Below are 57,671 nucleotides of genomic sequence, written 5' to 3' on the forward strand. Positions count from 1 at the left end.
TGCTCGGTAGTGTGTGGTGATGAAGGCAGTACAATTCGGACGCGGGGTGGAGCAGCTCGGTAGCTCGTCGGGCTCATAACCCGAAGGTCGTCAGTTCAAATCTGGCCCCCGCAACCAACTATTTGTGCTTATAGCAATGCTTGATGCAGAGCTATGGGTGTAAAGACAGCACGCTACTTCTGCTCGGTAGTGTGCGGTGATGAAGGCAGTACAATTCGGACGCGGGGTGGAGCAGCTCGGTAGCTCGTCGGGCTCATAACCCGAAGGTCGTCGGTTCAAATCCGGCCCCCGCAACCAACTTTCTTCTGTTTCTCCATTTCGTTTTTCCTCTTGTTTTCCCCTCGTTATGTTTCGCACCGTTTCCGGTTGCTCATCATATGTACGCATAATCACGCTTGATATTGATTTTCAAGTGCAAATCTGGCCGCCACCGCGCTTTGTTGGGTATCATCAGTGATATCTCTTCATGGACGAGGCCTCTGCCCAATGATGCAACAGTTCACTTATCTCCCCCCCCAGATCGACATTCATGATGCCACCCTGAGCCAGGCCATGGGCAACGGGCTTTCGGCCAACCTGCTGCTTGTTGCCGAAGATCTGCGCGACTCTATTCTGACCAGACCTGAGTTTGCCGCCGTGGCAACCCAGATAGCACTGGGGCAGAAGGCGCCCTACAGCCTGGTGCAGCACAACAGCCTGCAACTGGTGATCTTCATCGGAGCCCGTCCCACCCGGGATCACGCCCTCTACAAGCAGGCCAGATCCTGGATAGCCCCGCTGGCCGGACTCAAGATCGAGCGGATGGGGCTGCACCTGGAAGGGTTTGACGAGGGGGACAGGGCGCAGCTGGCCGAGCTGACGCTGGCCTGCCTGTTGGCGGCCAATGTGCCGCTGCCGAGCCACAAGCATAGCGCCGAGGATGAGTGGCGCTATCAGCAGATTGCGGTGTCGCCGCGCTGCGTGCTGGATCTGGCGCGGATCTACGCCGAGGCCGAAGGCAATGGCATGGCGCGGCATCTGGCGGTATCGCCGGCCTCCGATCTTACCGCCCGCAGCTATCGGGAGTGGGCTCGTCAGCTGGCCCAGGTCGAAGGCTGGCAGTGGCACGAGTACGATCAGGCTCAACTGGCCGAACGGGGAGCCGGCGCCTTCATCGCGGTGGCGAGAGGCTCGGAAGACAACCAGGCCGCCATGGTCAAGCTCAGTTACTGCCCGCCCAATCCGGTGCGCCGGGTCGCCTTGGTGGGCAAGGGGATCTGTCACGACTCGGGCGGTTACAACCTCAAGGTCGCCGGCAGCATGTATGGCATGCACCTGGACATGGGTGGCAGCGCAGTGGCACTGGGCGCCCTCTATGCGATCAGCCGGGCCCGCCTGCCCTATGAGGTGCACTGCTGGCTCGCCATCGCCGAGAACCACATAGGCCCGCTCGCTTACCGGCCGGGGGAGGTGGTGACGGCGCTCAACGGCACCACCATAGAGGTGGTGGATACCGATGCCGAGGGGCGCATGGTGCTGGCGGATACCCTCTGTATGGCTGTGCAGGATAATCCGGATCTGCTGATCGATTACGCCACCCTGACGGGGGCCTGCAAGCGGGCACTGGGCAGCCGTTACAGCGGCGCCTTTACCAACCGGCCCCAGTGGTTCGGCGAGCTGATCAGCCTGGGCCAGCGCAGCGGTGAGCGAGTCTGGCCCTTCCCGCTGGATGAGGACTATGACGACAACCTCGATAGCGAGTGGGCCGATCTGTTACAGTGTGCGCCGGGCGCATCGCCGGATCACATAGATGCCGCCCGTTTTCTCAACCGCTTCGTGCCTGCCCAGACCCCCTGGCTGCACCTCGATTTGAGCGGTTTTCGCAGCAAGGGGGGCAATGGCGTGGTCAGCAGTGAAGTGACCGGATTCGGGGTCAGGCTGACGCTGGACTTGCTCGCCAGCCCGCTGGGCCGCCGCCATGAACTCGATGAACAAGAACAGTAAGGGATCCCGTGAAAGTACCAAGTTATGACTGGGTGTTGTTCGATCTGGACGAAACTCTGCTCGATTTCCCGGTCGCCCAGGCCCTGGAGCAGACTCTGCAGCTCTACGGCGTGACGCCGACGCCCCCCAAGATGGCGGAGTATCATGCTCTGAACCACAGTCTGTGGCAGCAGTACAACTCGGGCGAGATAGATGCGGCCCACCTGCAGCAGACCCGTTTTTCCCTGTTTGCCGAGCAGGTGGACGTGGCACCCATGGCGATGAACGACACCTTCTTGCAGCAGATCATCGCCCTGAGCGTGCCGCTGGAGGGGGTGTTGGAGACACTGCAGGCCCTCAAAGGCCGGGTGCGGATGGGGATCATCACCAATGGCTTTAGCCTGCCGCAACGGGGTCGCCTCAGCAAGCTGGGCTGGAGCGACTGGTTCGAGCCGCTGGTCATCTCGGACGAGGTACAGGTGACCAAGCCGGCCGCCGCCATTTTCCAGCATACCCTGGCCTTGATGGGGCAGCCGAGCCCGGCGCGGGTACTGATGGTGGGGGACAACCCCAAGACCGACATCGCCGGTGCCGCGGCGCAGGGGCTGGCTACCTGCTGGTACAACCCGGACCGCCACGACACCGAGTGCGAGGCGACCCACGAGATCCACCACTTTGCCCACCTCTCCACCATAGTGCTGGGGCAGTAAGCCAAGCGGCGAGCCGCTCGCCAGCAACAAAAAAGGCAGCCCTTGGGCTGCCTTTTGTCATCTTGTCACCTATCAGGTACCCAGGCGACTGAGCAGCCAGGATTCGAGCAGGGCTACCCCGTGTTCCAGCACGGTTTCGTCGAAGTCGAACTCCGGATGGTGATGAGGCGCCGCCAGATTGGCCCCCAGGATCAGATAGGCGGCCTGACCGCCGTTTCGCTGCACCCGCTCGATGAGAAAGCCCGCATCCTCGCTGGCGCCAAAGCGGCGAGTGTGGATGGTCTCAAGCTTGAGCGTCTCTGCAAGCGGCACTATCTCCTCGAGCAGGGCCGGGCTGTTCTCGATGCCGATGGCTTCCCCCTGCTTGCGAATGAGGTAGGTGGCGCCCTGCATCATGGCGGCCCCTTCCACTATCTGCTGCACCTGGCCGAACATGTAGTCGTTAAGCGCCGGGGTGGCGCCACGGGTTTCCCCCTGCAGGCGGGCATGACCAGGGATCACGTTGCGACCGCTGCCACCGCTGAGCTGGCCCACGTTGATGCGGGTCATGCCATCGCGGTGGCGGGCAATGCCGAGCATGGCGGTGGTCGCCGTGCAGGCTGCCGCCAGCGCATTGCTGCCCGCGTTGGGCTCAAGCCCCGCGTGGGCGGCGCGCCCCAGAAACTCCACGTCGAACTTGGTGGAGCAGAGAAACTCGGTGGGATTGACCACCAGCTCGCCACTGTTGGCATGAATGCCGATGTGCAGCGCCAGCAGGGCATCCACATCGTCGAGCTGGCCGCCCGCCGCCAGCGCCTTGCCGCCACGGCAGCCCTCTTCGGCGGGCTGGAAGAACAACTTGATGCGGCCGTTCAACCGATCGGTGAGGGCTGCGATCCGCTCGGCCAGCACCAGCCCGATGGCGGTATGTCCGTCGTGGGCACAGGCGTGCATCCAGCCGGCATTGCGAGACTGCCATCCCTCCTGGCTGGGGGGATGCAGCTCATCCTGGCTCTCATCGACTTCCACCGCATCGATATCGAAGCGAAAGGCCAGGGTCGGGCCGGGACGACCGCTGTCCCACACGCCCATCACACCCGTTATCTCTTCGATGCGGGCCAGCCAGTCGGGATGTGCACCCTGACGCAGGGCGCGCTCCTTCTGGGCTTGTACGTCTACCTCCCGTCCCATGATGAGGTTGCTGGCCAGCAGCTTGTCCCCCAGCATGACTTCAAATCCGAGTTTTGAGAGGTGGTGAGCGATGAGGGAGCTGGTGCGAAACTCACACCAGGCCGCTTCGGGCAGACGATGAAGATCACGACGCCACTGGCGTAGAGCATCTTGGGTCATGGTAATTCCTGCATGGCGAGTCCAGCGGATATTGTGACGGGCAGGGGAGCAAGAGTAAATCCCGGAGCACAAATGCAACAAGGGGAGCGATGAGGCTCCCCTTGTGGACGGTGGCAGTGACATGCAGCTTATATAGTGTGCATCAACCAGTTCTAAATAAGGCTTTCGGTATCACGCTGGGTGAAACAGCCAAAAAAGACAGAGAGTGGTGAATTAGTCAGCGCCTGGGCTATGGCTGTCATTCAGCAATACACAATTCTGGATGACTAACCGGCTCAAAGCTGTGACAGCGACGGCAGAGAGACGGCAACCAGAGTGAAAAACACGGTAAAAACGGCAGTAACAACAAACTCTTTCATATTTTGTCTCCCTTGGCTGACTGTTGATGGGACCAAGATACCACAATTGTGCGGTAAAACAATAGTAAAATGTATTTATGTGGCAAATTATGGGCTTGAAGCATCTAAAGCCTTGTTTTTACATTTTAGCGTCTGTTTTATCATCTGGCCTTCTTTGTGATGCCGATGCGCACTCTGTGTATGTGGTATAAATTTATAAAATTCATTATGTTATGTTTTGTTCGTGTCAATTTTTCAGTGGGTTTTGTATGGGGCTTTTCTGGTTTTCTTGAAATTTGATCCGCTTTCAAGCCCCTCTGTGGCGTCTGAAAATGTCGTCGAAAGCCGGTTGGCTTGTCCCTTGGCTGAATTTGAAGAGTGCATCCATTTTTTGTCGCATATTGTGCCTTGAAGCCTGACAGGGCGCCTCTTTCAGGAAGCGGGCGCGGCACCCGCTTCTCAGTCAGTACGCAAAAATGGTGAACATGATGAGGGGCTTGCCATTGAGGGGGCACGAATGACGGCTCCTGCGCTGGGCTCACCTTTTTCTTATGCCATGCGTCTGTGTGTCCCGGTGCGACGGCATTGAGGAGAGGCTCTCAACACCCCCGGGATGACGATACAAGGCTCTGTGCTAGCGATGAGTGTGGCCGACGCCACCGGCGGCCTGTGGTGATGGGAGGAGAGCTTGGGGCTGATCCTGCGTCCGATGCAGAAAAGGCCATCCCGCCAGCCGGCATACCCGGGATGTCGTGAGCCGCCAAACCTTGGCAAGGAAGTAGCGCCCATTCGTCGATGGCGAGAGGGCTGTCGTTGACTATCCAGGGGCCAGGGAGGCGCTCCGCTCGCCGGTATGGCGGGCATGGGGCAAGATTTGGACAACAGTGCAGCAGATGGCGCAGCAAGAGAGAGGGCCCTTGTACGGTTGCCGGTTCCACCCGTTGCCGGGCACACGACGTGCATAAAAAAACCCTCCAGCGGAGGGTTTTTTGTCACAACAGGCTGAGCAAGCGACAGGCGCTTAGAACAGGGTGGTGGAGAGATCGTACAGCTCCTGATCGAACGGGCGCTTGAGGTTCTCGATGCAGTCGATGATGTCGTGGTGCACCATCTCGTTGCCCTGGATCCCGACGCAGCGGCCACCCTGACCGGCCAGCAGCTGTTCAACGGCGAAGGCACCCATGCGGCTGGACATGATGCGATCGCGCGCAGTCGGCGAGCCGCCACGCTGGATGTGGCCCAGAATGGTGGCGCGGGTCTCGCGGCCTGTCATGGCTTCGATGTCCTTGGCCAGGGCATTCACGTCGGTGACGTGCTCACAGATGGTGATGATGGCGTGCTTCTTGCCTTTGGCTTCGCCTTCCTTGATCTGTTGCAGCAGCTTGTCCTTGTCGAAGGTCACTTCCGGCACTATCACGTACTCGGCGCCACCGGCAACGGCGGCAGACATGGCCAGATCGCCGCAGTGGCGACCCATGATCTCGACCACGGAGATGCGGTGGTGGGAGCTGCAGGTGTCGCGCAGGCGGTCAATGGCGTCAACCACCACGTTCAGGGCGGTATCAAAGCCGATGGTGAAGTCGGTGCCGGCGATGTCGTTGTCTATGGTGCCCGGCAGGCCGATGCAGGGGAAACCCTCCTCGGTCAGCTTCTTGGCACCCATGTAGGAGCCATCACCACCGATCACCACCAGGGCGTCGATACCGTGTTTTTTCAGATTTTCGATCGCTTCGGCGCGCACTTTCGGGTCTTTGAAAGCGGGGAAACGGGCGGAACCCAGGAAGGTGCCGCCGCGGTTGACCACGTCGGAGACGCTGTGACGCTCCAGCTTGACGATCCTGTCCTGATGCAGACCGAGGTAGCCATCATAGATGCCGTAAACTTCCAGGCCATGATGCAGACCGGCGCGCACCACGGCGCGGATGGCTGCGTTCATACCCGGTGCGTCACCACCACTGGTCAAAACACCAATACGTTTGATTTGTTTGGTCATGAGTGCCTCTGGATCTGAGTTGTCTAATACGAAGTTTTGAAAATGAGATAAGCCACATTGACTATATCGGCTTTCGTATGGGATGCGGGGGCCGCCATAGGAAAAACGATATGCAGGAGGGGGCAAGCGCCCCCTCCTGGGCAACAGCTTACTTGGCTGCGCCAGCGATGATCTGGGAGAAGTCGTCCACTTTCAGGGACGCGCCACCCACCAGGCCACCGTCGATGTCCGGCTGACCGAACAGATTGGCTGCGGTCGCGCCAGTGACGGAGCCGCCGTACAGGATCTGTACCTTGGCAGCCACGGCGCCGTCAAACCCGGCCAGGTACTGACGGATGTGAGCGTGGACGGACTGGGCGATTTCCGGGGTAGCAGTCTTGCCGGTGCCGATGGCCCATACCGGCTCATAGGCAACCACGGCGTTGCTGAAGGAGGCGATGCCACAACGGTCGATGACGGCTTTCAGCTGGGTCTCAACCACGTTCTTGGTCACGCCGGCTTCGAACTGTTCCAGTGTCTCACCGATGCACAGTACCGGCACCAGGCCGGCTTTCTGGATGACTTCGTACTTGGCGGCAACCACGTCGTCGCTCTCTGCGTGCAGGGTACGACGCTCGCTGTGACCGACCAGGGAGTAGGTGCAACCGAAGGCTTTGAGCATGGAGGGGGCGTTTTCACCGGTGAAGGCGCCGGATTCGTGAAGGTCGGCATTCTGGGCGCCGTAGGCGATCTTGCTGCCAGCGGTCAGCTGCTCAACCAGACCCAAAAAGATAACCGGCGGGCAGACGGCGACTTGCACAGAAGGATGAGCGGCAGCAGCCGGGGTCAGTCCTTTGATCAGAGCTTCGACAGAAGCTTTGGTGCCGTTCAGTTTCCAGTTACCCATTACCAGGTGCTGTCTCATCTTGTAACTCTCCTAGGCATTTGATTGCGCGACATTATATGAATTGAACCGAGCCCAAGATAGCTGACCCGGCGGCAAATGACGTAATTTTTTTTCGCTTTCCTGATCCAAATCAGGAATGCAAGGCTCGATTGCTCAATCGTTAACCTGCCCTCGCAAACGGGCCCACCATACCCCAATCCATTCGTGAATGGCAGCCTCGGAATACATCAGATAACGCCCCTTCGGCAGGTAGCTGTAGAGGGGTTGCGCCACCTGGCTCTGCTTGGCTGTGTAGTCGGTGGGGGCCGGCACCGCATCGAGTCCCTGTCCCTGATAGAGCGCCATGGCCCGCGGCAGGTGGGTGGCCGAACTGACCAGTGCCACTCGCTTGCCCTTGAGATAACGGCTGATGCTGACGGCCTCGTCGTGGGTGTCTTTGTTGTTTTCAAACAACGTCATCCGCGAGCGGGGTATGCCCAGGCTCGCCGCCATGCGGGCATTGACCTCGGCGTTGGAGAGGGGATCCCCGGACACATAACCGGAGAAGATGAGCTCAGCTTGCGGATAAGCCTGGGCGAGGCGCACCCCCTCCAGCGTTCTAGCGAGCGATATGTTGTTCTGCCAGGCGCGCTCGGGCACGGCCGGATCGCTCACATGACCGTTGCCCAGCACTACTATGGCCGCTATATCCGGGTGCTGGTTTATCTCGAAGGGCGAAAAGGTCTGCTCCAGCGGGCGGGCCAGCTCGTAGCTTATCGGTCGCATTCCCATCAGGGCGACGACCAGCAAGGAGAGGGTCGCCAGCAGCTTGCCGGTTTTTTGAAAACGGGTGAACCAGAGCAGCAAGAGCGCCAGCAGCAGCAGGGAGAGGGAGAAGGGCAGCGGCATCAGCAATTGGCCTAGCCACTTCTTGATAACAAACAAGTTGGCGGCAAACAGGTTGAGCTCAAACACTGGGATGTCGTCCTTGAGTTTTCAGCAAATTCGGGATGTGACAGAATACCCCTCTTTTTTCGTCAGGCCCAACCCTGCGGCCAAAAGTTGAGTGTGTCTTGAAGCAAGATCAGAGTTTTGACGGGCGCGCCGACAAGTTCGCCCGCAACATTTATGACTCCACCAAGGGGCGCATTCGCACCACCGTGGTGTGGAGCGACATCGAAGCCTGCCTGGCGCGCCTTGGCAACCGGCCCCTGCGCATTCTGGATGCGGGGGGCGGATTTGGCTACTTTGCCCAGAAGCTGGCGGCCATGGGTCATCAGGTGGAGCTGTGCGATCTCTCCGCCGAAATGCTTGAACTTGCACGAGTCCAGATTGCCGAAAAGGGGCTGGAAGACAGAATTCGTCTCATCCAGTGCCCCATTCAGGATCTCAAGAGCCAGGTGACCGGCACCTTTGATCTGGTGCTCTGCCACGCCGTGCTGGAATGGCTCGCCGAGCCGCGCCAGACCTTGCTCGGTCTGTTCCCTTTCGTCAAGGCAGGGGGCATACTGTCGCTGCTTTTTTACAACCGTCATGGCCTGCTGTTTCAGAGCCTGGTGGTAGGCAATTTTGACTATGTGCACCTCGGCCTGCGCAAGAAGCGCCAGACCGCCCTGACCCCCACCAATCCGCAGCTGCCGGAACAGGTGTACGACTGGATTGGGCGAGGGGGGCTCAAGATCATCGGCAAGACGGGGGTGCGCGTCATCCACGACTACATGCGCCACAAGCAGGATCAGGTCGAGAAGTTCGATGATCTGCTGGCCATGGAGCAGCAATATTGCCGCCAGGAACCCTTTATCTCCCTGGGTCGCTATATCCATGTGATGGCGCAGAAACCGTCAAGCTGACCAGCAGTCTGTCTAGCAGCCTTGTAATAACAACGAGATGGTCAGATTTTCATGATGAGGCCATCCAAATGGATAACAACGAGATGGTCAGAGTTTCATGATGAGGCCATCCAAATGGATAACAACGAGATGATGACGTCATGATGAGTACATCCCGTACCCTGCCCGAGATGGTGGGATGGGTCAGGCAGGAGGGGTTGGCGCTGAGCCTGCCGACCGACCGGCTGGCCTTTCTGATTGCAATCAAGACCCTGTCCGAAGATGAATCGGACCTGTCGGAAGCGGCGCTGCACGACGCCTTCGGCTATGTCAGCAACGCCTTTGGCCAGATGGACGAGACCCTCACAGGTCGCGCCAACAACGCCATCAACGATCTCATTCGCCAGCAGCTGCTGTCGCGCTTCAACACCGACATGGTGGCGGGAGAGAGCCTCTATCGCCTGTCGCGGCTGGGGATGGGGATCGTCGACTTCTTCATGGATCAGCGCCAGGTCGACTCCATCAAGCTCTCCATCCTGCTCGAACACCTGGCGGCCGAACTCGACACCGCCCGCAAGGCGGCGCTTGAGACCAACACCCGTGAGCAGTGGGATGCCGAGGTGCTGCCACGGCTCACCTTCTCGCTGGAAGAGACGCTGGGGCGCATCGATCTGACCCAGCGCGCCATGGACGAGCAGCAGAATCAGGTCAAGAGCGAGATAGCGGCCCTGCTGACCCAGAACTGGGTCGATGCCATCCACAGCTGCGAAAAACTGCTGCACGAGACAGGCCAGACCCTGCGCGAGCTGCAAGATACCCTGGACGCCGCCGGCCACCGCCTGCAGGCGGGGCTGCTCAACATTCAGGAAGTGGCCCAGGGGCGCGACGATCTGTTCCATGTCGAGGAGCTGACCCACGCCCTGCAGGGGCGGCTTGACGTCATCACCAGCTGGGGCCAGCAGTGCATCGAGCTCTGGTCTCGTTACGATCGGCACGTCCACAAATTTATCCGCAACGCCATCGACATGGACAAGAACCGCGCCTTCAGCCAGCGGCTGCGCGACTCCATCCGCAATTTCGAGCAGCACAACTTCTTGCTGAGGGTGGCTGAGGAGCCGCGCCTGCTGGAGCTGCGGGATGAAACCATCGCCATCCACGACGAAGAGGTCACCGGCGAGGTGCCCCTCGAGATGGAGTACATGGAGATGGTGGACATCAACCAGGAGCTGGCTGAGCGCATCGAGCGCTACCTGGCCCGCTACCCCGAGCAGGGCCATCAGCTGGATGTGGCCGATGTGCTGCGGGAATACCTGCTGGATTACCCGGCTCACGCCCATTTCGATGTGGCGCGTCTCCTGATCGACCAGGCCGTGCGCCTGGGCCATGCCAGCGGTGAGCGCGAGCTGCACCACCAACCCGCATGGAAACCCATTAACCAAGCTGGATCCAAGGTTCAGGCCTATGTCATTGATCAATACTGAGTTTCCCTTGCCGCTGCGGCTTGCAGAGGCCATTGCCAACCCCTTGTTTCCGCGCATCGACACCGCCTTGCGCTCGGGCCGTCACATCAGTGCCGACGATTTCGAACAGCATTCGGCGCTGGTGGAGTACCACAACGAGCTGGAGATCTTCTACGGCCGCTATCAGGTGGAACTCATCAAGGCGCCGGAGGGCTTCTTCTACCTGCGTCCGCGCCCCAGCGCCGACATCGGCACGACCGTGCTCTCCGAGCTCGACATGCTGGTGGGCAAGGTGCTCTGTTACCTGTACTTGAGCCCGGACAGGCTCGCCTCGGAAGGGGTGTTCGCCATGGGCGAGCTGCAGGAGGAGGTGTTGAGCCTGGCCGACGAGAAGCAACTGCTGCGCATGGTCAACAGCCGCTCCGGCGGCACCGATCTGGACAAGAAGAAGCTGCTCGAGAAGATCCGCACCTCCATGCGTCGCCTGCGCCGCCTTGGCATGATCACGGCCCTTGGCAACAGCGACAAATTCCGGGTCAACGAATCCGTGTTCCGCTTTGCCGCCGATGTGCGCTCCGATGAAGATCCTCGCGCCGTGCAACTGCGGATGATCCAGGAGGGCGAGGCCATCTTCCACGACGACGAGATGCCGAGCAGCGACTCGCTGTTTGAAGACATTGAAGCGGATCTCGATGAAGAACAGCTTGAACTGGAGGTTGAAGATGACCTGCAGCGTTAAATACAAGGCCCTGATGGAGCCCTTTACTTTGATGGAGAGTGCGGCGTGAGAGGCAAATTCAAATCCCTGACCATGGTCAACTGGAACGGCTTCTTCGCCCGCACCTTCGATCTCGACCAGCTGGTGACGACGCTCTCCGGCGGCAACGGGGCGGGCAAGTCCACCACAATGGCGGCCTTCATCGCGGCGCTTATTCCTGACCAGTCTCTGCTGCATTTTCGCAACACCACGGAAGCGGGTTCCTCCAGTGCGTCGCGCGACAAGGGGCTCTACGGCAAGCTGCAACGGGGTTCCTGTTACTCAGTGCTGGAGGTGATGAACAGCCGCGAGCAGCGGATCTGGGTCGGCGTGCACCTGGAGCAGATCCAGAACCGTGACAACAAGGTCAACATCACCCCGTTTGCGCTGGTGGATGTGCCAGAAAACCTGTCGCCCACGGATCTGCTGCTGGAGAAACTTGAGGGCGGCAAGGGCCGCATTCGTGCCTTTGCCGATCTGAAAGGGGCCGCCGCCGAGCTGGGGGCGCTGAAGGTCGCCAAGTTCAATACGGTGACCGACTATCACAACTTCATGTTCGAGTTCGGCATCACCCCGAAAAAGCTGCGTGATCAAAAAGATCGCGGCAAGTTCTATCGCCTGATCGAAGCCTCCCTCTACGGCGGCATCTCTTCTTCGATCAGCCGGTCGCTCCGTGAATACCTGCTGCCGGAGAACTCGGGCGTGCGCAAGGCATTCCAGGACATGGAGGCGGCCATCTACGAGAACCGTCGCACCCTGGAAGCGATCAAGGAGACGCAAGGTCAGCGGGATCTGTTCAAGAACCTGATCACCGAGACCACCCACTATGTGGCGGCCGACTATGTGCGCAACGCCGCCGAGAAGAACCGTCTCTCCGAGCTGGCCCTCAAGGCCCGTCAGGAGCTGGCGGACAAGCGCCGCATTCTGGCCGAAGAGCGTCAGCGCGCCATCTATCTGGCCGACGAGGTGGAGCAGCTCACCAACCGCGAAAAATTGCTGACCGATGAGCTGGAGTCCGCCGCCGAGCACCTGGCCAAGGTGATGGCCGCCGTTGCTCTGCAAAAGAAGATAGAGATGTATCGCGCCGATCTGGCGGAGCTGGTCGACAAGTTGGAGCAGCAGCAGGCGATCGTGGAGGAGATCCACGGCCAGCTGCTGGAAGTGGAAGAGCGCAAGGAGCTGGCGCAGGCAGAGGTCGACAGCCTCAAGACCCAGCTGGCCGACTACCAGCAGGCGCTGGACATTCAGCAGACCCGCGCCATCCAGTACCGTCAGGCGGTGCAGGCGCTGGAAAATGCCCGCGCGCAGTGCGAACTGCCGGGATTGAGCGCCGAACAGGCGAGTGACACCCTGCATCAGTTCCGCGCCGCCGAGCAGAGCCTCACCAGCCGGATGCTGGGGGCCGAGCAGCAGCTGGCACTGGCCAAGGCGGCGGTAGCCGAACATCAGGCCGCGCTGACGCTGCTGTTGACTATTGCCCCCGAGACCGCCCGTGAGGCCGCCTGGCCCACGGCGCAGGCGCTGCTCAAGCGCCATATCGAAGACAAAGCCCGCATTGCGCAGGGGCAGGGGCTGCGCGCAGCCCTGACTCGCCTGGAAAAAGAGAGCGAGAGCCAGAAGGCCTTGTTCAAGCTGCGTGACGAGCTGCATCAAGCCTGTGGCCAGCAGATCGCGAGCCAGGACGAGCTCGAGCTCTTCCTCGAAGCCCAGCGTACCCGTCAGGAAGAGCTGAGTGATCAGCAGAGCGATCTGAACCAGCGCCGCGCCAGCCTGGAGCATCAGGGTGCCCAGCTGGGCCGCGATATCGGCGAACTCACCAAGCTGGCCCCGCGCTGGCTCAAATCCTTTGAAAAGCTCGAGCAGCTGCGGGAGCAGAGCGGGCTGCCGCTCGCCACCGCCGAGGCGCTTTCGGCCGGCATGCAGACCGTGCTCGACAAGGAGCGCGAGTTTGAGCAGGAGAGCAATCGCATCGCGGCGCAAAAGCAGGCGCTGGAGCTGCAAATTCGCAACCTGCAGCTGGGCGCTGGCGAGGCGGATCCACGTCTGGCCCGCATCGCCGAGCAGGTGGGGGGCGTGCTGCTCTCCGATGTCTATGACGACATCTCCATCGATGATGCCCCTTACTACTCCGCGCTGTACGGTCCGGCTCGCAGCGCCCTTGTGGTGCTCGACCTTGAGGGCGCCATAGAGCGGCTGAAAAAGCTGGAGGATTGCCCGGAAGATATCTACCTCATCCAAGGCAACCCCGACTCCTTTGACGAGGATCTGGTGGAAGCGGACGAGCTGGGGGACGCCGTGCTGGTGCGTACCAGCAAGCGTCAGGTGCGCTTCTCCCGCTACCCCGAGCTGCCGCTGTTTGGTCGCGCCGCCCGGGAAAAACGGATCGAGCAGCTTGATCTCGAGCGGGAAAATCTGATCGAGGGCTACGCCAAGGCCGCCTTCGAGCAGCAGAAGTTCCACCGTCTCTACGGACATTTTCGCGACTTTATCGGCCAGCATCTGGACATCGCCTTCCGCCCCGACCCCGAAGCCGAGGTGCAGGCCAAGCAGGCCGAACTGCGCACCTTGCAGGGGGCCATAGCCGAGTGCGACAAGCAGCTGGCCGAATCCAAGGCCATTGCCGCCCAGCTGACCCGATATATCCAGCTGGTGCAGGGGATGCTGCCCTTTGCCCATCTGTTTGCGGAGGCCGACCTGGCAGCCCGTCTCGAGGCGGCCCACGCCGACGTCGAGGCACTTAAAACAGCCGAAGCCTTTATCGCCCAGCACGGCAAGGCGCTCGAGAAGCTCGAGACCTTGGTGCAGGTGCTGCGCCAGGATCCGCAGGATCTCGCCGCCCTGCAGGCGGCGTTCGACGAGACGAGCGAATTGCTGGCCGAGCAGAAGCGCCGCTGCTATGCCCTCGATCAGCTGGTGGCCCGTCTGCCGCACTTCGCCTATCAGGACGCACAAGATCTGCTTGGCAAAGCGTCCGAGATGAGCGAGCGGCTCAAAGAGAAGCTTAAAACAGCCGAGCTGGCGGCCCGCACCGCCGGGGAGCAGCACAAGCAGATTGCCCAGCGCCACACAGAGGCGTTGCAACTGCGTACCGCGCTCGATTCCAGCGCCTCGGCCAAGCGCCAGACCCTGACCGAGTTCGAGCAGGAGCTGGCGGCCATGGGGCTGACCCTGTCGGACGACATGGAAGAGAAATCCCGCGCCCACAAGAAAGAGATCGAGGAGCTGCTCATCCGCACCCGGTCCCGTCGCACCAGCGCCGAGGCCCAGTTGCAGGTGACCAAGCGCGAGATTGAATCCCTTGGCGGGCGCCTCAAGCTGGAAGGCAAGGATTACTACAGCGCCCGTAAATCCCTGGTGGGCCACAAGGCGAGCTGGTCGCGGGTGGTGCGTCTGGCACGGGACACAGACGTCGAGAAGCGTCTGAACAAGCGCGAGCTGGCGTACTTGGACAGCGACGAGCTGAGATCCATGTCGGACAAGGCGCTCGGCGCCTTGCGGGTTGCCGTGGCCCACGACGAGGCCCTGCGCGATGCACTGCGTCTGTCGGAAGGCAACCGCAGCACCGAGCAGAAGGTCGCCTTCTACGTGCAGGTCTACCGTTACCTCAAAGATCGCATCCGCAACGACATCATCCGCTCCGATGATCCTGTGGAGGCGATCGAGGAGATGGAGATCGAGCTGGCGCGCCTGGCCGACGAGCTCAAGCAGCGTGAAAATCACCTGTCGCTCTCCTCCCACGAGGTGGCGGCCAAGATCACCAACATCATACGCCGCGAGCAGAACCGCATCCGGGTGCTCAACCAGGGCCTGCAGAACATCGCCTTCGGTCTGGTGCGCGGGGTGCGCCTCAACGTCAATATCCGCGAGGCTCACACTCGCCTGCTGACCGCGCTGGCGGACCAAAGTGCCATGCACAACGATCTGTTCGCCGACAAGGAACTCAGCTTCTCCGAGGCCATGGCCAAGCTGTTCCAGCGTATCAACCCGCAAACCGAGCAGGGGGATCGCAGCTATCAGGTGATGGGCGACGTGCTGCTCGACTATCGCAACTACCTGGAGCTGGAGATCGAGGTGCAGCGTGGCGCCGATGGCTGGCTGCGGGCCGAGAGCGGTGCGCTCTCCACCGGCGAGGCGATCGGTACCGGTCAGGCCATCTTGCTGATGGTGCTGATCAGCTGGGAGGAGGAGTCCCGCCGTCTGCGCGGCAAGGACATAGCCCCCTGCCGCCTGTTGTTCCTCGACGAAGCGGCGCGCCTGGATGGCAAATCCATCGCCACCCTGTTCGAGCTGTGCGAACGGCAGGATATGCAGCTCTTGATCGCGGCGCCCGAGAACATCAGCCCTGAGAAGGGCACCACCTACAAGCTGATCCGCAAGGTGCAGGGCAAGCACGAGCATGTGCACGTGGTGGGTCTGCGCGGCTTCGGTTTCGCCGATGACAAACTCATCGCCTGACACAGGTTGACGGGTGAACACACAAACGGGAGGCTGAGGCCTCCCGTTTTATATGGAAAATATGGGAAAATGGGCGCTCCGCTCTCGTTGCTTGAAAGACGTGATGCGGTATGGAACGCGCGATTGGTCATCCCTAGGTGGTCATTTTTACGGCACGACAGAACCGCTTATCCCGGCAAGGGGAGCAAGGACAAAGCCCATGGCTGACATGAAGGGAAAGATGCAAGACGTACAAAAAGGGCTGCTGTTATCGCTTTGTCTGCTGCTGGCAGCTTGCAGCAGCCGATATGACGACAGCCACGGCGGCAGCTGGCGCGGTTATACCGACACCGGGCTCGCCTCCTATTACGCCGACCGTTATCACGGCAAAAAGACCGCCAGCGGCGAGCGCTATCGCAACAACCTCAATAGCGCCGCCCATATGGAATTGCCCTTTGGCGCCATGGTGCGGGTCACCAACCTCGCCAACGGCAAGAGCGTGGTGGTCAGGGTCAATGACCGCGGCGCTTTTAAAAACGGGCGTATTATCGATCTCTCCAAATCGGCTTTTAGCAGCATCGGCAGCACAAGATCCGGCCTTATCAAGGTGAAGATAGAGGTGCTCTAGTCGCCGACTCGTTCAATGGCACGAACAGAGTGTCCAATCTGCCCGGCTATATCCCGCCGGGTACTCCCTTTTACACTGCTCCTTCGCTCAAAGGTGGCTCCCAGACCGGAGCCCCTTTGCATACCCCTGAAAATGGAGCAGATAAAGATGAGTGAAGAGAAACTGGTGTCCATCGCCGTACTGAAAGCCCGCGCCGGCATGAGAGATCCGCTGCGCCGTGAGTTGCTCAAACTCATTGCGCCGACGCGGCGAGAGCCGGGCAATCTGGATTACGTGCTGTTTGAACTGCGTGACGAACCGGGCACCTTCTATATGCGCGAAGCCTTTGTCAGTCAGGCTGCGCTGGATGCCCATTGTGCGACCGACTATTTTCAGGCTTTCGCCAATCAGACCGATACATTGTTGGCAGCGCCGCTGCGGCTGATTTTTATGGCGGAGGTGAGCCATCCATAAGCGAATTGGGCCTGCTGCTGGCCCAATTTTCCCCCATATGCCAAGTGTCCAGCCCAGACGCTTTCCCGCTATTCCTTGGTGTCGATGATCCGCCAGCTTGCATCTTCACGACACCCGTTAGGGATGTTGCATTGCACAGGTTTCTCCTATTTCTGCCCAATAGCCTTTTCATCTCCCCGCTGGTCGGTAAGATATCCAAATGAAAATCAAATTTGCGCTAAGCCTAGTGCTCTAGATAAAAACCGTGGCAGGCCATGTCTGCTTAACGATACGACTGGCCATCCAGGAGGGCCGATATGGCTTTAACGGGAGGCGAGATGGAGATCGCGCTGGCGGATGTGTCGGACAGTGAGTTCGAACAGCGCTTTGCTGCCGTCAAACAGGGGATTTTTCCCTATGTTGAGGCGGTCTTTGGCTGGGATGACGACTTTCAGCGCGAGCGGTTGAGCAGTGAATACCAACCGCAGTGGTTTTCGTGGATCCTGCTGGGGGGCGAGCGAGTCGGTCTGCTCTGCTGCAAGCCATACGACGATGCGCTGCACATTCATCTGCTGATCATCTTCCCGCAGTATCAGGGTCGGCAGTTGGGCTCGGCCGTCATGGACCGGCTGTATCGCGAAGCGGAGCGTGAGGGGAAAAGTCGGGTGACCTTGTCCAGCTTCACAGACAACCAGAGGGCGGCGCGGTTTTACCTGCGGCTCGGTTACAAGGTGGTGGAGGGGGATGAGGTGTTTGTCTCCTTGTCCCGGTCGGTGACGAGGTCGTCATGGCCTATGTGATGTTGAAAACCTCTGCCGTTGGGTCTTGTTTCATTCACGCAATCAAGGCTGGGACTGATATATGACAGTGCAATTCAAGCATTTTGACGATGTGCTGGCTCCGGATTTTCTGCCGCTGCTCAACGACGCGACGATCAGAAAACACCTGATTGATCATCCCCGCTTTGATCTGCCCGGGGTAGGGTGCTGGATGGATGACAAAATACGGATCAACCAGCAGCCGGGGTGTCGTGTTCGAGCCGTGTTGATCCATGGGCAGCTGGCAGGGTGGTGCGGAATACAGCCGGATGAGGATGGCGTCGAGCTGGCCATTGTCATAGGTCAGGCCCACTGGGGAGCCGGCATAGCCATATTCAGGGCGATGATGTGCTGGGCGCGGGAGATGGGGCATACCGAAGTCCGCTTTCATCTGCTGGACAGTCGTCCCGCCTATGCGGCGCTGGCCAGCAAGGCGAGCCGGGTAGAGAAGAGGCGGCTCTCCGGGCGGATGTTCACCACCTATTGTCTGTCGGTTGAGTGCTGGTTTGCAGCTTGCTGACACCAGATGAAAATGGCCGGCAACCTGTTTGCCAATGCCAATGCCAATGCCAATGCGCTGAGCCATCCGTTTATATCGAGGTGGGGGATTAAGATCTGCAGCGAATGTTGCCATGACAAAAGGCGTTTTATATGCGTATTTCAGTGCGCTGAATAACCTGTTTTGACACATAGACCCGGCTTGAACACCTGTCGGTTGGCTGCGGCAAGGTGACAAGGATGGCGCATGCACCTCGAATTCAAAAAAATAAACCTGGAGCGTGACTATGGGTTTTGTGTGGCAGCCCGTCGGGACGCCTATGTTTGCAGCTTCCATCGCGACGAGGGATTTGACGAGTTTCTGGCGGGCTATCGGGAACGGATGGCGACGAGGCTGACCAGCAAGGAGTGGCATTATCTGCATGTATGGCAGGGTGGCGAGATAGTGGGGCAGCTGGAGTTTTGCACTTTCTCAGCGGAACCGGAAACTGGCTATATATACCTGATCTATTTGACGCCACAGGTTCGGGGGCAAGGGTTGGCCGAATTACTGCTTCGGTATATTGGTCGCACACTGCGGCAGGCCGGTTGCCGGCGGGTGGTGTTGTCGGTCAGCCGTCTCAATCAGCGGGCGCTACGTTTCTATCGGCGCTGCGGGTGGCAATATCTGGGGCCAAACCCCAAGCATGCCGAGACAGATTTCTATGAATACGGGTTGTCGGATCCGACGTAATCAGTAGCCGTATTTGAACGGGGAAAAAAAGTCCCATGGAGGGGGAAAATATATGGAAGTGAGACAAGTCCGGGTATCGGATGCAGATAACATACTGGCCCTGATGAACAGACTCGACAATGAAACAACTTTTATGCTCTATGAGCCGGGTGAGCGCACCACGACAGAGGTCGAGCAAGCTCAAATATTGGCCTCGTTTGTCGATGCAAACAACAAAGTCATGCTGGTACTGTCGGAACATGACGAGATTGCAGGTTTTATTGTCGGCATCGGTCAACCGGCAAATCGCAACAAACATGTACTGTATTGCGTTATCGGTATTCAACTCTCTGCAACTGGGCAGGGCTTTGGCAAAAAAATGATGTCTGCGCTGGAGGCCTGGGCCAGGGCGCACGGCTTTACCCGTATGGAGTTGGGCGTCATGTGCCACAATGCCCGGGCTTGCGCGCTATATCGGGCCTGCGGGTTCGAGGTGGAAGGCGTCAAACGCAATACGATGAGAGTCGATGGGGCATATGTCGATGAATATATGATGGCCAAGCTGATTGAGGAGGTGGCATGAGCAAGATGCAGTGGCAGGTTCCCTTGAACGTCGCTCGGTCGCCAAAGAGTGCGCGCAGATGGGCGGTGCTTGTGCTGATGTCGCTGCTGGCCATGGCGCCAGCCCGGGCCGATGAGTCGCCGCTCGCCGCCGAGTATCGCCCTCTGGTACAGAAGGTGATCGATGCCACCAAGGCGCGGGATCACAAGGCCCTTGCCCGTCAGATGAAGTACCCCTTCAAGCAGAAGTATCCCATCCCGGTCATCAAAAATTCGTCCGAGATGCTGGCCCGTTTCGACGAGGTGTTTGATGACGCCATTTTAAATAGCATCGCCAGCTCACGGGTCGGGCAGGATTGGCAGACCATGGGCTGGCGCGGCATCATGCTCGGCAGTGGTGAGGTGTGGCTGGATTTCGATGGCAAGGTGATAGCTATCAATCATCAGACGGCGCAGGCCGCGGAGCTTAAAGCCACGCTTATCGCCAGACAGAAAAGTGACCTGCATCCCAGCGTGCAGGGGTATAAAAGCCCCGTACTGATGTGGCAGACCGAGAAATTTACCATTCGCATCGACGACATGGGTGATGGCCACTATCGCTATGCCTCCTGGGCGAAGGGCAAGGCGCTCAGCGACAAGCCGGACTTGGTGCTCAGCAATGGCGCCGTCAGGGTGGAGGGGACGGGGGGCAACCACACCTATCAATTCAAGAGCGGCCCCTACCGCTACGAGTGCGTCGTGACCGTGCTGGGTGAGCAGGGCGCACCAACCGGTGAGCTGGTCGTCTATCAAAACGAGGTTGCCATCATGCACCAGCCTGTGATCAAGGTGCTCTGATATCCCTTAATCTGCCCGAAACGTTCAAAGCGCGGCCAGGTGCCGCGCTTTTGTTGTCTGCAACGGCTGACTGTATTCGCTAGCCCTGCGGCACTCGAACCCCCTTGTCGAGATAGAGGCTGCTGTAGTGGGCGCGGTGGGTGACAAACATCACCTGATGGCGGCTGCCGTCGGAGAGGATAATAAAGTCGCCTGCCTGGGCGGGGCTCTGCAGGCTGATCTCCTGTTCGGGGGCGGTCAGCTTGTCGACCTCCTCCTTGAAGGTGAGGGTGTACGAATACATAGGGTTCTCCACTGCAGGACCGTATACAGACACGCATCACAAGGCTAGTTGCCATCGTCCGTATCCGCGGCGCCCAAGCGGCACCTGTGCGGCATTTAATTTAACGGGTAAGCTGGGTCTGCTTATCTTATGGATAGGGGCATGGCCTGCATTTGCCAGTGTCCCTCGCTTGGGGCCCCATAACAGGCACCAGAGTGGTTTTCAGCACGCAAGCAAGGAGTGGTCATGAAGGAGCTAGCCTCCCCATTGGAGCCTGAGTTGGTGCGGATCGCCGCGTTTTCTGACGGGCAGCAAGGCGGGAATCCTGCCGGTGTCTGGCTGGGGCCTCGCTTGCCCGCGGCAGAGGAGATGCAACGCATCGCCGCTCAGGTGGGATTTTCGGAAACGGCCTTCGCCGCACCCTTGTCGCCACTCGGGCCACCAGGCTCACCCTGGGGGGCTGCGACCGCCCGGCAAGCTGTTGAGTCTGGGGAGTGGCGGGTGCGTTACTTCTCCCCAGAGGCCGAGGTGCCCTTCTGCGGTCATGCCACAATCGCCCTGGGTGTGGCGCTGGCGCGGCGCTTTGGAGAAGGGGAGTATGCACTGCACCTCAATCAGACCGAGATCAAGGTGTCGGGCTGGCAGGATGGGGAGGGGCAGTGGCAGGCGGCGCTGCAATCGCCGCCGACCCGCAGCAAGCCAGCCCCGGCCGAGTTGGTGAGCGCCGCGCTGACGCTGTTTGGTTATACCCAGGCTGATCTGGATCCCCGCATTCCGCCGGCACTCATTCATGGCGGTGCCGATCACCTGGTGCTGGCCCTGAACAGTCGGGCTGCGCTCTCGGCCATGCACTACGAACTGGCGCAGGGGCGAACCCTGATGCAAAGGGAAGGGCTGGTCACCATACTGCTGGCCCATGCCGCCCGGGATCAACTGTTTCATACCCGCAACCCCTTCGCCTATGGCGGCGTCTATGAGGATCCCGCCACAGGCGCGGCCACCGCCGCCTTTGCTGGTTACCTGCGCGATATCCATTGGCCCCACGGCGGCATCATAGATCTCTTTCAGGGGGAGGACATGGGGATGACGTCACACCTGCACGCCGAGATCCCGGCCGCACCCGGCAGCTCAATCAGGGTGTTCGGCCGGGCCCGCCTGATGTGAGCGACACGCAATAAAAAACCGCCAACTGGCGGTTTTTTCCTTTGTGCAGGAGCGAACTCAAGCGTGTTTCTCGGCATATTGTGCCCACTATGCGCTCTGGCCATGCTCCCCAGACGGGTTCTGCTCCTTGTGAGCGGTGAGCCAGTGCAGCAGCTGACGACTTACCTGCAGGCTGCCGAGCAGGGCCATATGGCTGGTGCGGTAGGCAATCCAGCAGTGGGAAGGGGGAAATGCCAGCTGGTGGCGCACCTCGTCATGCTGGCCGAGGGCGCTGCGCAGGGGCACAAGTCCATCGCCAATCAGCCGATCAGCCAGCAGACCGCGTTTGGCCGCCGTGGTGGCCGCTATGGTGAAGCAGGTCACTCCGGCGGGCAGGGGCAAGGGGGGGCGAGGATCGGGCAAGGCGTGCGGTTCGCCCTGCGGGGGCGGCGAGTCCATCACCTTGCCGTGGCGCAGATCCTTGATGCCGGCGCTGCGTAGTTGCGCCAGCCTGACGAAGGGCTGGGTATAGGCGGTGGCAGGCAGCAGCTGCTCCAGCCAGTGACCGGCGTGCTCAAGGGGGGCGCCATGATGGGGCGTGCCGAGAAAAACCATGTTTTTCAGGACGCCGGGCCAGTCCATCTCACTCTGGCTGGCATGATGACAGGCGCTGCGGATCACCAGTCCCCCCATGCTGTAGGCCAGCACGCTGATCTCGTTGATGCCGCCTGGCCAATGGATTGCCAGTCGTTCCAGCTGACGGGCCAGCTCCCGCCCGTTTTGCGCAACGGGCAGGCCCGAGTTGTAGCGCACATAGACGGGCACATAGCCCAGCTCGCCGGCCAGCATCTCCCCATGATTGAGCGTTTTTTCTTTGTCCTTCCCCCTGGTTTGGGTCTGCCACTGCAGATCGTTCATGCACAGACCATGCACCATCAGCAGCACCCGCCCCCCGGCGGGCAGACTCGACGGCATGGCGTGCCAGTCCAGAGGCTGGCCGCCATGGCGCAGTGTCATGGGCGTGGCGAGGGCATTGTGGCTCTCGACCAGCTTGTCCCCCATCACACCATTGAGGGTGGCGAGCAGGGCGGCGCGCCTGGGCGTCTCGGGGATCTGATGCAAGGGAGGCGTCGGTGGCAAGCGGGTGAGCAGGGCATGGATGCCACCGCTCAGGGTATGGGCGGCGCCGTGCACCCCCTGGTAGACCAGACCCGTGATCCCCCGGGTCTGACCCTGGGCCTTGCCCCTGATCCCCATGCCACTCAATACCGCCTGATGGACGGCCTCGGTGATCTGCACGGCAGCAGGCAGGGCCTGGGTGAGCAAGCGGGCCAGCTCGCGGATATCGGAAAGATGCCAGGAGGAAACCGGCTGCTGCTCTGTCGACTGGGTCATGGGGTCGCCCTCAGGGAGATGGTGTCAGCAAGCAGACTTGCACTCACTGGGTGAGTGCTGGCTGGCACAGACCCATCCAGCTTGCCGTGTTTGCCTCGGGTTTACCAGTGAAGCCGCTGGCAGATCCTGCGGGGCAGGGCCCCTTGCTGCACGGGGTGCCGCGGGAGTGCGTTTCCCCTGGCGCGCTGAACCTGTGGCTGGAGCAAGAGGTGCTGGTGCTGGCCAGACGCTGGCAGTCATGGCCATTGGGTGTGGCTTGTGACTAATGGCGCCATAAAAAAACCGCCTGATGGCGGTTTTTTTATCATGCCGGCCCTTATTTCAGGGCTTTTTTCAGCTTCTTGATCTTGCCTTCGTGCTTGGCAATTTTCTCAAGGCGAGCGGCGATCTTCTTCTTGATATCTTTCTTGCTGGCTTTGGCCATCTGTGTTGCTCCTTTTGCAGTGGGGACACCTCGGGTGTCCGTGAGTCTGTCCATCGACATCCCAGAGTGCCACAAGGTTGCCGTCTGAGCCAAGCCTCTGTCGAAGAAAACAACACATTTCAGCCGGGGGGCCGAGGCAAAACAGGGGTGTTAGCTACGAGTGAGCTCGGTAGCAGTAGGCATCAGACAAGGTTGGGCTACTAGCAGAAGGCTTGTGTTGCATATCGCGGCTACCAAAAAGCGCCCCTTGGGGCGCTCTTGGTATCACTGGCAAACCAGACGCTATCAGGCTTTTTTCAGGTAGGCGGCGACCAGCACTATCTGCACGCCGTTAACCTTGCCTTCGATGTGCAGCGGGTTGTTGGTCAGGCGGATACCCTTGACCAGGGTGCCACGCTTGGCGGTAAAGCCGCCGCCCTTGACGTCCAGATCCTTGATCAAGGTGACCGAGTCGCCTTCGACCAGCATGGCGCCGTTGGAATCCAGGGTCGGTACGCTGTCGTCATCGTCGCCAGCCTGGCCGGCTTCGGCCCAGGCCTTGGTCTCGTCTTCCATGTACATCATGTCCAGCATGTCCTGAGCCCACACTTCGCCCTGGCCGGACAGGGCTTTCAGCTGACGCCACGCCATGACCTGCACGGCGGGAACCTGGCTCCACATGCTGTCGCCCAGGCAACGCCAGTGATTGACCACTGTGGTGTCCGGCTGCTCCAGCTGGCCACGGCAGGTGTCACACAGGGCAAGGCTGTGATCATCATCGCTGGCCGGTGAGTGGGGCACAGCGAAGGCAGACAGTGCCTGTTCGGCGCCGCACAGTTCACACTTGGCGCCCGCGCGCGCTTGCAGGATGGCATTGATGGTCATGTTTTGGTTCCATTCATGTTGGTAAAATGGCCCGCCTTGAGCGAACCAGGGTAAAGAGGGGGCGGAATATAGCATAAAACCCCTCTCTTTGTCAGGCCAACACCCGGGCTCCGGGTCGTTTGCCAGCTTGATGCTTGCGCTCACGGTGGCTTGCCGGGGCCAAGCCTGGGTGTATGACCGCCGGTCAGGCCCAAGCCCAGCTTCGTGGCGAATGCCCCGCATTGGCGAGTGCTTTTTGGGGAGGGATCGCTAGAATAAGCCTCTTTTTTGACTGCAAGGCAGGGGCAAGCGTGCTGGCTCAACGTTTTCAACAACTGGATGGATTGCTGACCGAGACCCGGCGCTGGTGGCAATACCAACCCTATCATCACCTGAACCTGGCCTTCGCCGACGAGGCCCCCGCGCTGGCCGCACTGCTCAACGCCATGTCCCTTGCGCAGATCAATCGACTCGATGGTGACATGGGGGCGCTGTGCGACCTGCTCGCTCCCTGGATCCCGGCGGGGAAGACGCTGCATGCCCTGAGTGAGCTCGCGCTATTTAGCCCAGAGCCCATCCAGTGCGCCAAGGAGATGGCGATGCACATGCCGGGTCGCAAGCAGGCGCAGATAGAGGCCTTTACCGGCTGCCTGCCGCCCCATCAAGGCCCCTATCTGGAGTGGTGCGCGGGCAAGGGACACCTGGGGCGGCTGGTTTCCCTGCATCGCCGGGCAGAGATCCTGAGCCTGGAGCTGCAAGGTCCGCTCTGTGAGGAGGGGCGTCGGCTGGCGGCCCGTGACGGGGCCCGCATGCAGTTTGTGCAGGCGGACGCCTTTGCGGTCGATGCCGGCCAGCTGCTCGCTACCGAACACCACGCCATGGCGCTGCACGCCTGCGGCGAGCTGCACACCCATCTGCTGGCGCTGGTGGCCGAGCGCGGCGCCCAGGGGGTGACCATATCCCCTTGTTGCTATCACCTGATCCGCGGCACTCACTATGCCCCCTTGTCCGCCGCCGCCCGGGCCAGCGATCTGCAGCTGGCCAAGGCGGATCTACGGTTGCCGCTGCAGGAGACGGTGACCGCCGGGGCCCGCATCTCGCGCCTGCGCGAGCTGGAGGTGGTGTGGCGGCTCGGGTTTGACTGCCTGCAGCGCCAGGTGCGCGGGGTGAACGAATACTTGCCGGTGCCCAATATGCAAAAAAGCCTGCTCACCGGCAGCTTCGAGGCGTTCTGTGAATGGGCGGCCGAGCGCAAGGGAATAGCCCTGCCGGTGGGGATGGATCTTGCCGCTTTTCTGACCATGGGGGAGGCCCGTTATGGCGATGTCGCCCGCATGGAGCTGGTGCGTCATCTGTTTCGCCGACCGCTCGAGATCTGGTTGGCGCTCGATCGGGCGCTCTTCCTGCAAGAGCAGGGCTACCGGGTGGAAGTGGGCGAGTTTTGCGACAAACCCATGACCCCCCGCAATATCTTGATCCGTGCCGTGCGCTCTGCACAGGCATGAGTGACATCCCTCCGGAATGCCCGGCTGCCAGCCGGGCAGCCCCCCATACTGCCGGATGATTGACCCCATAGGTGTGTGATGTGGTCCACCATGGGATGGGCCACGGCAAGATGCGGGTTGCTATTATTTTTCATCGGCCTTTACAAGGCATATCACAGTGCCCTTTGCGTCAGTCGGTACATCTGTTTTTTATGTATTTTATGGCGTTGCGCCCAGAGAGTGAAATGGCTCACAGATCCGTTTTATTTCTTAATTTTTGATGAGAATTTAGTTATGAAAAGGCCTATTCTCGGGATGAACTTTTCCGAGACAAGGACTGTGCCCCATGTTCAAACCCACGCAATGCGCCTGGCTGGTTGCTGCTGCCTGCGCATTTCCAAGCTATGCCGCCATGAATATTCAGCCCGATCCACAAAATGCCGGTGGATATGTGATTGCCGCACCGGATCTGGCGGCAGTTGAAAAAGCAAAGACAGCCAATCCCATGTACGGGGTCTGGTCAAAAGCATTGGCGACACGGCCCAATAATATTGTCGATGCCATCATACCAAGAGCGGCCAGCAATCCGGATAACGTCAAACGGGTCGAGCGGGTATTCACGGAGTCGGACTGGGAATATTTGACCCAGATGGCGGCACCTGAATATACCTATGAACGCTTCTTGCGGGCCATAGGTAAATTCCCGGCTTTTTGTGGTGAATATACCGATGGCCGGGATTCGGATGCCATCTGCAAAAAATCCATAGTGACGGCCTTCGCCCATTTTGCCCAGGAGACGGGCGGGCATATCAGCAAGAACAATATATCCGACAATCCGCTGGCGCTGGAGGAGTGGCAACAGGCGCTGGTGCATGTGCGCGAAATGGGGTGGTCAGAGGGGCAGGCGGGTTACACCACGGGTTGCGGCCAGAATGACTGGCAGAACAAGAAGTGGCCCTGCAGCACGGGGCAGGGCTATTTCGGACGCGGCGCAAAGCAGCTCTCTTATCACTTCAACTACGGCGCCTTCTCCGAGGCCATGTTTGCGGGTGATGCCTCGGTGCTGCTGAGCGATCCGGGGCGGGTCGCCGACTCCTGGCTGAATCTGGCGTCCGCCATCTGGTTCTTCCTCACCCCCCAGGCCCCCAAGCCTGCCATGCTGCACGTGATCGATCGCACCTGGGTGCCTTCCCAGCGCGAAATAGCGGCGGGCATCGGCTACGGCTTTGGCACCACCATCAACGTCATCAACGGTGGCATAGAGTGTGGTGAACAGAACAAGGACAAGGGCCAGCCGGTCAACCGGATCCGTTATTGGGAGGGGCTGGCCGAGCATTACCAGATCCCCGTCAAGGCCGACGAGAAGAACACCTGCTGGCAGCAGACCCCTTATGGCAGCCTGAATCTGAATGGCGCCACCGATGTGCTTTATACCAACTGGGATGGCAACTGGAAGTACTACCCGGACAGACCCGGCGGTTACTCCTTCGAATGTGAGCTGGTGGGGTTTCAGACCGCCTATTCGGCCCTGGTGCCGGGGGATTACGAGAAGTGTGTGACCAACTTCTACGGCTCCCATGCCAACTGGCCCAAGGTGCGGGTGGTGGCCAAGCTGGATCCGGCCCCCGTGGATCCGGTCGATCCGCCGATCGGGGACGCGCCGGCCTGGAGCGCGACCGCCGTCTATACGGCGGGGGCCAAGGTCAGCTACAAGAGTGCCATTTATCAGGCAAAGTGGTGGACTCAGGGCAATGAACCCGGCAAGGGCGATCCCTGGGCGCTGGTGCCAGCTAGGTAAGGAGGGCTTGGCTCCATCACCTGGGCTAACGAGATTTGTACCACGGATCCTTCATATATCTGGCTGAACGGCAAGGGGGAGGCTTATTGCCTCCCCCTTGCATCTTATAGAGGCCATTTATTCAGCTAGGCAGAAGATGAATTGCCATGCTTGCACCTCCCGCTTATCAAGAGATGACTTCGCCCTGAAGAAGACGGTTTATTTATCCTCTGTTCATATCCGGCATCTTATGGTGCTCCCTGTTGGCGATATATGTGGGCGAAAGGCCGTTTGCTGGTCTGGCGATGTGGGTTGGATGCCATAAATATTGACGAATGGCTGCTCATTCAGCGTGATGCGATGACTGGCAGCCATCATGCAGGCCTCTTGTTATCGCGCGCCAACACTCGATAACCTGGGGCAGGGAAATTTATCTCCACCGTCATCAAGCCTATTTTAATGGCTGTTTCGTTTGGCAGAATGTGCCTGGAACAATATCCATTGCACTATATGGCGCGGCATAATGGCGTGATCTTGTCGTGTGCCAGCCTCTCACTCTGTGGATTGAGAAACAGGTGGCTATATCGGACATGGGCCTTGATGATGCGCGGGCAGAATCGGGATAAACAAGGAGGGGCCACACAATGAATATCGCCATGCATTTTGAAATTCCGGTAACGGATATGACGCGAGCCATCGGGTTTTACTCCCGCGTATTTGGCATCACGTTCGAGCGAGCGGAGATAGATGGCAACGAGATGGCGTTGTTCCCGCTCTCGGAAGGGAGCGAGGGGTGTTCCGGTGCCCTGGCCAGGGGAGAGACATATGTTCCGAGTCTGGATGGCACGCGGATTTATCTGGTGGTGACCGATATCGAGCAGGTGATGGCCAGCGCCTTGTTGGCCGGTGCCAACAGTCTGTATCCCGTTACCCGGGTTGGCGACATCATCAGGGTGGCTGAATTTCAGGATCCCGAGGGCAACCGGATCGCCCTGCAGGAAACGGCCAGACGCTGACGCAAACATTCATTCATGCTGGGCAGGCCAAACGGGGTCCGGCTCGGCACAGACAAGCAGGTGTTATGACGATACGTATTGCTACCCCGGCGGATGTCCCGGCGATGTTCGAGGTGCGTACCAGTGTGCGAGAGAACCAGATGTCCCTCCTGGAGCTGGCCGCAGTGGGGATCACCCCCGCCACCTTGCCCGGCATGCTCACCGGAAGCGGGCGAGGCTGGGTGGCCTGTGATGGGGACCAGGTGGTGGCGTTTGCGATGGCAGAGGCCGGTGACGCCACCATATTTGCCCTGTTTGTGCGCCAGAGTCATGAGGGCAGGGGGCTGGGGCGCCGCTTGATGCAGGCTGCCGAATGCTGGCTCAGTGCCGAAGGGTGCACCGAGGTGTGGCTGCTGACCGATGCGGATCTCCGGGTCAGGGCCAACGGTTTTTATCGCCATCTTGGCTGGATGGAGGATGGCATTCAGAAGGAGGGAGAGATGCGTTTCAAGAAATGCTTGCGAGATGATGGGTAACGAGCAGGCCGTGGCGCGCGCGTCCCTCCTTGGCCGACAGGGAGAGGCCGCGCCCCCCCAGATGCGGTGAACTGGCTGGATCCGTGCCGTGTTTTGTGAGGCAGTTAATGGCGAGGGCGCGACAGGCGTGGTACTCATCTGATGCGAAATATGGCCGAAGAACGGCTTGGATCCATTTTGTCAGGGAGGCGTTATGCAAGGACATTGTTTGTGCGGCGGGATCCTGGTGTCGAGCGGGGATCATCAGGAGGTCAACCTCTGCCACTGCACCACCTGCCGGCGCTGGTCCGGCGGTCCCCTGTTTGCGGTGCACTGCGGCAAGGACGTGCGTTTCAGCGGGATGGCGCCTGTGGCCTATCGCTCCTCGGAATGGGCGGAGCGCGGCTTTTGCCCCACCTGCGGCACCCACCTCTTCTATCACCTGCTGCCGACGGATGAATACATAGTGCCGGCCGGCCTCTTCCAGCGGGACGATTTTCAGCTGGCGAGCCAGATCTTCATCGATGAGAAGCCAGACTTCTACGAGTTGAAGAACGAGACGCCCACCCTGACCGGCCAGCAGGTGTTCGAGCAGTTTGCGCCCAAGCCCTGATGAGAAAGGTGCTGATGCGATGACGTTGACAGACAAGGACAAATGATGGAACTGGTGGTGATCCGCCATGGTGAGACCCAGGCCAATGCCGAGGGGCGTTATCTGGGGGCGCTGGATGTCGGGCTGAACGACACGGGAGTTGCGCAAGTCGCCAGATTGGCGCAGCTGCTCGCGGCGACGGAGGCGCCGTTTCAGCGGTTGCTGACTTCGCCTCTGCTGCGGGCAAGGCAGAGTGCCGAACTTGTCTCGCGCACGCTGGCGCTGCCTGCCCGGATAGTGCCCGCCTTTCGTGAACGTCATGTGGGGGTATTTGAAGGGCTGACCCAGGCAGAGGCGAGGGAGCGTTATCCCGCGCTGTGGGCGCGCAATATTACCCGGCGCTGGACAGCAGCGCCCCCGGAAGGGGAGTCGCTGGATGCCGTGATTGCGCGGGTGTCACTGGGGTTGACCAGGCTTGCCGAGGAGGCGCAGGGCGAGCGGGTCTTGCTGGTGGCGCACGGGGTGGTGGCAAAAGTGATCCGCGCTCTCACGACCACGGGATTCTCCGATTTTTTCGACTGGCAATTGCCTAACGGTGGCAGCTTGGTCGTGGTGCACGCATCAAGCGGGCCACTGATACGTTTCAGTCGCCCGAGCCTGCAAGATTGAACGCTTCACCAGCTCATCGAAGCGGCACCGATGGCATCGAGAGACGACTTGATGTCGGCATGGGATCCCTGTGTGAACATGCAACCTCCACTGCGAATAACACGTTGATATTCAGTACAGTGTGGGCGTTTTTCCACCAATCATGGCATGCGTCAGGATCCGCCATGGCGTGAGTCAAGCCGTGGCAGGGGTGACTGGCTCAGGGGGCGTTGCTGGGCTTTACTCTGTTGACTTGGGTGTCGCACGCGTCGCCGGTGTGTTCGCAGAGGCGGCCTCGGTGTCGAGGCCCGCCGCTGGCAAGGGATGTCAATCGAGGCAAGGAGAGAGGGATGAAGATCAGCATTGATGCGCGTATCGAGCAGGAGATAGACGCCGTCTGGTGGGCCTGGAATGACCCGGACTGTGTCGTCAAATGGAATGCCGCCTCCGATGAGTGGCACACCACGCGCAGCCGGGTCGATCTGGTGGTGGGTGGTCGTTTCTGTCATCACATGGCGGCCAGGGATGGCAGTGCCGCCTTCGATTTCGAAGGCACCTTCACCCTGGTCGAGGCACCAACCCGGCTTGCCTATGTGATGGATGACGGACGGGCTGTGGATGTGCGCTTCGTCGAGGAGCAAGGTGCCACCCTGGTGAGCCTGGACTTTGACGCCGAGTCCGCGCATAGCCGTGAACAGCAGCAAGCGGGCTGGCAGGGCATTTTGAACAACTTCAAACGCTACGTGGAGGTGGCGGGCTGACGCAGATCCGGCCAGGCCAATAAAAAACCACCGGCGGGCAGCGGTGGTTTTTTATTGGGACATGAGCCCAGGTGTGTGATGCAGGTGGCAGGCACTGACGGCAAGGGGCATCAAGGTGGTGTCATCGGCAGGGGGCTGTCACCCTTTGTCTGTGGCCGTTTACTCTTCTATATCCAGCAGCACCAGGATGGCGCTGTCGCCGCCCCATTCGCGGGGGGCCTGGTGGAAGGCGCGCACATTGGGGTGCTGGGCCAGCCAGCTCGGGATCCGCTGCTTGAGGATGTGTTTGCCGATGCCGTGCATCACGGAGGCGACGTGGATGTTCTCTTTCTGGCAGAGGGTGAGCAGTGCGGCCAGCTCCTGTTTTGCCTGGTTCTGGTTCATGCCGTGCAGATCCAGATAAATCTCCGGCGGATAGATGCCGCGTTTGAGCTTCTTCAGCTCGAATTTTGACACATCGTCACGCACGTAACGGGTCGGGCCATCCTCGTCCAGATGGGGCTGGTACTCGTCGCTGAAAAAGTGGCCAACCCCAAGCTTTTCGCGGCTTTCACGCAGTTCGCGTTTCTGCTTGACCGGGCGCAGGTCGGCCCTTATGGTATCTTGCTTAATTTTCCGGGTACCTTTGACAGCATCGCGAAACAGCAGGCTTTCCTCGATCGTCGGTGAGGGCGTTTTTTTCATCAGGTACTCGTCTTGCTCGCTATATAGGTTTCTCGGGCCGGATATTACTCGACTTGGAGGTGGATTTGGACAAGATATTTATCGATGAGGTGGTTGCCGAGATGCACACCATCCAGGACATGTTGCGCTGGGCCATGAGTCGTTTCAACGACGCCGGGATCTTCTACGGACATGGTACCGACAACGCCTGGGATGAGGCCGTGCAGCTGGTACTGCCCGCGCTACATCTGCCGCCGGACGCGGATCCGGGCATGCGCCACTCCCGTCTGACCACCAGCGAGCGTCATCGCATCGCCGAGCTCATCATTCGCCGCGTGCAGGAGCGCGTGCCGGCCGCCTACCTGACCAACAAGGCCTGGTATGCCGGTTGGGAGTTCTACGTGGACGAGCGGGTGCTGATCCCGCGCTCCCCCATCGCCGAGATGGTGGCCAACCGCTTCGCCCCCTTCCTCAAGCATGAGCCGACCCGGATCATGGATCTCTGTACCGGTTCCGGTTGCATCGCCATCATCATGGCCCACGAATTCCCGGATGCGGAAGTGGACGCCATCGACATCAGCGTGGATGCGCTGAACGTGGCCGAGCGCAACATCACCGATCACGGTCTGGAACAGCAGGTCATTCCGATCCGCTCCGATCTGATGCGCGATCTGCCCGCCGGTGACAAGTACGATCTCATCGTCTCCAACCCGCCCTATGTGGACTCCGAAGACATGTCGGATCTGCCGGAAGAGTTTCGTCACGAGCCGGAACTGGCGCTGGCCTCCGGCTCGGATGGCCTCAAGCTCACCAAGCGCCTGCTGGCCAATGCCGCCGACTTCCTCAAGGATGACGGCGTGCTGGTGGTCGAGGTGGGCAACAGCATGATCCACCTGGAAGCCCAGTTCCCGGAAGTGCCCTTTACCTGGGTCGAGTTCGAGAACGGTGGTCACGGCGTGTTCGTGATGACCAGGGCCGAGCTGGAGCAATACCGGGACCATTTCGCGATTTACAAGAGCTAAGCAGCAAGGAGCACCCATGGCAGGGAACAGTTTTGGCCAACTCTTTCGGGTCACCACCTTTGGCGAGAGCCACGGCCTGGCGCTGGGCGCTGTGGTCGACGGCTGCCCGCCGGGACTTGAAATCAGCGAAGCGGATCTGCAGGGAGATCTGGATCGGCGCAAGCCCGGCACCTCCCGTTACACCACGCCACGCCGTGAACCGGATGAGGTGAAGATCCTCTCCGGGGTGTTCGAGGGCAAGACCACGGGCACCTCCATCGGGCTGCTCATCGAGAATACCGATCAGCGCTCCAAGGACTACTCCGACATCAAGGATGTGTTCCGCCCGGGCCATGCCGATTACACCTACCACCAGAAATACGGTCAGCGGGATTATCGGGGCGGCGGTCGCTCCTCCGCCCGTGAGACCGCCATGCGGGTGGCTGCGGGGGCCATCGCCAAGAAGTATCTCAAGCAGATGCACGGCATCGAGATCACCGGCTTCCTCTCCCAGCTCGGCCCCATCAAGGCCGAGGCGTTCGACGCGGCGCAGATTGAGCAGAACCCCTTCTTCTTCCCCGATGCGGGCAAGCTGGAGGCGCTCGATCAGTACATGCGTGACCTGAAAAAAGAGGGCAACAGTGTCGGTGCCAAGGTACAGGTCATTGCCAGCAAGGTGCCGGTGGGCCTGGGCGAGCCGGTGTTCGACCGGCTCGATGCCGACATAGCCCACGCCATGATGGGTATCAATGCCGTGAAAGGGGTGGAGATAGGCGACGGCTTTGCCGTGGTGGAGCAAAAAGGCTCCGAACATCGCGACGAGATGACCCCGGCCGGCTTTGCCAGCAACCATGCGGGCGGTATTCTGGGCGGGATTTCGTCCGGTCAGGATATTGTGGTGAGCATGGCGCTCAAACCCACCTCCAGCATCACAGTGCCGGGCAAGACCATCAATACCGAGGGCGAGGCTATCGAGATGATCACCAAGGGTCGTCACGATCCTTGTGTCGGCATCCGCGCCGTGCCCATCGCCGAAGCCATGCTGGCGCTGGTGTTGATGGATCACCTGCTGCGCCATCGAGCCCAGAATCAGGGTGTGCTGACCCATACGCCCCAACTGCGCTGATCGGCCTGCCTACCCCGCCAACTGATCGAACGGTGGCGCAGAAAAATACGCAATGACGCAGTCACAGGCAGCGCAAAAAGGCGACCCCAGGGTCGCCTTTTTTATGGATCTCGCCGCCTAGGGCTGACGGGCCTGGGCCGTGTCTGGTCTGGGCGCGGCTTCCTCACTCTCTGGATTGTCAAACCGGCATGGAGGCGGGGCAAAGCCGCTGCCGGGCGAGGGAAGGGCGGCGATGGCGTCATTGACCCGGGCGAGCTCTGCCTCGCTCACCGCCTCTTTGGCAAACATCAGGCTGACCGGCTGATGGTGCAGCAACAACTGGCAGCGGATGAAGCCATCCGCCCCCAGCTGTTGCAGCCGATAACGCGCGTATTGCCACTCCATGATGACCCCATCCAGGCGACGAGCCAGCAGCAGCTCGATCAACCTGTCGTCGGTGTTGTAGTCGTTGGCGCCCTTGAGGGCCGGGCAGTGCTCCATCCGCTGGGTGGGGCGGGTGCCACGCAGCTTGCCCAGATGCAGTTGCGTCTGCTGGCACAGGGCGGGGAGGCTCTGGATGCCTTGCCAGGGATCGGCATGGCCCGGAATGGGGTTGTGGCTCAGCAGCACGAAGGTACTGCGCCGGTAGGGGGCCGAGAAGCGGGCGAACTCGCGCCGATCCGGGGTATCGAGCGCTCCCATGGCCAGATCCAGCTGTTGCTGCTTGATCAGGTGCAGGGCCCGGGCCCAGGGCAGGTTGCGAAAGCGCGCCTCCAGCCCGGCCTGGCTCAGGATCTGGCGGGTCAGGGTCACATCCAGCCCATCCAGCGATCCTTGAGGGTTGATGTAGCTAAAGGGCGGCCAGTGGCCCCAGGCCACCGACAGCCTGGTCTTGGCCCCGAGCGGCAGGCTCAGGCCCAGTGCCAGCAGCAGCAGGCCTGCCTGACGCCAGCGACGACACTTGCTTGTGATATGTGCAGCCATGAGCCTGAACCTCCTTGTTCGGGGACTGAAATGATGGTCGTCTGTTGCTGGCATCAAGCATAGCCTGATTCGAATGAGTTCTGAGGCAGGATCTGCGAGCGGGAAGGTGACCCACTTTTTCGGTTCGCGCTGGGATGAACATCACATTTCTCTCGTTTATCCACGGCAACTCCGTTAGACTGCGCCTCTATTCTTTCCCCTTTGCTCTGCTCCCCGGGGAAATCGTTGTTTTCTCAATAGGCCCAGAACTTGTGAGATGGCATCGGCTCAGCAGAGGAGCCCCACCACAAATCCCCGGCGCCACTATCCCTAGCAGGTAATTATGAGTTTTTCTTCCCTCGGTCTGGCCGAACCCTTGTTGCGTGCCGTTGCCGAGCAAGGCTACGACACCCCGTCTCCCATTCAGCTGCAAGCGATCCCCGCCGTTCTGGCTGGTCGCGACCTGATGGCGGCGGCCCAAACAGGGACCGGCAAGACCGCAGGCTTTACCCTGCCGATGCTGCAGCGTCTGATGGAGAGCAAGCGTAAAGTTTCTCCCAACCGGATCCGCGCCCTGGTACTGACCCCGACTCGTGAGCTGGCCGCCCAGGTGGGCGAGAGCGTGCGCAACTACGGCAAACATCTGCCGATGCGCAGCCACGTGGTCTTCGGCGGTGTCAGCATCAACCCGCAGATGATGGCGACTCGCCGTGGTCTGGACGTGCTGGTTGCCTGCCCGGGCCGCCTGATGGACCTCTACAACCAGAACGCCGTCAAGTTCGACGAAGTCGAGATCCTGGTGCTGGACGAAGCGGATCGCATGCTCGACATGGGCTTCATCCGCGACATCCGCAAGATCCTGGCCCTGATGCCCAAGCAGCGTCAGAACCTGCTCTTCTCCGCGACCTTCGCCGACGAGATCCGCGAGCTGGCCACCGGCCTGCTCAACAACCCGGCCGTGATCGAAGTGGCGCCGCGCAACAGCACGGCCGAGCGCATCGAGCAGCTGGTTCACCCGTGCGACAAGGCCAACAAGATCGGTCTGCTGAGCCATCTGGTCACCAGCAACGACTGGCAGCAGGTACTGGTGTTCACCCGTACCAAGCACATGGCCAACCGTGTTGCCGAGACCCTCGACAAGAACGGCGTCAGCGCCGCCGCCATCCACGGCAACAAGAGCCAGGGTGCCCGAACCCGTGCTCTGGCCGGTTTCAAGGAAGGTAGCGTCAAGGTGCTGGTTGCGACCGACATCGCCGCCCGTGGTCTGGACATCGACAAGTTGCCGCAAGTGGTCAACTTCGAGCTGCCCAACGTGGCGGAAGACTATGTACACCGTATCGGTCGTACCGGTCGTGCCGGTGCCGCCGGTCACGCCATCTCCCTGGTCGCGGCTGATGAAGGCAAACTTATCAAAGCCATCGAGCGTCTGACCAAGCAGAACATCCCGTGCGAGCAGGTGGCCGGCTTCGAAGCCTCCCGCGAAACCCTGGACAACATCGCCCGTGGTATAGGCGCGCCGCTGCGCAAAGAGCCCCGTGATCCGAGCGAGCAGCGCCGTGTTGCGCCGCGTCCTCAGGGTCAGGGCCAGCGTCAGGGCGCCGGTCGCTCCGCCAATGGCGGCAACGCCGGCGGTGCCCGCACCGGTAACGGTGGCAAGCCCAAGCCGCAGGGCGGACAGCGTCCGGCCGATGGCGCCGGCAAACCGGCCCAGGCTCGCCGCCCCCGTCGCGCTACCCACAACCAGTAAGCGAGTGAGGTAACACCTCCCAGCGTCACAGGTTGATATAAAAAGCCCTGCCAGATTGGCAGGGCTTTTTTGCGTCTGTCGTTCACCGCCATCCCCGGTGGCTGGGGTTGCCGCCCAGAGTAGAGGGAGCCCATCCTGGCTTCAGCAGCTGGCAATCAAGTAGTCATGCTTGCTGACTTGCGTCTGGATCTGTTGGCACAGGGTGTGAATATGGGGCTCATCCATTTTCTCACGAGAAATATAGATGCCGATAACCCCTTTGTTATATTCCTCATCCATGTCGAGCGGGACTATGCCGAATTGGGCGAAATAACTCGCCATGCTGCCTGGATAGGGCATGACGGCATTGCTGGTCTTTGCCATGTCAATGCCAGCCATCAGCGAATTGCAGGTATAAATTATTTTGTCATTGAGCTGCATAGCTGCCTGATCTTGTTTCTTTCTTGCCAGGTCCTCGACCAGATGAAGATATTGCGGCTCATCCGTGGTGATCAACAGGCTGGGGTAATTTACCAGATCCTGCTTGCTGCATACTTTCCCCAGGAGGGGATGCCCGGCCCTGACAAATATGGCATCGCTGGAGGTAAATAACGGGATGAATATCAGGCTGTAATGTTTATCCAGACCATGGATCTCATGTCCCAGAAACAGGTCGATATGATTGCCAAGGAGCAGATCCAATAGCCGTAGGTGATTGCCGACCTCGATATTGATGGCACAGGATGGATTGGCTGCTCGATAGTGCAGAGTGACAGGTTGCAGCACATGCTGCCACCAGGCATGGCCGGTACCCACTCTCAGTGGCAGGGCCGCTCGCTCGCGAAGAATCGCGAGCCGCCTGAGGGTATCATCATAGATCCGCTGCATCACGCGGGCTTGTGTCAGCAGCAGCTCCCCGGCGGCGGTCAGCGTCACGCCGCCGGCGTGCCTGATCAGCAGGGTCGTGTCCAGGCTCTCTTCGAGTTTCTTCATGTTGTGGGTCAGCGTCGGTTGGCTCAGCCCCATATGTCTGGCTGCCAGACTCACACTCTTGTGGGTCGCGACCTCGATGAATTGTCTTAGATGTTTGTCCACGGAAAACGGCGTCCGTTCAGGGTCAGGCGGAGCGCAACGCTAGTGCAAGCATGCGAGACTGTCAATCGCCACCGTATCGCCAGAAATGGTTTTTATGTGTGTCTCTTCACGTTGTTTTCCATTCGTTTTGGCCAGCAATAGCGCCATTTTAGTGCGTGCGATCACGCAATTTCATGCCGTTATAGAGCACATCTATCTCGCCAGTCAGCTCATCTATGTTTCCTTCCAGACATGCGGGTGTAAGCTGTGAAAACAATTTTTATTGTTGTCATTCAAATAACAAAAAATAAAGTAACGAAGGGAATATATGAAAATCCATCCATTGGCTTTATCCGTGGCATTATTATGCGGCGGCGTCATCTTGTCCGGTTGTAACGATAATGGCTCATCTTTCGATAATGACAATACGGTCAAACCAGAGGTGAAGGCCCCTTGGGATTTCGATCTCTATCTGGTCGGGGAATTCAGCGGCTGGGATCGCGCAGACAAATTCAAGCTGGTTTTCAAGGACGGGGTCTATCGGTTGGATAACCTGAAGATGAATTCAGGCATGTCGCCCTTCAAGGTAGGGGGCCCGGAGTGGACAAAATATCCTGATTTTTCTGCCGACAGCCGCAAAGAGACCAGTATTTTCCCGGATCAGCGCTACCCCATGTATTACCAGAATAATGGCCAGAACAACCGTCTGGTTGTGACCGAAAAAGGGTTGCTCGATATTCAGGTCAAGGTGACCAACGCCGATCTGGCGGCGCCCGTCATCGAATTTGCCATGGTGCGCGATGACCCCAATTACGGCGAGAGCCTCTATCTGAAGGGTGTAGATGGCAATCTCGAACCTCTCTTGCAGATGGTCTACCAGGGTGACAAGCGCTATGTGGTGGTCGCCAAGCTGGCCCCGGGGGAGCACAAGATAAAGATGGCATCCGCGCAGGATGGGATCGGCTTTGGTTCCCGCGGCGCCATTTCATTAAATGAAAGCGTCAGGATGCAGCGCTGTGACAGCAGCTGCCAGCTGGCGTCCCTGTCGGTGTCGCAGGCGGGATATTACAAGTTTGTCCTCGATGCGAGTCAGGATGAGCAGGCTCCCTGGCTGTTGGTCAGTGCGGCGACCGACGAGGATCTTGGCATGATCAACCCTCATGAAGGGCATGATCTTATCGAGAAGCTGGAGTACCAGACCCATAAACCCGGGGTCAAGGAGGTGGCCACCTTCTCGGTCAAGCAGGTCGGGGCCGACTATCGTGACTATGCCCAGTCGACGACCCAGGAGTTGCGGGATCCGGGGGATAGCTTCACCACGTATCAGGAGCAGGCCGATCTGCCCCGACTGCGCTCGGGCGACATGGTGTTTGACGCCCTGTTTGCGCTGGCGATGCACGAGATGCGGCAAAACAGCGTGGCCCAGGTCAAGGATGGCAGTTACGGCGGCGGTCAGGCGATCCCCTGTGACTGCTTCGAAACCGGTGCCAAGTGGCATTATGTCTGGACGCGGGATCTCTCCTACGCCACCGATCTGGGGCTGGGGGTCCTGGATCCGCAACGGGCGCGAAACTCCTTGCAGTTCAAGCTCTCCGATTTCAGAGCCGAGCTGAAGCAGGGCCTCGACGGCCTGATCCCGCAGGGACGCCAGATCATCCAGGATACGGGGACGGGGGGCAGCTGGCCCATCAGCACAGACCGCATGGGCTGGGCGCTGGCGGCCGAGCAGGTGCTGGCGGCCTTGCCTGCCGGGGAGCGCAGTGCCTTCCTGCCCGAGGCGTTCGAGGGGTTGCGCAATACCATAGAGAGCGATCGCCTGGCGGCCTTCGATAAGGGCGATGGCCTCTATGGCGGGGAGCAATCCTTCCTCGACTGGCGTGATCAGACCTATGCCAAGTGGATCACCGCAGACATAGCCCACATCGGCATGAGCAAGTCCCTCTCCACCAACGTGCTCCATTATCAGGGGTTGAGGCTGGCGGCGCGTCTGGCCACCGAGCTGGGCCAGGATGAACTGGTGACCCGCTACAGCCAATGGGCGGCCGAGCTCAAGCAGGCCATCAATCACGGCTTCTGGCTGGCGGATGAGAAGATGTATGCCAGCCTGATCAACACCAATACGGATCCGAGCCCGGCCTACAAGTTCGACCTGCTCGGGGAGTCCCTTGCCATACTGGCGGGCATTGCCGATGAGGAGCAGGCCAGAGAGATCGTCAGCCGTTATCCCATGGGGCCTTATGGCGCCCCGGTTTATTTCCCGCAGCAGCCCGACATGCCGGTCTACCATAACCGCGCCATCTGGCCCTTTGTCTCCGCCTATGGGCTGAAAGCCGCCGCCAGGGTGCAGAACGTGGCCGTGGCCGACCGCCATGTCGACTCCCTGATGCGCGGGGCCGCGCTCAACCTCTCCAACATGGAGAACCTGGAGTGGCTCTCCGGTCAGCCCTCCCTGATGGATCTGACCCATCCCGACCTGACGGGCCCGGTTATCAACTCTCAGCGCCAGCTCTGGTCCGTTGGCGGCTATCTCGGCATGGTGACCAGCACCCTCTTTGGCTACAAGGTGGAAGAGCAGGGGATCCGAGTTTCACCCTTTGTCACCGCCCACCTGCACAAGCTGATGGGGGCCAAGCCGGAAGCGGCGCTCAAGGGGCTGAACTACCGCGGCAAGCAGATCGAGATCAAGTTGCTGCTCCCCGAAGCCGGGGAGGAGGGCAGCTACTACCCGGTGCGGGGCATAGCGCTCAATGGTGCCCCCGTGGGTGAGCTGATCACCGAGGATATGCTGGCGGTCAGCAATCTGATCGAGGTTCAGCTGGGCGCCGGGGTGGCCGATGAACAAGGGATCCGCCTGATCGAGGACGTGGCGCCGCTGGATGTGGAAAACCGCGAGGTGTTCGCACCGACCGAGCCCACCCTGCTGGGGGTCACCGAGCAAGGGGGCAAGCTGGTTGTCGGGTTGCACGACAGCGTCAATAAAGGGACGCTCAGCTACAACATCTATCGGGATGGCAAGCTGGTGGCCGCCGGGCTCGATGCGGCGAGGGATTGGGTCGACGATCTGGCACCGCAACCGGGCATGGCCTATTGCTACAGCGCGGAGGCCATCTACCCCGAGTCTGGCAACCGCTCCCATCACGCCAAGCCGGTGTGCTACCAGCCCGAGCTCCAGCGCATCGCGGTCGATGCCGACGCGGTCTCGCATACCGGCACCCTCACGGCAGCTGATACGGCCATTCCCGTGCCCTATCTGAAGGATTGGGGCCGCCCGGAAGATACCCTGCTGGTGCGGGGCGTCACCCTGGATGGCAAGCGCGCCATTCGCCTGCAATACAACAATGCCCAGCACGCCATCAACCTGGGGGTGACCAACGGGGTGAAGCGGGTGTCCGTGCTCAGCAATGGCAAGGTGGTCGCGAGCGGCATGGTGCAGATGCCCCACGTGATGCAGGATGGCGACCTCAAGCCGCTGCGCGACTCTACCCCCGTCATCGTCGCGGTGCCGGCGGGGCAGTACGATATCCAGGTGAGTGATTTCTATAACATGAGCTATCTGAAGGCGAACGCGACCTACAACGATGCCGGCGGGCAGGGCGGAGCGGTCAACCTGATCGACCTGGCCAGCATCACAGTCTCGGCTCGTTAAACCGCAGTAGCAGAGCAGCTGCGGGCGATACTCGGAGCTGCTTTTGTTATCGTGCCCAATGAAAAGCCCCGCCAGATTGGCGGGGCTTTTCATTGGTATGAGAGGAGCGGGACGCTTACAGCGCGGGCAAGTAGCCGAGGCTGACACTCACCTGCACGCCCACGATCAACACGCCCATGGCGCCGGCCAGGCCCAGGGCCAGCACGCCGCCCGGGGCGCGGTAGTGGTGCGCCTCGGCCCGTTTGCGGCTCTGCCACACCAGGGTCACCGGCAGCAGCACCGCCAGCACCGCCAGCGCGATGGCGGCGTAACCCAGCGCCATGATGAAGCCTTGCGGGAAGTAGAGGGCGAACAGCAGGGGCGGCACGAAGGTGATGAGGCCGGTCTGGCTGCGGCCCTGCCAGTTGTCCTTGCGGCGGGTCACCTTGGCCATGAAGTCAAACAGCCCCAGCGTCACCCCGAGGAAGGAGGTGGCGAGCGCCAGATCGGCAAACAGGTGCATGGCCTGGTTGAAGGCGGGCCAGCTGACCAGGTTGCCGACGTTGGCCAAGAGGCTGTCCAGCGCCCCGCCGGTCTGAAGCAGGGTCTGCTGGCCGAGCAGGCCCAGGATGGCCACCTGCCACAGCACGTAGAGGATGAGCGGCAGGGCGGAGCCCCACACAAACACCCGGCGCAGCCGCTTGGGGCAATCACCGAGGTAGAGCATCACGCTCGGGATGGAGCCGTGGAAGCCGAACGAGGTGAAGATGACCGGCAAGCCTGCCAGCAGCAGACCCTGGCCGAGCGGCATGGAGAGCAGGTGTTGTCCCTCGGCGCGGGGCAGCAGCAGTGCCAGCACCCCCACCATGATCACCAGTTTCACGGTGAACATCAGCCGGTTGAGGTAATCCACCTGCTTGGTGCCGACGCAGACCATGCCGCCGAACAGCAGGGTGAAGGCCCAGGCGGCCTGCTCCTGGCTGACGGTCATGCCGGCATCGGCCATGGCTTGAGCCAGCAGGCTGCTGCCGCCGCTGATGTAGGCGGAGGCCAGCGAATAGAACAGCATCAGGATGCAGAAGGAGGCGATGCGCTTGCCCCAGGGGCCGAGCAGGTGATCCGCCAGCTGGTGCAGGTACCACTTGCCGGTATTGAGGCTGGCTTCCACCTGCAACATGGCGGTGAAGGCCATCAGGGCCCAGAGCCCGACCATCAGCAGCAGGGTGGCGGGTCCGCCGAGGGAAGAGGAGGCCAGCGGCAGGGCCAGCATGCCGGCGCCTATGGTGGTGCCGGCAATCAACAGGGTACAACCCAGGGTCTTGGTGTTCATGGTGTCCATCCAGATCGAGAAACTGCGTATTCAAAAAAGAGTGCCAGTGGCTGTGCTGGCAAGGCGCCTCCGGGGTCGGGACCGGAGGCTAGCGATATCGGAGTGGACGCATCGTTACGAAAAACCCGTGGATTGTAAAAGATGGTTGCCACGTTAACGGATCAAAATAGTGGAAACAAGCCTGTAATGGCGGATTTTGTACTGGAAGGTGGCAATAGGTGGAAATAAAAGATGACAGAAAGGGGCGTTGACTGGTGGAAAAACGCGCCGGCGTGGAGAGCGTCGGCGCGTGAAGGGAGATGTCAGCGGCGACGCTTGAGGGTCCGGCTCACGTAGTGCAGTCCGCACAGGTATTCGCCGTTGATCGCCTTGAGGGCGAGTTCCAGCGCCTGGCTGGCCAGGGCGTCGTGCTGCTGGGGCAGGGAGTTGATGCCAAAGGGGAGGAAGTCGAGCAGGCGATCGTCCCCGAAGGTGGCCATGGCGAGTCGGTTCATGTCGGTCTCCTGCTCCAGCAGGTAGTCCAGCACCCCTTCCATCAATATGTAGGAGGTGGCGACCAGAGCCTCGGGCAACTGGCCGAGTCGCTGGTGCAACTCCTTGATCAGGCGATAACCCTCGGCGCGGGAGAAGTGGGCCCCCTCGCACAGATGGCGCGTGGCGTTGTGGCTGGCGACGGCCTGCTCGAAGCCCGCTTTTCGCTCCTGGCTGATCGTGAGCGCCGGCAGCGCGGTGATCAAGGCGATGTGCTTGAGCGCCGGGGTGAGCAGGGAGGCGGTGAGATCAAAGCTCGCCTTCTGGTTTTCACTGGCGACGGTCACGAACTTGTCGGCGGCCATGGCCCGGTCGATGGCCAGCACATGGATGCCGCGCGCCTGTTGGCGCGGATAGAAGGGATCGTCCGGTGGCAGGCAGCTGGCCACCAGCAGGGCATCCACATGACGGCTGGCCAGCATCTCGGCCAGCTCCTTCTCGGTGGCCGGCTCATCTTCCGAGCAGACGATCAGCAACTGATAGCCCTGGGCCCGGGCACCCTGTTCGAGGCGCTTGGCGAGCTTGGCGTAACTGGCGTTCTCAAGGTCGGGCAGGATAAAGCCGAGGGTCTTGGTCTGGCCGCCGCGCAGGGAGGCGGCGCGGCTGTCCGGTTGGTAGTTGTGGGCCGTGACCACGGCCATCACCTTGTCACGGGTCGCCTGACTGATGCGGTACTGATCGGCCTTGCCATTGATCACATAGCTGGCCGTGGTGCGCGAGACACCGGCGAGGGCGGCGATTTCATCCAGTTTCATCATATTGGCTCTGTTTGAGTTGCAAGGCCCACGGTCACTGCCAGGTGAGGGCACCGAAAAGTGTGCGCGGGATCATATCATTGAAAAGCACTCTTTGTGGGTACTTGATCAATTGGCTGAAACGATTCAGTCTGAGTGTAAGTGAAACGATTCAGCTTGTCAGCAGACAATCGATGACCGGGGATAAAAACCCCGGCTGCTCCCGAAGGGATGCAATCCGGTCTATTGTCAGCAGGTAAATGACCCAAACTTTTTATTGTGTTGATCCGGCGAGCCGCACGGCCAGCCTGGAACCTGATGGAGAATCTCTATGTTGAAGTTGGCGCAGCAGCAGATATTGCTGGGGCAATCGGTGGCGACCAAGGCGGATGCCATCGCCCTGCTGGCAGGCAAACTGACCGAAGCCGGTCTGGTGGAAGCTGGTTATGTGGACGGCATGCTGGCGCGGGAAGCGCAGCACGCCACCTACCTCGGCAGCGGCATTGCCATTCCCCACGGCACCACGGACACCCGTCATCTGGTGAAAAGCACGGGGGTCATGGTGGCTCAATTCCCTCAGGGCATCGAGTGGGACCAGGGGCAGATTGCCTATGTGGCCATCGGCATCGCCGCCAAATCCGACGAGCATCTGGGCATCTTGCGTCAGCTCACCCACGTGCTGGGTGACGAGCAGGCGGCCGAGGCCCTTAAAAATGCCGCCGATGCCGACACCATCATCGCTATTCTGACCGGGGCCACGACCGCCAAAGAGGTGCAGTTCCTGACCCTGGCCGACTTCCCTGCCGACGATCGCGACCAGCTGCTGCTGGGCGCTGCCGCCCGCGCCAAATCCGCCGGTTGGGGGGAGGCCGCCATGGTCACTTCCCTGCTGGCAAGCGAGCCCGTCTATCTGGGCGATGGCGTCTGGCTGGCCCGTACACCCGCGGCCCAGACCGGCTGGGTCGTGGCGACCCCGAGCGCGCAGTTGCAGGCAGGGGAACTGCCGGTCAGTGCCCTGCTGCTGCTGTGCGCCGCCGATGCCAGCCATCTGCCGCAGCTGGAGAATCTGGCCAAACTGGCTGCCGCAGGTCAGCTTGCCACCCTGACTGGCAGCGAAGGGCTGGCCATGCTGCAGGCGGGGCCGGCGAGCGGTCTTTCCGAGACCTTCACCATCATCAATCCCCATGGCCTGCACGCCCGTCCGGGCGCCATGCTGGTCAAGGTGGCCAAGGAGTTCGAGTCCGACATCCGGGTGGCGAATCTGGACGGTAGCGGTGAAGCGGTCTCCGCCAAGAGCCTGATGAAGGTGATTGGCCTCGGCGTCAAGTGTGGCCACCGTCTGGCGTTTCGCGCCGAAGGGGCGGATGCCGAAGCGGCCCTCAAGGGCATTGGCGCGGCCATCGCTGCCGGGCTGGGCGAGGGGGCGCACTGATGGACATAGTGACCATCACCCTCAACCCCGCGCTGGATCTCACCGCTCGCCTCGAGGCCATGAGCCTGGGCGAAGTGAATCTGGTGAGCGAAGCCAATTTGCGCGCCGCGGGCAAGGGGATCAACGTTGCCATGGTCTTGAAAGACTTGGGCCGTGACGTGGGATTGACCGGCTGGCTCGGCGAGGGCAACCAGCAGAGCTTCGTCACCCTGTTTGCCGAGCGGGCCCTGGCCGATCACTTTGTTCGCGTGACGGGCAGCACCCGTATCAACGTCAAGATCTCGGAGCAATCGGGTCGGGTTACGGATCTCAACCTGCCGGGGCTCACCATCCATGAGGGTGAAGTGGCGGCCCTTGAGGCGGCCATCGATGAGCTGGCGCCGCAGGCAGACTGGTTTGTGCTGGCCGGCAGCCTGCCCAAGGGGGTTGTCCCCGATTACTGTGCTCGCCTCATTCGCCTGCTCAAGGCCAAGGGTAAGCAGGTGATCTTCGATTGTAGCGGCCTGGCCCTGACGGAAGGCATCAAGGCAGCGCCGACCCTGATCAAACCCAATCTGGAAGAGCTTGAGCAATGGGCCGGTCGCCCCATCAAGACCCTGAGCGAGCAGGCCGAGTGTGCCCGCGAGCTGCAGGCCCAGGGGATAGCCCATGTGGTGATTTCCAACGGCGCCGACGGCCTGGTCTGGTTTGGTCCGGATGCCACCTGGCAGGCCATCCCGCCGCGCATGAAGGTCGTCAGCACCGTTGGTGCCGGCGACTCCCTGGTGGCGGGGCTGGCCCACGGCCTCAGCCTCGGCTGGGCACCGGAGCAGACCCTGCGTCTGGCCACCGCCGTCTCGGCGCTGGCGGTCAGTCAGATCGCGGTCGGTTTTAGTGATATCGATGTACTGACACCTTTACTCGAGCAAGTGCGTGTGCAACGTCTGGATGACCTTGCCCCGACCCGACTCAATACCCCCTCAATGGAAAACTCAGGAGATGCCCAATGAAAGCAATTCTGGTTACGGCTTGCCCGGCGGGCATTGCCACCAGCTTTCTCGCTGCAAAACGGATAGAACAGCAGGCCAAACTGGCGGGCTGGGAGCTCACCCTCGATGTCGGCTCCAGCGTGCAACCTCGTCAGGTGCCGAGCAAGGAGCAGATTGCCGCCGCCGACCTGGTGCTGGTGGTGGCAAGTAGCCCAGTGGATCTCGCCGCCTATGACGGCAAGCGTGTCTATCAGGGGAGCATGGATCTGGCGCTGCAGGATCCGGCCGCCGTGCTTGACGCCGCCAGCAGCGGTGCCAGCGTCTATCGCCATCAGGCGGCCCCTGTCGTTGCCAAGCCGACAACCGGTGCCAAGCGCATTGTCGCTGTTACCGCCTGTCCGACCGGGGTGGCACACACCTTCATGTCGGCGGAAGCGCTCGAAACCATGGCCAAGCAGCTGGGCCACCAGATCCGCGTCGAGACCCAAGGCTCGGTCGGTGCCCAGAATGCCCTGACCGCGGATGAGATTGCCGCCGCCGATCTGGTGTTCCTCGCCACCGACATCGAAGTGGACATGGCCCGCTTCGATGGCAAGCCCGTCTATCGCACCAGCACGGGCGCTGCGCTCAAGAAGACCCGTGCCGAGCTGGATAAGGCATGGACCGAAGCAACACTCTATCGCCACAGCGGTGCCAGCCAGCCCAAGAAAGAGGAGAAGGCCGGCCCTTACAAGCACCTGCTGACCGGTGTCTCCTTCATGCTGCCCATGGTGGTGGCCGGTGGCCTCATCATCGCCATCTCCTTCATCTTCGGGATCGAGGCGTTCAAGGTTGAGGGAACCCTGGCTGCCGCCCTGATGAAGATCGGCGGTGGCTCGGCCTTCGCCCTGATGATCCCGGTACTGGCCGGTTACATTGCCTACTCCATCGCCGACCGTCCGGGTCTGGCGCCCGGCATGATAGGCGGTATGCTGGCAAGTTCTCTCGGCGCCGGCTTCCTCGGCGGTATCGTCGCCGGTTTCCTGGCCGGTTACTGTGCCAAGTACCTGAGTGACAAGGTGCGCCTGCCGGTGACCCTGGAAGCGCTCAAGCCCATCCTCATCATTCCGCTGGTTGCCAGCCTGTTTACCGGTCTGGTGATGATCTACGTGGTGGGCGGTCCGGTTGCGGGCATCATGAGTGCCATGACCACCTTCCTCAACAACATGGGCTCTGCCAACGCCGTGCTGCTGGGTGTCATTATCGGTGCCATGATGTGCTTCGACATGGGTGGCCCGGTCAACAAGGCCGCTTACGCCTTCGGGGTAGGCCTGCTGGCCTCCAAGACCTATGCTCCCATGGCTGCCGTGATGGCCGCCGGCATGGTGCCGGCACTGGGAATGGGGATCGCCACCTTCCTGGCCCGCGCCAAGTTCATCAAGGCGGAGCAGGAAGCGGGCAAGGCCTCCTTCGTACTGGGTCTGTGCTTCATCTCCGAGGGGGCCATTCCGTTTGCCGCCAAGGATCCGATGCGCGTCATCCCGGCCTGCATGGCGGGGGGCGCCCTGACCGGTGCGCTCTCCATGCTGTTCGGCTGCGAGCTGGTTGCCCCTCACGGTGGTCTGTTCGTGCTCTTCATCCCGAACGCCATCAGCCATGTGTTCATGTACATACTGGCCATAGCGGCAGGCTCCCTGGTGACCGGAGTTGGCTACGCCATGCTCAAGCGCGGCGAAGCGCAGGCCAAGCTGGCGACGGCGTGACAAGCTCACAACCATGAGTGACAAGGCGGCCTGCGGGCCGCTTTTTTTATGGCTGATGAGAAAGGGATAAAAGAGGGAGGTGAGAGGGGGATTCAAAAATCCCAGCCGGCCTGCGCTTGCTCACTGGCCTGGATGGCTTCTTGCGCCTTGCGACGGGCGGCGTCGACCCGGGCCTTGCGGTTGCGGCACAGGCGCATCACCTCCTGCTGCTCGGCGGGGGTCATGGTGAGCCAGTTGAAGCGCTCCTCCCGATTGCGCAGGCAGCCCTTGCAGTAGCCCTTGTTGTTCACTTCGCATACCCCTATGCAGGGGCTCTGCAGCGGGAAGATCTCGAGCTGTTCCATCCATGGCCTCTCACACCTTGTTACCTTGTTATAACCCAGAAGATCCCCTTTGGAGAAATCCACTGCCAAGGGGCTGATGGCGTTTGCTTTCCCCCTGCAAATTTGGCATCTTCCCCGCCAAGCATGAGGCTTGGTGTTATATGAGGACATATGAATAAACACGCGTACTGGCTGACTGCCGCAGTGCTGGGGCTGGCCGGTTGTGCGGGCAACTCTGATCAAGCACAGGTGCCCAAGAAGAAACCCGAGGCCAGATGTTTTCTCAACTGCGAGGTGCCGGAAAATCTGGGCAAGCAGTATCTGGACGGCCCCCTGCCGGATGATCTGGTGCGGGTAGAACGCGTCAACAGTCACCAGCGCGCCGACTACAGCAAGTTCGGTCCCCAGAGCCGGCTGGTGCTGGAGCGCTCCGGCAAGATGACCCGTCGCTATGGCGAGCTTTATCGCCAGCTATCCCGCTGGGTCGCCAATGGCGGCAACCCGGCCCAGATCACCCGGTACGGCATCAGCCTGGCCCAGCTGGGCGGCGCCGATCGCATGGGCAACGTGCTGTTTACCGGTTACTACTCGCCGGTACTGGAGGTGCGTCATCGCCCGGATGCCAAGTACAAGTACCCCATCTATGCCATGCCCAAGTGCGGTGGCCGCTGCCCGAGCCGGGCCGAGATCCACCAGGGGGCGCTGGCCAACCGGGGGCTGGAGCTGGGTTACAGCAAATCCCTCATCGACAACTTCCTGATGGACGTACAGGGCTCGGGCTTTGTCCACTACGGCGATGACGATCGGTTGCAATACCTGGGTTACAGCGGCAAGAACGGTCACGGCTACGTGAGTATCGGCCGTGTGCTGATCGATCGCGGCGAAGTGCCCAAGGAGCAGATGTCCATGAAGGCCATCAAGGATTGGGCCAACAGCAAACCGGAGGAGAGCGTCAAGGAGCTGGTGGAGCAGAACCCTTCCTATGTCTTCTTCGAGCGTCGCCCCACCAATGACGTGATCGGCGCCGCCGGCATTCCGTTGTTGCCGCTGGCGGCCGTGGCGGCCGACAAGACACTGCTGCCGATGGGCACCCCCATCCTTGCGGAAGTGCCCCTGCTCGACAAGGCGGGCAACTGGACCGGCAAACACCAGCTGCGGCTCTTGATCGCGCTGGATGTGGGTGGCGCCGTGAAGAAGGGGCACCTGGATCTCTACCATGGCATGGGTGAGAAGGCTGGCGTGGCCGCCGGTCACTACAAGCACTTTGGTCGGGTCTGGAAGCTGGGCCTGCACCAGGGACCGACCGCAGCGCCCTGGCTTTGAAGTCAATCAAGGGGCTCTGACGGGTCAGGGCCCCAAGCCAGAGACGAGCGATAAAAAGACGAGCGATAAAAAAGCCGCCGGAGCAATCCGGCGGCTTTTTGTTTGGCGAAGTGTGTGGTGCTTGCTGCGTCAGCCTTTCTTGATGTCCAGCCGGATGGCACCGACCGGTTTGCAGCAGCAGGGCAGGCATTCGCCTGGGGAGACGAATGCCAGCGGCACATTGGGGTAGTGCACAGAGCCTGCCAGCAAGGGCGTGCGGCAGGCGCCGCAATAACCGCTGCGGCACTGGAACTCCAGATGATGGCCGTGGCGCTCCAGGGTCTCCAACAGGCTCTCGCCGGGATGGGCGAGCAGGGCGCCGTCGCGGGTATGCACCAGCGGCGCCTGTGGGGCCTCCTGCCGTGTTGCAGGCTGCGGGGCAGGGGCCTGCATCTTGACGGTGTCACTCACCGCGCGACGTCACCGAGGCCATCAGGGTAAACCTCATCACAGCTCGAAATCACCCAAGTCATCGGCGTGCACTTCACTGTCGATCTGGCCGACCAGGTAGGAGCTCACTTCCACTTCCTGGGGGGCGACCTGCACGTTGTCGGACGACAGCCAGGTGTTGATCCAGGGAATCGGGTTTTGCTTGGCCCCGGCAAAGGCTGGCTGCAGACCGACCGCATTCATGCGCAGGTTGGTGATGTACTCCACGTACTGGCAGAGGATGTCCTTGTTCAGGCCTATCATGGAGCCGTCCTGGAACAGGTACTCGGCCCACTCCTTCTCCTGAATGGCGGCTTCCTTGAAGATCTCGAAGCAGGCCTGCTCGCACTCGGCGGCAATCTCGGCCATCTCGGGGTCGTCCTGGCCGGTGCGCATCAGGTTCAGCATATGCTGGGTGCCAGTCAGGTGCAGCGCTTCGTCGCGGGCGATCATCTTGATGATCTTGGCGTTGCCTTCCATCAGCTCGCGCTCGGCGAAGGCGAAGGAGCAGGCGAAGCTGACGTAGAAGCGGATCGCCTCCAGCGCATTGACGCTCATCAGGCACAGGTAGAGCTTCTTCTTCAGCTCGCGCAGTGTGATGGTGCGCATCTGTCCGGCGACGCTGTGGGTCCCTTCACCGTGCAGGTTGTAGAGCGCGGTCGCTTCAATCAGGTCATCGTAGAAGCAGCTGATGGAGCCGGCGCGCTTCAAGATCTGCTCGTTGGTCACGATATCGTCGAACACCTGGGCCGGGGTGTTGACGATATTGCGAATGATGTGGGTGTAGGAGCGAGAGTGGATGGTCTCCGAGAAGGCCCAGGTCTCGATCCAGGTTTCCAGCTCCGGAATGGAGACCAGCGGCAGCAGCGCCACGTTCGGGCTGCGGCCCTGGATGGAATCCAGCAGGGTCTGGTACTTCAGGTTGGAGATGAAGATGTGCTGCTCGTGGGGCGGCAGCGCCTGATAGTCGATGCGGTCGTGGGAGACATCCACCTCTTCCGGGCGCCAGAAGAAGGAGAGCTGTTTCTCGATCAGCCGTTCAAAGACTTCGTGTTTTTGTTGATCATAACGGGCCACATTGACCGATTGGCCAAAAAACATCGGCTCTTTGAGCTGGTCGTTTTGGGTTTGGCAGAAAGTTGAATAGGCCATGGTTACCAGAATGTATTGAATGGATAAAACAGGAGAGCGGGAGCTTGTCGCTCCCGCCCGGTTAATCAGATCTTGCAGGCGCCACCGGCACAACCGTCATCCAGCATATCGGCTTGTGCGTCATCCGCACCATCACGGGTGTTGTGATAGTAGAGGGTCTTGAGGCCGTATTTGTAAGCGGTCAGCAGATCCTTGAGCAGCTGCTTCATCGGTACCTTGTTGCCTTCGAAACGGGCGGGGTCGTAGTTGGTGTTGGCGGAGATCGCCTGATCCACAAACTTCTGCATGATACCGACCAGCTGCAGATAGCCATCGACGCTCGGTTGCTTCCAGAGCAGTTCGTATTGATCTTTCAGGCGATGATACTCGGGCACCACCTGTTTGAGAATGCCGTCCTTGGAGGCCTTGACCGACACCAGGCCGCGCGGCGGCTCTATGCCGTTGGTGGCGTTGGAGATCTGGCTGGAGGTCTCGCTCGGCATCAGGGCGGTCAGGGTGGAGTTGCGCAGACCCACAGTCTTTATCTCTTCACGCAAGGTTTCCCAGTCCAGGTGCAGCGGCTCGTTGCACAGGTTGTCGAGATCCTTTTTATAGGTATCGATGGGCAGAATGCCCTGGGCATAGGTGGTCTCGTTGAAGGCCGGGCAGGGGCCGAACTCGCGGGCCAGCTGCACGGAGGCCTTCAGCAGGTAGAACTGGATCGCCTCGAAGGTGCGGTGGGTCAGCGCCAGACCGGAACCGTCGGAGTAACGGGCGCCGTTCTTGGCCAGGTAGTAGGCGTAGTTGATGACGCCTATCCCCAGGGTGCGACGGTTCATGCTGCCTTTCTGGGCGGCCTTGAGCGGGTAGTCCTGATAGTCGAGCAGGGCATCCAGAGCGCGCACGGCGAGATCCGCCATCTCTTCCAGATCTTCCAGCTTCTCGATGGCACCCAGGTTGAAGGCAGACAGGGTGCACAGGGCAATCTCGCCCTCTTCGTCATCCACGTTGTTGAGCGGCTTGGTGGGCAGCGCGATTTCGAGGCAGAGGTTGGACTGGCGTACCGGCGCCACGCTCGGATCGAACGGGCTGTGGGTGTTGCAGTGATCCACGTTCTGGATGTAGATGCGACCGGTGCCGGCGCGCTCCTGCATCATCAGGGAGAAGAGATCGACTGCCTTGAGGGTCTTCTTGCGAATGGCCGGATCCTGCTCGTACTTGACGTAGAGCTGCTCGAACTTGTCCTGATCCGCGAAGAAGGCGTCGTACAGGCCGGGGGCATCGGACGGGGAGAACAGGGTGATGTCGCCGCCCTTGATCAGGCGCTGGTACATCAGCTTGTTGATCTGCACGCCGTAGTCCATGTGACGGACCCGGTTCTCTTCCACGCCGCGGTTGTTTTTCAGGACCAGCAGGCTCTCCACTTCTGTGTGCCACAGCGGGTAGAACAGGGTGGCCGCACCGCCGCGCACGCCGCCCTGGGAGCAGCACTTGACCGCGGTCTGGAAGTACTTGTAGAAGGGGATGCAGCCGGTGTGGAAGGCTTCACCGCCACGAATGGGGCTGCCCAGACCACGGATGCGCCCGGCGTTGATGCCGATGCCGGCGCGCTGGGAGACGTAGCGCACGATGGCGCTGGCGGTGGCATTGATGGAATCCAGGCTGTCATCGCACTCGATCAGCACGCAGGAGCTGAACTGGCGAGTCGGGGTGCGCACGCCGCTCATGATAGGCGTCGGCAGGGAGATCTTGAAGGTCGAGACCGCATCGTAGAAACGCTTGATGTAGTCCAGACGGGTATCTTTCGGATACTTGGAGAAGAGGCAGGCCGCCACCAGGATATAGAGGAACTGCGGGCTCTCGTAGATCTCGCCGGTGACGCGGTTCTGCACCAGGTACTTGCCTTCCAGCTGCTTGACGGCGGCGTAGGAGAAGTCCATGTCACGCCAGTGATCCAGGTGCTCGTTGAGTTCCTCGAATTCGGCCTGGGTGTAGTCGGTCAGCAGGTGCTTGTCGTACTTGCCCATGTCTACCAGACGGGCGACGTGCTGGTAGAGGTGGGGCGGCTCGAACTGGCCGTAGGCTTTCTTGCGCAGGTGGAAGATGGCCAGACGGGCGGCCATGTACTGGTAATCCGGGCTTTGCTCGGAGATCAGGTCAGCAGCGGCCTTGATGACGGTTTCGTGGATATCGGCGGTACGGATGCCGTCATAGAACTGGATGTGGGACTTGAGTTCCACCTGGGAGACAGACACGTTGTCGAGTCCCTCGGCGGCCCAATCCAGCACGCGGTGAATTTTATCCAGATCGATGGGTTCTTTGTGGCCGTTACGCTTCGTCACAAACAAGTTCATTGGCTGATGACCTTTAGTTGATTCCCGAAAAACCATCGCACGGCCTTGACCTCCTGGCCGTGATCGGCTGCGGGAGGTGGGGGCGTATTGTGCGATGAATCACAAGATATAGTGTTATTTTAAGTTCGAGCTACAAGATAGTGAGGTCTACCCGGCTTTGCAATCTGTGGATAAGGCATTAGCTGTGGATAAATTGTGGGTGTCGCGACCCAGGTTAGTGGATGCTCACAGTGAGTGGGTTTTCATGCGTCCGATCCGGTAAATGCAAGTCTGATGATCGAACATGGAAAATTTAAATAACTTTTTTTGCTTGCGAAAACGGGGTGTTTTTACTAGCAAATTCAGTCTGGTTATCCCTTGTGCAGCAAGGGTCAAAAGGTGTCCTGTCCCAGTGTGTTAGCGGTTGCCAAATGGCAAAAACGGGAGATCACTCCTGATCTCCCATCGCATCCTGGCGTACCCACGAACATCCATATGTTGGTGCTCATATGGACACCGTTTGGCAACAAAGCTGCCTTTATGATCCATCAATGCCTGTGACCCGGCGGATCATGGGTCAGGCTACCTCGTAACGCAGCCAGTGGTGCAGGGCCTGCACGGTATCAAAGTGCAGATCCGCGCCCCAGTCGGCGGGATCCTCGTCATCGCTCAGATAACCCCAACCCGCGACTGCGGTGCGCATGCCCGCATTGCGGCCCGCCTCTATGTCACGCACATGATCCCCTACGTAGAGGCAGTGGGCGGCGTCGACGCCCAGTTGCTCGCAGGCAAAGTACATGGGGGCAGGGTCTGGCTTGCGCACCGGCAGGGTATCGGCACTGACGGTGACGCCGCAGCTGGCAAGCTCGGGCAGGGCCGCCAGCAGCGGCTCGGTCAGAAAGCCGGGCTTGTTGGTGACTATGCCCCAGGGCAGGGCCCGTTCGTCCAGCCATTCGATGAGCGCCACCATGCCCTCATAGGGGCGGGTGCCGACGCACAGGTGGGCGGCGTAGAAGTCGAGCAGGGCGGTGCGCAGGCGCGTGGCACCCAGCTCCTCGAGCAACTCATCGCCAAGTCCGGCCCTGAGCAGCCCGAGCGCGCCATGGGAGGTGGTCTGGCGGATGATGGCCTCGGAGAGCGGGGCAAAGCCTTCGCTCACCAGCACATGGTTGACGGCGGCGCCCAGATCGGGAGCCGTGTCGAGCAGGGTGCCGTCGAGATCAAACAGCACGCAGCGCAGCGGCACCGGGTGAGAGTCGCTCATCAGCCTTGCTCCGGGCGGATGAACTCCACCATGTAGTTGACGTCGACGTTCTTGCCGAGCTTGAACTGGCCGGTCAGCGGCGAATAGTGCACGCCGCTCATGTCACGCACCAGCAGGCCCGCCGCTTCACCCATGCGACACAGTTCGGCTGGGGTGATGAACTTCTTGTGATCATGGGTGCCCTTGGGGACCATCTTCATCAGGTATTCGGCCCCCAGGATCATCATCAGGTAGGCTTTTGGGTTGCGGTTGATGGTGGAGACGAACACCCGCCCGCCCGGGCGCACCAGGGTGGCGATGGCGCGCAGCACAGAAGCAGGATCCGGCACATGCTCCAGCATTTCCATGCAGGTGACCACGTCATACTGGCCAGGGGCCTGGCCGGCGTGCTCCTCCGCCGTCATCTGCTGGTACTGGAGCTCCACCCCTTGTTCCAGGGCGTGCAGGCGGGCGACGCCGAGGGGCTCCTTGCCCATGTCGATGCCGGTGACGCGGGCACCGCGCCGGGCCATGCTCTCGGAGAGAATGCCGCCCCCGCAGCCGATGTCGAGGATGTGCTTGCCAAACAGGCCGCCGCTCTTGTCGGTGATCCAGTCAAGGCGCACCGGATTGATTTGATGCAGTGGCTTGAATTCGCCCTCCATGTCCCACCAGCGGGAGGCGATGGCTTCAAATTTGGCGATTTCTGTCAGATCGACATTGGCATCACTATTCATGTTTTGATGATCCTGTGGCAGGGCGCGCAGGTAGCAAGACTTGGGCGCAATCTATTGTCCTGGCGGGCATTATAACGGACACACTTTGTCACACCAGCCCGACTTGTTACCCGGATTTGTGGCTTAAGGTATTTGGCTCAGTGTGTTACCATGGCGCGCTGTTTAAGCCAAAGAACAACTAATTAGGGATTAAGGCTTTCTATGAGCGATCTGGCCAGAGAGATCACGCCGATCAACATCGAAGAAGAGCTCAAGAGTTCCTATCTTGATTACGCCATGAGCGTGATCGTAGGACGAGCTCTGCCGGATGTGCGTGATGGCTTGAAACCGGTTCACCGCCGCGTTCTGTTTGCTATGAACGAGTTGGGGAACGACTGGAACAAGCCCTATAAAAAATCGGCCCGTGTGGTCGGTGACGTAATTGGTAAATACCACCCGCACGGCGACAGTGCCGTGTATGACACCATCGTCCGCTTGGCGCAGGATTTCTCCATGCGCTACATGCTGGTCGATGGTCAGGGCAACTTCGGTTCGGTCGACGGCGACAGCGCCGCCGCCATGCGTTACACCGAAGTGCGGATGGCCCGCATCTCCCACGAGCTGCTGGCCGATCTGGACAAAGAGACAGTGGACTGGGTACCGAACTACGACGGTACCGAGATGATCCCGGCTGTCATGCCCACCAAGGTGCCCAACCTGCTGGTCAACGGCTCATCCGGTATCGCGGTGGGCATGGCGACCAACATTCCTCCTCACAACCTCACCGAGATAGTCAACGGCTGTCTGGCGCTGATCGAAAATAGCGATCTCACCATCGATGAGTTGATGACCTATATCACAGGGCCTGATTTCCCCACTGGCGCCATCATCAACGGTCGCGCCGGCATAGTGCAGGCTTACCGCACCGGTCGCGGCTCCGTCTATGTGCGCGCCAAGGCCGAAGTGGAAGTGGACGACAAGACGGGTCGCGAGACCATCCTGGTTCACGAGCTGCCTTATCAGGTGAACAAGGCGCGGCTGATCGAGAAGATCGCCGAGCTGGTCAAAGAGAAGAAAGTCGAGGGCATCAGTGCCCTGCGCGATGAGTCCGACAAGGACGGCATGCGCATCGTTATCGAGATCAAACGTGGCGAGTCTGGCGAGATTGTGCTGAACAATCTCTACAAGCACACCCAGCTGCAGACCACGTTCGGCATCAACATGGTGGCGCTCGATAACAACCAGCCCAAGGTGATGAACCTTAAAGACATTCTGGATGCGTTCCTGCTGCACCGCCGTGAGGTAGTGACCCGCCGGACCGTGTTCGAACTGCGCAAGGCGCGGGATCGGGCCCACATCCTGGAAGGTCTGGCGGTGGCGCTGGCCAACATAGACCCCATCATAGAGCTGATCCGTCACTCCGATACCCCGGCTGACGCCAAAGCCAAGCTGGTTGCCCGCGGTTGGGAACTCGGCAACGTGGCCGGCATGCTGGAAAAGGCAGGCGACGACGCGGCCCGCCCCGAGTGGCTGGAGCCGGAGTTTGGCATCCGTGAAGGTCAATACTTCCTGACCGAACAGCAGGCCCAGGCCATCCTGGATCTGCGTCTGCACAAGCTGACCGGCCTCGAGCACGAGAAGATCCTGGAAGAGTACCAATCTCTGCTGGATCTGATCGCCGAGCTGCTGTTCATCCTGGCAAGCCCGGAACGGCTGATGGAAGTGATCCGCGATGAGCTGCTGGCCGTGCGCGAGCAGTATGGCGACGCGCGTCGCACCGAGATCAGCGCCTCCAGCGCCGAGATCAACATCGAAGATCTGATCACCCCGGAAGACGTGGTCGTGACCTTGTCTCACCAGGGTTATGTGAAGTACCAGCCGCTGACCGACTACGAGGCCCAGCGCCGCGGTGGTCGTGGCAAGTCGGCCACCCGGATCAAGGAAGAGGACTTTGTGGAACGTCTGCTGGTGGCCAACACCCACGACACCATTCTGTGCTTCTCCACCCGTGGCAAGGTCTACTGGCTCAAGGTGTATCAGTTGCCGGAGGCGTCCCGTGGCGCCCGTGGTCGTCCGATCATCAACTTGCTGCCGCTGGAAGAGGGTGAGCGCATCACCGCCATCCTGCCGGTCAAAGAGTATGCCGATGACAAGTATGTCTTCTTCGCCACCGCCGACGGTACCGTGAAGAAAACCAGCCTGTCTGCGTTCAGCCGTCCGCTCTCCTCCGGTATTCGT

At 60.6% G+C, this 57,671-nt stretch carries 49 protein-coding genes and 2 tRNA genes (1 of these 51 running past the window's edge); 33 read left to right on the top strand and 18 right to left on the bottom strand.

Translation table 11 applies throughout. From position 1 onward, the window contains the following. The first annotated feature begins 40 nt into the window (after nucleotides 1-40). The 4 genes from AACQ95_RS12795 (at nucleotide 41) to yjjG (ending at nucleotide 2,672) form a co-directional block, all read left to right on the top strand. A tRNA-Met gene (locus tag AACQ95_RS12795) sits at nucleotides 41-117 on the top strand. Nucleotides 118-220: 103 nt separating this feature from the next. After that, a tRNA-Met gene (locus AACQ95_RS12800) sits at nucleotides 221-297 on the top strand. A gap of 189 nt (nucleotides 298-486) precedes the next feature. After that, nucleotides 487-1,983 (top strand): M17 family metallopeptidase, encoded by a 1,497-nt coding sequence (locus tag AACQ95_RS12805; protein ID WP_241278672.1) that lies wholly within the window; start codon nucleotides 487-489, stop codon nucleotides 1,981-1,983. A gap of 8 nt (nucleotides 1,984-1,991) precedes the next feature. Then, on the top strand, nucleotides 1,992-2,672 hold the full coding sequence (gene yjjG, locus AACQ95_RS12810) for a pyrimidine 5'-nucleotidase (RefSeq protein WP_241278673.1): 681 nt from the start codon (nucleotides 1,992-1,994) through the stop codon (nucleotides 2,670-2,672). A 72-nt stretch (nucleotides 2,673-2,744) separates the two neighbouring features. On the opposite strand, the gene AACQ95_RS12815 is transcribed toward yjjG, so the two are convergent. From AACQ95_RS12815 to elyC, 4 genes are all read right to left on the bottom strand, one after another. Further along, nucleotides 2,745-4,001, bottom strand: a complete 1,257-nt coding sequence (locus tag AACQ95_RS12815; RefSeq protein WP_241278674.1) for an amidohydrolase — start codon at nucleotides 3,999-4,001, stop codon at nucleotides 2,745-2,747. Between the two features lie 1,359 nt (nucleotides 4,002-5,360). Beyond that, nucleotides 5,361-6,332, bottom strand: coding sequence for a 6-phosphofructokinase (pfkA, locus tag AACQ95_RS12820; protein ID WP_042652255.1), 972 nt, complete (start codon nucleotides 6,330-6,332; stop codon nucleotides 5,361-5,363). Between the two features lie 148 nt (nucleotides 6,333-6,480). Next, nucleotides 6,481-7,236, bottom strand: coding sequence for a triose-phosphate isomerase (tpiA, locus tag AACQ95_RS12825; RefSeq protein WP_241278675.1), 756 nt, complete (start codon nucleotides 7,234-7,236; stop codon nucleotides 6,481-6,483). A 135-nt stretch (nucleotides 7,237-7,371) separates the two neighbouring features. Then, nucleotides 7,372-8,142, bottom strand: a complete 771-nt coding sequence (elyC, locus tag AACQ95_RS12830) for an envelope biogenesis factor ElyC (protein ID WP_241278845.1) — start codon at nucleotides 8,140-8,142, stop codon at nucleotides 7,372-7,374. Nucleotides 8,143-8,270: 128 nt separating this feature from the next. Here elyC and cmoM point away from each other — a divergent pair, with 128 nt between their 5' ends. From cmoM to AACQ95_RS12885, 11 genes are all read left to right on the top strand, one after another. Further along, nucleotides 8,271-9,047: a tRNA uridine 5-oxyacetic acid(34) methyltransferase CmoM gene (cmoM, locus tag AACQ95_RS12835; RefSeq protein ID WP_241278676.1), complete on the top strand. Its 777-nt coding sequence runs from the start codon at nucleotides 8,271-8,273 to the stop codon at nucleotides 9,045-9,047. A gap of 140 nt (nucleotides 9,048-9,187) precedes the next feature. Beyond that, entirely contained in the window at nucleotides 9,188-10,507 is a 1,320-nt protein-coding gene (gene mukF / locus AACQ95_RS12840; RefSeq protein WP_043557782.1) for a chromosome partition protein MukF, read from the top strand. Next, a complete protein-coding gene (mukE, locus tag AACQ95_RS12845) occupies nucleotides 10,488-11,225 on the top strand; it encodes a chromosome partition protein MukE (RefSeq protein WP_021140832.1) in 738 nt (245 codons plus the stop codon). The genes mukF and mukE overlap by 20 nt, the downstream gene beginning before the upstream one ends. Nucleotides 11,226-11,270: 45 nt before the next feature. After that, on the top strand, nucleotides 11,271-15,698 hold the full coding sequence (gene mukB / locus AACQ95_RS12850; RefSeq protein ID WP_241278677.1) for a chromosome partition protein MukB: 4,428 nt from the start codon (nucleotides 11,271-11,273) through the stop codon (nucleotides 15,696-15,698). Between the two features lie 220 nt (nucleotides 15,699-15,918). Then, nucleotides 15,919-16,305, top strand: a complete 387-nt coding sequence (locus tag AACQ95_RS12855) for a septal ring lytic transglycosylase RlpA family protein (protein WP_098985123.1) — start codon at nucleotides 15,919-15,921, stop codon at nucleotides 16,303-16,305. Nucleotides 16,306-16,452: 147 nt separating this feature from the next. Further along, nucleotides 16,453-16,758, top strand: coding sequence for a putative quinol monooxygenase (locus AACQ95_RS12860; RefSeq protein WP_445290534.1), 306 nt, complete (start codon nucleotides 16,453-16,455; stop codon nucleotides 16,756-16,758). A gap of 317 nt (nucleotides 16,759-17,075) precedes the next feature. Next, nucleotides 17,076-17,537 (top strand): GNAT family N-acetyltransferase, encoded by a 462-nt coding sequence (locus AACQ95_RS12865; RefSeq protein WP_241278678.1) that lies wholly within the window; start codon nucleotides 17,076-17,078, stop codon nucleotides 17,535-17,537. A gap of 61 nt (nucleotides 17,538-17,598) precedes the next feature. Further along, nucleotides 17,599-18,075 carry a GNAT family N-acetyltransferase gene (locus tag AACQ95_RS12870; protein WP_241278679.1) on the top strand — a complete coding sequence of 159 codons (477 nt, stop codon included), beginning with the start codon at nucleotides 17,599-17,601 and terminating at the stop codon, nucleotides 18,073-18,075. A 225-nt stretch (nucleotides 18,076-18,300) separates the two neighbouring features. After that, nucleotides 18,301-18,786, top strand: coding sequence for a GNAT family N-acetyltransferase (locus AACQ95_RS12875; RefSeq protein ID WP_241278680.1), 486 nt, complete (start codon nucleotides 18,301-18,303; stop codon nucleotides 18,784-18,786). A gap of 52 nt (nucleotides 18,787-18,838) precedes the next feature. Continuing rightward, complete coding sequence (locus AACQ95_RS12880) at nucleotides 18,839-19,348, top strand: GNAT family N-acetyltransferase (protein WP_241278681.1); 510 nt, start codon at nucleotides 18,839-18,841, stop codon at nucleotides 19,346-19,348. Continuing rightward, on the top strand, nucleotides 19,345-20,163 hold the full coding sequence (locus tag AACQ95_RS12885; protein WP_241278682.1) for a hypothetical protein: 819 nt from the start codon (nucleotides 19,345-19,347) through the stop codon (nucleotides 20,161-20,163). The genes AACQ95_RS12880 and AACQ95_RS12885 overlap by 4 nt, the downstream gene beginning before the upstream one ends. Nucleotides 20,164-20,242: 79 nt before the next feature. Here AACQ95_RS12885 and AACQ95_RS12890 read toward each other — a convergent pair whose 3' ends face one another. Further along, on the bottom strand, nucleotides 20,243-20,446 hold the full coding sequence (locus AACQ95_RS12890; RefSeq protein WP_042867481.1) for a hypothetical protein: 204 nt from the start codon (nucleotides 20,444-20,446) through the stop codon (nucleotides 20,243-20,245). Nucleotides 20,447-20,671: 225 nt separating this feature from the next. Here AACQ95_RS12890 and AACQ95_RS12895 point away from each other — a divergent pair, with 225 nt between their 5' ends. After that, nucleotides 20,672-21,589, top strand: coding sequence for a PhzF family phenazine biosynthesis protein (locus tag AACQ95_RS12895; protein WP_241278683.1), 918 nt, complete (start codon nucleotides 20,672-20,674; stop codon nucleotides 21,587-21,589). Nucleotides 21,590-21,676: 87 nt separating this feature from the next. Here the strand turns inward: AACQ95_RS12895 and AACQ95_RS12900 are convergent, their stop codons facing one another. Then, nucleotides 21,677-22,963 (bottom strand): esterase/lipase family protein, encoded by a 1,287-nt coding sequence (locus AACQ95_RS12900; RefSeq protein ID WP_241278684.1) that lies wholly within the window; start codon nucleotides 22,961-22,963, stop codon nucleotides 21,677-21,679. A 107-nt stretch (nucleotides 22,964-23,070) separates the two neighbouring features. On the opposite strand from AACQ95_RS12900, the gene AACQ95_RS12905 reads away from it, so the two are divergent. Further along, nucleotides 23,071-23,229 carry a hypothetical protein gene (locus AACQ95_RS12905; RefSeq protein ID WP_241278685.1) on the top strand — a complete coding sequence of 53 codons (159 nt, stop codon included), beginning with the start codon at nucleotides 23,071-23,073 and terminating at the stop codon, nucleotides 23,227-23,229. A 443-nt stretch (nucleotides 23,230-23,672) separates the two neighbouring features. Here AACQ95_RS12905 and AACQ95_RS12910 read toward each other — a convergent pair whose 3' ends face one another. Beyond that, a complete protein-coding gene (locus AACQ95_RS12910) occupies nucleotides 23,673-24,251 on the bottom strand; it encodes a PhnA domain-containing protein (RefSeq protein ID WP_241278686.1) in 579 nt (192 codons plus the stop codon). 254 nt (nucleotides 24,252-24,505) lie between these two features. Between AACQ95_RS12910 and AACQ95_RS12915 the strand changes: the two genes are divergently transcribed. The 7 genes from AACQ95_RS12915 (at nucleotide 24,506) to AACQ95_RS12945 (ending at nucleotide 31,002) form a co-directional block, all read left to right on the top strand. After that, complete coding sequence (locus AACQ95_RS12915) at nucleotides 24,506-25,735, top strand: methyltransferase (RefSeq protein WP_241278847.1); 1,230 nt, start codon at nucleotides 24,506-24,508, stop codon at nucleotides 25,733-25,735. Nucleotides 25,736-26,060: 325 nt separating this feature from the next. Further along, nucleotides 26,061-27,512: a chitinase gene (locus tag AACQ95_RS12920; RefSeq protein ID WP_241278687.1), complete on the top strand. Its 1,452-nt coding sequence runs from the start codon at nucleotides 26,061-26,063 to the stop codon at nucleotides 27,510-27,512. 623 nt (nucleotides 27,513-28,135) lie between these two features. Next, nucleotides 28,136-28,507, top strand: coding sequence for a VOC family protein (locus AACQ95_RS12925; RefSeq protein WP_241278688.1), 372 nt, complete (start codon nucleotides 28,136-28,138; stop codon nucleotides 28,505-28,507). A gap of 65 nt (nucleotides 28,508-28,572) precedes the next feature. Beyond that, nucleotides 28,573-29,022, top strand: a complete 450-nt coding sequence (locus AACQ95_RS12930; RefSeq protein ID WP_241278689.1) for a GNAT family N-acetyltransferase — start codon at nucleotides 28,573-28,575, stop codon at nucleotides 29,020-29,022. A 193-nt stretch (nucleotides 29,023-29,215) separates the two neighbouring features. After that, on the top strand, nucleotides 29,216-29,614 hold the full coding sequence (locus AACQ95_RS12935) for a GFA family protein (RefSeq protein ID WP_241278690.1): 399 nt from the start codon (nucleotides 29,216-29,218) through the stop codon (nucleotides 29,612-29,614). A 45-nt stretch (nucleotides 29,615-29,659) separates the two neighbouring features. Further along, the gene (locus tag AACQ95_RS12940) at nucleotides 29,660-30,262 is read left to right on the top strand and encodes a histidine phosphatase family protein (protein ID WP_241278691.1); all 603 of its coding nucleotides are present in this window, start codon (nucleotides 29,660-29,662) and stop codon (nucleotides 30,260-30,262) included. Nucleotides 30,263-30,591: 329 nt separating this feature from the next. After that, a complete protein-coding gene (locus AACQ95_RS12945) occupies nucleotides 30,592-31,002 on the top strand; it encodes an SRPBCC domain-containing protein (RefSeq protein WP_241278692.1) in 411 nt (136 codons plus the stop codon). 159 nt (nucleotides 31,003-31,161) lie between these two features. On the opposite strand, the gene smrB is transcribed toward AACQ95_RS12945, so the two are convergent. Then, nucleotides 31,162-31,686 (bottom strand): endonuclease SmrB, encoded by a 525-nt coding sequence (gene smrB / locus AACQ95_RS12950; protein WP_005315464.1) that lies wholly within the window; start codon nucleotides 31,684-31,686, stop codon nucleotides 31,162-31,164. A gap of 65 nt (nucleotides 31,687-31,751) precedes the next feature. Between smrB and prmB the strand changes: the two genes are divergently transcribed. Both prmB and aroC read left to right on the top strand, forming a co-directional pair. After that, nucleotides 31,752-32,687, top strand: coding sequence for a 50S ribosomal protein L3 N(5)-glutamine methyltransferase (prmB, locus tag AACQ95_RS12955; protein ID WP_043142017.1), 936 nt, complete (start codon nucleotides 31,752-31,754; stop codon nucleotides 32,685-32,687). Nucleotides 32,688-32,703: 16 nt separating this feature from the next. Further along, nucleotides 32,704-33,792: a chorismate synthase gene (aroC, locus tag AACQ95_RS12960; protein WP_043555824.1), complete on the top strand. Its 1,089-nt coding sequence runs from the start codon at nucleotides 32,704-32,706 to the stop codon at nucleotides 33,790-33,792. Between the two features lie 117 nt (nucleotides 33,793-33,909). Here aroC and AACQ95_RS12965 read toward each other — a convergent pair whose 3' ends face one another. Then, on the bottom strand, nucleotides 33,910-34,755 hold the full coding sequence (locus tag AACQ95_RS12965) for a substrate-binding periplasmic protein (RefSeq protein WP_241278693.1): 846 nt from the start codon (nucleotides 34,753-34,755) through the stop codon (nucleotides 33,910-33,912). A gap of 322 nt (nucleotides 34,756-35,077) precedes the next feature. On the opposite strand from AACQ95_RS12965, the gene AACQ95_RS12970 reads away from it, so the two are divergent. Beyond that, nucleotides 35,078-36,481: a DEAD/DEAH box helicase gene (locus AACQ95_RS12970; protein WP_043555822.1), complete on the top strand. Its 1,404-nt coding sequence runs from the start codon at nucleotides 35,078-35,080 to the stop codon at nucleotides 36,479-36,481. A gap of 141 nt (nucleotides 36,482-36,622) precedes the next feature. Here the strand turns inward: AACQ95_RS12970 and AACQ95_RS12975 are convergent, their stop codons facing one another. Further along, nucleotides 36,623-37,555: a LysR family transcriptional regulator gene (locus tag AACQ95_RS12975; protein ID WP_241278694.1), complete on the bottom strand. Its 933-nt coding sequence runs from the start codon at nucleotides 37,553-37,555 to the stop codon at nucleotides 36,623-36,625. A gap of 523 nt (nucleotides 37,556-38,078) precedes the next feature. Here AACQ95_RS12975 and AACQ95_RS12980 point away from each other — a divergent pair. After that, the gene (locus AACQ95_RS12980) at nucleotides 38,079-41,180 is read left to right on the top strand and encodes an MGH1-like glycoside hydrolase domain-containing protein (protein ID WP_339357903.1); all 3,102 of its coding nucleotides are present in this window, start codon (nucleotides 38,079-38,081) and stop codon (nucleotides 41,178-41,180) included. 115 nt (nucleotides 41,181-41,295) lie between these two features. Here AACQ95_RS12980 and AACQ95_RS12985 read toward each other — a convergent pair whose 3' ends face one another. Both AACQ95_RS12985 and cra read right to left on the bottom strand, forming a co-directional pair. Next, entirely contained in the window at nucleotides 41,296-42,489 is a 1,194-nt protein-coding gene (locus AACQ95_RS12985) for an aromatic amino acid transport family protein (protein ID WP_241278696.1), read from the bottom strand. Between the two features lie 302 nt (nucleotides 42,490-42,791). Continuing rightward, the gene (gene cra / locus AACQ95_RS12990; protein ID WP_241278697.1) at nucleotides 42,792-43,778 is read right to left on the bottom strand and encodes a catabolite repressor/activator; all 987 of its coding nucleotides are present in this window, start codon (nucleotides 43,776-43,778) and stop codon (nucleotides 42,792-42,794) included. Nucleotides 43,779-44,085: 307 nt separating this feature from the next. Between cra and fruB the strand changes: the two genes are divergently transcribed. From fruB to fruA, 3 genes are read left to right on the top strand one after another with little or no spacing between them, the layout of a single operon-like run. Further along, complete coding sequence (fruB, locus tag AACQ95_RS12995) at nucleotides 44,086-45,186, top strand: fused PTS fructose transporter subunit IIA/HPr protein (RefSeq protein ID WP_241278698.1); 1,101 nt, start codon at nucleotides 44,086-44,088, stop codon at nucleotides 45,184-45,186. Further along, nucleotides 45,186-46,175 (top strand): 1-phosphofructokinase, encoded by a 990-nt coding sequence (gene pfkB, locus AACQ95_RS13000; protein ID WP_241278699.1) that lies wholly within the window; start codon nucleotides 45,186-45,188, stop codon nucleotides 46,173-46,175. The genes fruB and pfkB overlap by 1 nt, the downstream gene beginning before the upstream one ends. Next, nucleotides 46,172-47,896 carry a PTS fructose transporter subunit IIBC gene (gene fruA, locus AACQ95_RS13005; protein WP_241278700.1) on the top strand — a complete coding sequence of 575 codons (1,725 nt, stop codon included), beginning with the start codon at nucleotides 46,172-46,174 and terminating at the stop codon, nucleotides 47,894-47,896. Before pfkB ends, fruA begins: the two co-directional genes overlap by 4 nt. Nucleotides 47,897-47,988: 92 nt before the next feature. Here fruA and AACQ95_RS13010 read toward each other — a convergent pair whose 3' ends face one another. Then, on the bottom strand, nucleotides 47,989-48,240 hold the full coding sequence (locus AACQ95_RS13010) for a DUF1289 domain-containing protein (RefSeq protein ID WP_098984007.1): 252 nt from the start codon (nucleotides 48,238-48,240) through the stop codon (nucleotides 47,989-47,991). Between the two features lie 150 nt (nucleotides 48,241-48,390). On the opposite strand from AACQ95_RS13010, the gene mltA reads away from it, so the two are divergent. Continuing rightward, the gene (mltA, locus tag AACQ95_RS13015; RefSeq protein ID WP_241278701.1) at nucleotides 48,391-49,542 is read left to right on the top strand and encodes a murein transglycosylase A; all 1,152 of its coding nucleotides are present in this window, start codon (nucleotides 48,391-48,393) and stop codon (nucleotides 49,540-49,542) included. Nucleotides 49,543-49,671: 129 nt separating this feature from the next. On the opposite strand, the gene yfaE is transcribed toward mltA, so the two are convergent. The 5 genes from yfaE to ubiG form a co-directional block, all read right to left on the bottom strand. Further along, entirely contained in the window at nucleotides 49,672-49,974 is a 303-nt protein-coding gene (gene yfaE, locus AACQ95_RS13020) for a class I ribonucleotide reductase maintenance protein YfaE (protein WP_241278848.1), read from the bottom strand. A gap of 54 nt (nucleotides 49,975-50,028) precedes the next feature. Then, nucleotides 50,029-51,162 carry a class Ia ribonucleoside-diphosphate reductase subunit beta gene (gene nrdB / locus AACQ95_RS13025; RefSeq protein WP_043135401.1) on the bottom strand — a complete coding sequence of 378 codons (1,134 nt, stop codon included), beginning with the start codon at nucleotides 51,160-51,162 and terminating at the stop codon, nucleotides 50,029-50,031. A 65-nt stretch (nucleotides 51,163-51,227) separates the two neighbouring features. Continuing rightward, complete coding sequence (gene nrdA / locus AACQ95_RS13030; protein ID WP_172955343.1) at nucleotides 51,228-53,495, bottom strand: class 1a ribonucleoside-diphosphate reductase subunit alpha; 2,268 nt, start codon at nucleotides 53,493-53,495, stop codon at nucleotides 51,228-51,230. Between the two features lie 556 nt (nucleotides 53,496-54,051). Next, complete coding sequence (locus AACQ95_RS13035; protein WP_241278702.1) at nucleotides 54,052-54,738, bottom strand: HAD family hydrolase; 687 nt, start codon at nucleotides 54,736-54,738, stop codon at nucleotides 54,052-54,054. Next, nucleotides 54,738-55,454, bottom strand: coding sequence for a bifunctional 2-polyprenyl-6-hydroxyphenol methylase/3-demethylubiquinol 3-O-methyltransferase UbiG (ubiG, locus tag AACQ95_RS13040; RefSeq protein ID WP_241278703.1), 717 nt, complete (start codon nucleotides 55,452-55,454; stop codon nucleotides 54,738-54,740). The genes AACQ95_RS13035 and ubiG overlap by 1 nt, the downstream gene beginning before the upstream one ends. Before the next feature lie 201 nt (nucleotides 55,455-55,655). Between ubiG and gyrA the strand changes: the two genes are divergently transcribed. Then, nucleotides 55,656-57,671: the 5' portion of a DNA topoisomerase (ATP-hydrolyzing) subunit A gene (gene gyrA, locus AACQ95_RS13045; protein ID WP_241278704.1), read on the top strand. The gene runs 786 nt beyond the window's last position; 2,016 of the gene's 2,802 nt are visible here — the first part of the coding sequence; its start codon is at nucleotides 55,656-55,658; its stop codon lies beyond the right edge, outside the window.

The organism is Aeromonas sp. MR19 (assembly GCF_963899305.1).
Taxonomy (GTDB): Bacteria; Pseudomonadota; Gammaproteobacteria; order Enterobacterales; family Aeromonadaceae; genus Aeromonas; species Aeromonas bestiarum.

Coding starts and splice junctions, on each gene's coding strand:
- nrdA (WP_172955343.1), bottom strand. CDS start 53,495: ATGAACTTGTTTGTGACGAAGCGTAACGGCCACAAAGAACCCATCGAT.
- AACQ95_RS12965 (WP_241278693.1), bottom strand. CDS start 34,755: ATGGCTGCACATATCACAAGCAAGTGTCGTCGCTGGCGTCAGGCAGGC.
- AACQ95_RS12805 (WP_241278672.1), top strand. CDS start 487: ATGATGCAACAGTTCACTTATCTCCCCCCCCAGATCGACATTCATGAT.
- AACQ95_RS12865 (WP_241278678.1), top strand. CDS start 17,076: ATGGAGATCGCGCTGGCGGATGTGTCGGACAGTGAGTTCGAACAGCGC.
- AACQ95_RS12900 (WP_241278684.1), bottom strand. CDS start 22,963: ATGACCCAGTCGACAGAGCAGCAGCCGGTTTCCTCCTGGCATCTTTCC.
- fruA (WP_241278700.1), top strand. CDS start 46,172: ATGAAAGCAATTCTGGTTACGGCTTGCCCGGCGGGCATTGCCACCAGC.
- AACQ95_RS12945 (WP_241278692.1), top strand. CDS start 30,592: ATGAAGATCAGCATTGATGCGCGTATCGAGCAGGAGATAGACGCCGTC.
- mukF (WP_043557782.1), top strand. CDS start 9,188: ATGATGAGTACATCCCGTACCCTGCCCGAGATGGTGGGATGGGTCAGG.
- aroC (WP_043555824.1), top strand. CDS start 32,704: ATGGCAGGGAACAGTTTTGGCCAACTCTTTCGGGTCACCACCTTTGGC.
- AACQ95_RS12930 (WP_241278689.1), top strand. CDS start 28,573: ATGACGATACGTATTGCTACCCCGGCGGATGTCCCGGCGATGTTCGAG.
- pfkB (WP_241278699.1), top strand. CDS start 45,186: ATGGACATAGTGACCATCACCCTCAACCCCGCGCTGGATCTCACCGCT.
- AACQ95_RS12870 (WP_241278679.1), top strand. CDS start 17,599: ATGACAGTGCAATTCAAGCATTTTGACGATGTGCTGGCTCCGGATTTT.
- AACQ95_RS12910 (WP_241278686.1), bottom strand. CDS start 24,251: ATGACCATCAATGCCATCCTGCAAGCGCGCGCGGGCGCCAAGTGTGAA.
- tpiA (WP_241278675.1), bottom strand. CDS start 7,236: ATGAGACAGCACCTGGTAATGGGTAACTGGAAACTGAACGGCACCAAA.
- AACQ95_RS12875 (WP_241278680.1), top strand. CDS start 18,301: ATGCACCTCGAATTCAAAAAAATAAACCTGGAGCGTGACTATGGGTTT.
- smrB (WP_005315464.1), bottom strand. CDS start 31,686: ATGAAAAAAACGCCCTCACCGACGATCGAGGAAAGCCTGCTGTTTCGC.
- AACQ95_RS12970 (WP_043555822.1), top strand. CDS start 35,078: ATGAGTTTTTCTTCCCTCGGTCTGGCCGAACCCTTGTTGCGTGCCGTT.
- AACQ95_RS12925 (WP_241278688.1), top strand. CDS start 28,136: ATGAATATCGCCATGCATTTTGAAATTCCGGTAACGGATATGACGCGA.
- AACQ95_RS12940 (WP_241278691.1), top strand. CDS start 29,660: ATGGAACTGGTGGTGATCCGCCATGGTGAGACCCAGGCCAATGCCGAG.
- pfkA (WP_042652255.1), bottom strand. CDS start 6,332: ATGACCAAACAAATCAAACGTATTGGTGTTTTGACCAGTGGTGGTGAC.
- ubiG (WP_241278703.1), bottom strand. CDS start 55,454: ATGAATAGTGATGCCAATGTCGATCTGACAGAAATCGCCAAATTTGAA.
- AACQ95_RS12890 (WP_042867481.1), bottom strand. CDS start 20,446: ATGTATTCGTACACCCTCACCTTCAAGGAGGAGGTCGACAAGCTGACC.
- yfaE (WP_241278848.1), bottom strand. CDS start 49,974: ATGCAGGCCCCTGCCCCGCAGCCTGCAACACGGCAGGAGGCCCCACAG.
- AACQ95_RS12985 (WP_241278696.1), bottom strand. CDS start 42,489: ATGAACACCAAGACCCTGGGTTGTACCCTGTTGATTGCCGGCACCACC.
- AACQ95_RS12855 (WP_098985123.1), top strand. CDS start 15,919: ATGCAAGACGTACAAAAAGGGCTGCTGTTATCGCTTTGTCTGCTGCTG.
- mltA (WP_241278701.1), top strand. CDS start 48,391: ATGAATAAACACGCGTACTGGCTGACTGCCGCAGTGCTGGGGCTGGCC.
- AACQ95_RS13035 (WP_241278702.1), bottom strand. CDS start 54,738: ATGAGCGACTCTCACCCGGTGCCGCTGCGCTGCGTGCTGTTTGATCTC.
- AACQ95_RS12895 (WP_241278683.1), top strand. CDS start 20,672: ATGAAGGAGCTAGCCTCCCCATTGGAGCCTGAGTTGGTGCGGATCGCC.
- AACQ95_RS12815 (WP_241278674.1), bottom strand. CDS start 4,001: ATGACCCAAGATGCTCTACGCCAGTGGCGTCGTGATCTTCATCGTCTG.
- AACQ95_RS12920 (WP_241278687.1), top strand. CDS start 26,061: ATGTTCAAACCCACGCAATGCGCCTGGCTGGTTGCTGCTGCCTGCGCA.
- mukE (WP_021140832.1), top strand. CDS start 10,488: ATGTCATTGATCAATACTGAGTTTCCCTTGCCGCTGCGGCTTGCAGAG.
- AACQ95_RS12935 (WP_241278690.1), top strand. CDS start 29,216: ATGCAAGGACATTGTTTGTGCGGCGGGATCCTGGTGTCGAGCGGGGAT.
- AACQ95_RS12880 (WP_241278681.1), top strand. CDS start 18,839: ATGGAAGTGAGACAAGTCCGGGTATCGGATGCAGATAACATACTGGCC.
- AACQ95_RS13010 (WP_098984007.1), bottom strand. CDS start 48,240: ATGGAACAGCTCGAGATCTTCCCGCTGCAGAGCCCCTGCATAGGGGTA.
- AACQ95_RS12885 (WP_241278682.1), top strand. CDS start 19,345: ATGAGCAAGATGCAGTGGCAGGTTCCCTTGAACGTCGCTCGGTCGCCA.
- AACQ95_RS12860 (WP_445290534.1), top strand. CDS start 16,453: ATGAGTGAAGAGAAACTGGTGTCCATCGCCGTACTGAAAGCCCGCGCC.
- cra (WP_241278697.1), bottom strand. CDS start 43,778: ATGATGAAACTGGATGAAATCGCCGCCCTCGCCGGTGTCTCGCGCACC.
- nrdB (WP_043135401.1), bottom strand. CDS start 51,162: ATGGCCTATTCAACTTTCTGCCAAACCCAAAACGACCAGCTCAAAGAG.
- fruB (WP_241278698.1), top strand. CDS start 44,086: ATGTTGAAGTTGGCGCAGCAGCAGATATTGCTGGGGCAATCGGTGGCG.